Source organism: Allolucifera butyrica, assembly GCF_900476375.1.
Taxonomy (GTDB): Bacteria; Bacillota; Negativicutes; order Sporomusales; family UPPP01; genus Lucifera; species Lucifera butyrica.
Genome location: NZ_UPPP01000053.1, coordinates 1 through 57,671, shown reverse-complemented (window position 1 = coordinate 57,671; position 57,671 = coordinate 1). Strand labels below are relative to the sequence as shown.

19 protein-coding genes (1 of these 19 running past the window's edge) are annotated in these 57,671 nt (G+C 52.5%); 18 read left to right on the top strand and 1 reads right to left on the bottom strand.

The genetic code is table 11. The annotated features are described in order from the left end of the window. The 18 genes from LUCIF_RS01635 to LUCIF_RS01550 form a co-directional block, all read left to right on the top strand. Positions 1–175, top strand: the end of a protein-coding gene (locus LUCIF_RS01635) for a DMT family transporter (RefSeq protein WP_122626134.1). It extends 773 nt beyond the left edge of the window; 175 of the gene's 948 nt are visible here — the last part of the coding sequence; its start codon lies beyond the left edge, outside the window; its stop codon occupies positions 173–175. Positions 176–233: 58 nt separating this feature from the next. Further along, positions 234–1,112: a formyltransferase family protein gene (locus LUCIF_RS01630; protein WP_122626133.1), complete on the top strand. Its 879-nt coding sequence runs from the start codon at positions 234–236 to the stop codon at positions 1,110–1,112. A gap of 553 nt (positions 1,113–1,665) precedes the next feature. Further along, positions 1,666–2,181, top strand: a complete 516-nt coding sequence (locus LUCIF_RS01625; protein WP_207856825.1) for a transcription termination/antitermination NusG family protein — start codon at positions 1,666–1,668, stop codon at positions 2,179–2,181. A 20-nt stretch (positions 2,182–2,201) separates the two neighbouring features. Beyond that, positions 2,202–2,996 (top strand): thioesterase II family protein, encoded by a 795-nt coding sequence (locus tag LUCIF_RS01620; protein ID WP_122626132.1) that lies wholly within the window; start codon positions 2,202–2,204, stop codon positions 2,994–2,996. Between the two features lie 150 nt (positions 2,997–3,146). Beyond that, positions 3,147–4,919: a fatty acyl-AMP ligase gene (locus LUCIF_RS01615; protein ID WP_122626131.1), complete on the top strand. Its 1,773-nt coding sequence runs from the start codon at positions 3,147–3,149 to the stop codon at positions 4,917–4,919. After that, positions 4,912–23,559 carry a non-ribosomal peptide synthetase/type I polyketide synthase gene (locus LUCIF_RS01610; protein ID WP_122626130.1) on the top strand — a complete coding sequence of 6,216 codons (18,648 nt, stop codon included), beginning with the start codon at positions 4,912–4,914 and terminating at the stop codon, positions 23,557–23,559. Before LUCIF_RS01615 ends, LUCIF_RS01610 begins: the two co-directional genes overlap by 8 nt. A 23-nt stretch (positions 23,560–23,582) precedes the next feature. After that, on the top strand, positions 23,583–27,575 hold the full coding sequence (locus LUCIF_RS01605) for a non-ribosomal peptide synthetase (protein WP_122626129.1): 3,993 nt from the start codon (positions 23,583–23,585) through the stop codon (positions 27,573–27,575). 80 nt (positions 27,576–27,655) lie between these two features. Then, positions 27,656–37,708, top strand: a complete 10,053-nt coding sequence (locus LUCIF_RS01600) for a non-ribosomal peptide synthetase (RefSeq protein ID WP_122626128.1) — start codon at positions 27,656–27,658, stop codon at positions 37,706–37,708. A gap of 5 nt (positions 37,709–37,713) precedes the next feature. Then, complete coding sequence (locus LUCIF_RS01595) at positions 37,714–38,988, top strand: hypothetical protein (protein ID WP_122626127.1); 1,275 nt, start codon at positions 37,714–37,716, stop codon at positions 38,986–38,988. 16 nt (positions 38,989–39,004) lie between these two features. Next, positions 39,005–47,890 carry a non-ribosomal peptide synthetase gene (locus tag LUCIF_RS01590; RefSeq protein WP_122626126.1) on the top strand — a complete coding sequence of 2,962 codons (8,886 nt, stop codon included), beginning with the start codon at positions 39,005–39,007 and terminating at the stop codon, positions 47,888–47,890. Positions 47,891–47,922: 32 nt separating this feature from the next. Beyond that, positions 47,923–49,068, top strand: coding sequence for a DUF362 domain-containing protein (locus LUCIF_RS01585; protein WP_122626125.1), 1,146 nt, complete (start codon positions 47,923–47,925; stop codon positions 49,066–49,068). After that, positions 49,068–49,733 (top strand): 4'-phosphopantetheinyl transferase family protein, encoded by a 666-nt coding sequence (locus LUCIF_RS01580; RefSeq protein ID WP_122626124.1) that lies wholly within the window; start codon positions 49,068–49,070, stop codon positions 49,731–49,733. Before LUCIF_RS01585 ends, LUCIF_RS01580 begins: the two co-directional genes overlap by 1 nt. Before the next feature lie 97 nt (positions 49,734–49,830). Then, positions 49,831–50,577 carry an ABC transporter ATP-binding protein gene (locus tag LUCIF_RS01575; protein ID WP_122626123.1) on the top strand — a complete coding sequence of 249 codons (747 nt, stop codon included), beginning with the start codon at positions 49,831–49,833 and terminating at the stop codon, positions 50,575–50,577. Beyond that, positions 50,574–53,006, top strand: coding sequence for an FtsX-like permease family protein (locus LUCIF_RS01570; RefSeq protein WP_122626122.1), 2,433 nt, complete (start codon positions 50,574–50,576; stop codon positions 53,004–53,006). Before LUCIF_RS01575 ends, LUCIF_RS01570 begins: the two co-directional genes overlap by 4 nt. 23 nt (positions 53,007–53,029) lie before the next feature. Further along, entirely contained in the window at positions 53,030–53,947 is a 918-nt protein-coding gene (locus LUCIF_RS01565; RefSeq protein WP_122626121.1) for an efflux RND transporter periplasmic adaptor subunit, read from the top strand. Between the two features lie 36 nt (positions 53,948–53,983). After that, complete coding sequence (locus LUCIF_RS01560) at positions 53,984–55,315, top strand: TolC family protein (protein ID WP_122626120.1); 1,332 nt, start codon at positions 53,984–53,986, stop codon at positions 55,313–55,315. A 36-nt stretch (positions 55,316–55,351) separates the two neighbouring features. After that, entirely contained in the window at positions 55,352–56,350 is a 999-nt protein-coding gene (locus LUCIF_RS01555; RefSeq protein ID WP_122626119.1) for an ABC transporter ATP-binding protein, read from the top strand. Continuing rightward, the gene (locus LUCIF_RS01550) at positions 56,325–57,110 is read left to right on the top strand and encodes an ABC transporter permease (RefSeq protein WP_122626118.1); all 786 of its coding nucleotides are present in this window, start codon (positions 56,325–56,327) and stop codon (positions 57,108–57,110) included. The genes LUCIF_RS01555 and LUCIF_RS01550 overlap by 26 nt, the downstream gene beginning before the upstream one ends. Before the next feature lie 72 nt (positions 57,111–57,182). On the opposite strand, the gene LUCIF_RS01545 is transcribed toward LUCIF_RS01550, so the two are convergent. Beyond that, the coding region (locus LUCIF_RS01545; RefSeq protein ID WP_207856823.1) for a glycosyl hydrolase family 28 protein at positions 57,183–57,671 on the bottom strand (489 nt) is incomplete at its 5' end.

Here is a 57,671-nt window from a genome sequence, read left to right as displayed (position 1 = left end):
GTTTATTACACCAACAGAAGCTAGTTTATTGGCAAGTGCTGAACCACTATCTGCTGCATTAGCATCCGTATTTTGGCTTCACGTTTCTTTTGGTATTTTTCAAGTAATGGGAGGACTTTGTATTATTGGCACTGTAGTGATTTTGTCTTTACGACCTAACAAGAATTTACTATAGAGTTTGTAAAATAAAAGTGATATCTTCTAGCTTGCTCAACATAAGGAGGGAGTCGCTTATGATAAAAAATAATCGACCTTATAACTTTTTTCTGCTAACAGAAAATTGTTTTCACACTAGTTATTTGGTATCACAATGGGTTAAAACGTTCCAAAGTTATTTAGGATTTCAAGGTATTCTTTTACGCGGAAATAAAGGCCAGTTAGTATCCAACAAATTGCAATTTCATCAGAAGCATTATAAGAAAAGGCAATTATCAAATGAAGAATTCGAAGAACTTCTGGGATTATATAAGAATATTAGTAAAGCGGAAGAGAAAATGATTGAATTATTTGGGGTTCCTTCCCACTCGGCGGATTCATTTCCTTCTACCCTTTTTTTAGGTGAAAACTTAAATAGTAAAGAAGTAGAAACGTGGTTAAAAAGAGAATCCCAAAAAGCTACCAGGATATTTATTTTTATTTTTTTAGATACAATTCTGAACCCATTTTGGATTGAACATACAAAGGGATGTATAATTAATAGTCATTCGGCAGTTCTTCCTTATGCTAGAGGAATGTTTGCTATTGAAAACTTAGCAGCTAAAGGTGATGTTACTAAATTTAAGCAGGCAGCAGGAGCATCTGTTCATTATATTGATAATGGCGTAGATACTGGACCAATTCTTAAAGAAGCTAGAATAAATGATCCGTTTATGTTTCAATCTTTGTGGGAAGTCAAAGCGCATAGTTATAAAATGGCTTTTGATTTACTAATACAACAAGCATTAGAAATCGTTGAGAAACCTGAAGTTCAATTTTTGGGAGTAAAACCAGATCCTTTGTTAGTTGGCCCAGCTTTTCGAAGTAGGGATTTTACACCAAATATTCGGAAGTATGCAGAAGAACAGTTTATAAGTATGAGGCAAATGGAAAATCGGAGTAGTACGGGAATTTAGATGACTAGCAAAAAGAATAGGAAGTATAATAGTAACAGCGCAAGCACGTTTGCACCCGAAGCAGAATGCAAGCAAGCCTGCGCTTTTTTGTTGTGTATTTAAACGGCCATTTAAAAAGCATTTTCGTCTTTCCTGCCGAAAAAGTAAGGGGAAATGTGAAATTTTGAACATTTTCTTCGGAAAAAGCACCTGTTTTGTAAATTAATTTTCAGTCGTTTAAACTGACTTTTTAAACAAGAATATCGCTTTTTTCGACAATATATATAGAAATGCAAGAAATTTTTTGGTAAAAATTAGATAGACATAAACGGGTAAGGCAGTAGCAAAAATTCTTTCGAATATTCACTGCGGAGGCGCGGGAACGGTAGGAAGAACGTTATAGTAAACCTGGAATGGGGCCATTTTTAAGTCCTCAATGGTCTCGCATGCGGTTTTTTATGGGATCAGAAAGTATAACTTTTCGGGTTATTTCTAAATAACGTATTCTTCTCAGACTTCCGAAAAGTAAAATACTTTCCTTCCATTTAAAGACCCTTAGGGTCTTTCTTAGGAGGTGGTAACCATTGAATGGTACGTTTTGCGTACGATTTGCGGCAAGGAGGAAGCGGCATTAACGCTTTTGCGGAAACGATTCGCCGGTATCGAGCTGATTTATCCGCGCCGGAGAATCAGCTGGCGAAAACAGGGAACCATAATCAGTTTAGTGAGACCTTTGTTTGAAGGTTATTTATTCGTTGCCTATCCCCAAGAAAAGATAGGGGAATTTGACTACTTGCTGCGCCGCTGTGATTTAAAGCTGGTCTGGCTGGTATACAGTACCGGCACTTTAATCCCGATATTAGAGGAAGAAAAGTGTATTATTCAACAGTTGATCGGCAAGGACGGCATTGTGGAAGGAAGCACGGTGGAAAACCATGACGGTCAATTGCAGGTTATTAAGGGGCCGTTAGCCGGATTAGGGCATATTGTGAAAAAGGTTTCGCGGCGAAATCGTCGCATTACCGTAGAGATTCCGGTGCTGGATGAAAAAAAGAATATCGAGCTGGAAGGAATTTTTAAAGACGGATAGTGGAAACGGAGGAGATTGTTATGACATCAATACATGCATTAAATCCATGGATTCCGTACCGGCGGCCCCATCCCGCCGCCCGGCTGCGGCTGTTTTGCTTTCCCTATGCCGGCGGCAGCGCTTCGGTTTTTCGTGACTGGTTTTCTTTATTTCCGCCGGAAATCGACATTTGTCCCATCCAATATCCCGGCAGGGAAAGGCGGATCACGGAACCGCAATTTACCCTCCTGCCGTCGCTGCTTGACGCACTAGTCAATGGGCTGGCGCCGGAGTTAAAAATGCCATTTGCTTTCTTTGGCCATAGTTTAGGGGCTCTGGTTAGCTTTGAGCTGGCCCGCCGGCTGCAAAAAAGAGGAATGAGTCCCCTGGGCGTATTTATATCCGGTTACCGGGCGCCGGTGGTGGAGAGAAAAAAGCCGCCCATGCACTTATTGCCGGATAACGCCTTTATAGCGCGGCTGCGGGAATATAACGGCACGCCGGAATTGATTCTGCAAAACAGCGAAATGATGCAGGTACTGCTGCCAACACTGAGGGCCGACTTTGCCCTGCATGAAACCTACGTATATTCCGGCGGCATGCCGCTGACCTGCCCTCTTTCCATTTTAGGCGGCATGGAAGACCCGGACATAACCTATCAAGACCTGAATTTATGGGAAGGACAAACGGTAAACGATTTTAAAGTTCGTATGTTTCCGGGAGATCATTTTTATCTTCATGACCATTGTACCGAGGTGGTCAATGCCGTCCAGGAAGATCTGGCGCTTTATGAGACGGAATTGATGAGCCGGTATGGCAATCGCGGGAACAATTAAACGTTTACAAAATTAGCCGGAAATATTGATATATTGGCTAAGTGAGCCATGAAGTGGAATGAAAATATAAGTGAATTTAATGTATAGACAAACGGAGCGCTGCAGAGCGTTTCTTTTTTTATAAAATTGTTTGGGAGGTTGGTTTGGTTCATGAAAAATACGGCGATTGAGTCATTGGGAGACATTTCATCTTTGGTAGAATTGCTTCGTTACCGGGCTTTACAACAACCCGAAAAACGCGCCTATACGTTTTTGACTAACGGGGAGAGCGAGAGAGGCTCGATAACTTATGCGGAATTAGAGCGGCGGGCCAGGGCGGTGGGGGCCTTTTTGCAAAGTCTGGAACTGAAAGGAGAACGGGCCTTGCTGCTTTATCCCGCCGGATTGGATTATATCATTGCTTTTTTGGGTTGTCTCTATGCCGGCGTGGCTGCGGTACCCGCTTATCCGCCACGGCTTAACCGCAATTTATTACGGCTGCAGAATATTGTTAACGATTCCAAAGCCCAGGCAGTATTGACAACTGCCGCGATTATCGCCAAGTTTGAGCCTTTGATCGAGCAGACACCGGGCTTGTCCGAACTGCAATGGTTAATGACGGACAGCATTAATACCGCCCTGGCTTATCGCTGGCAGGACCCGGCGGCAACGGGAGACACCCTGGCGTTTTTGCAGTATACGTCGGGTTCCGTAGGCTTGCCGAAGGGCGTTATGGTAAGCCACGGCAATGTCCTGAATAATGAAAAGGTCATTAATACGGCTTTTGAACTGCGGGAAGACACCGTGATCGTAGGATGGCTGCCGATTTACCACGATATGGGACTGATGGGCAATGTGCTCCAAACGCTATACACCGGCGGGTCCCATATCTTTATGTCGCCTGTGGACTTTCTCCAGAAACCCTACCGCTGGCTGAAAGCAATTTCCGACTATAAAGGGGTTTTTTGCGGCGGGCCGAATTTCGCCTACGATTTATGTGTTAACAAGATTACAGAGGAACAAAAGGCGACGCTGGATTTGCGCTCCTGGAGGGCGGCTTTTAACGGGGCGGAGCCGGTGCGCTATGAGACAATTGAACGCTTTACGGCGGCCTTCGAACCGGTCGGATTCAGCCGGACTGCCATGTATCCCTGCTATGGCATGGCCGAAACCACGTTGATGGTTTCCGGCGGCGGGGTCAATGAGCCGCCGGCAGCGGGAAAATTCAGCGCCCCGTCTTTGGAAAAAAATGAGATTGCTGCTTGCAGTGAGGCCGAACCGGGCCGGATTCTGGTAAGCTGCGGGCACGCCTGGCTGAACCATAAACTTGTAATTGCCGATCCGGAACTTTTAGTTCGGTGCGCGCCGGATAAAGTGGGAGAAATTTGGGTTTCCGGAGCCAGCGTTGCCGGGGGATACTGGAATAAACCGGAGACTACCCGCCGGACTTTTCATGCTTATTTGTCCGACAGCGGCGCCGGGCCTTTTTTACGGACCGGCGATCTGGGCTTTATTCATGACGGCGAATTGTTTGTCACGGGCCGTCTCAAAGACCTCATTATTATCCGGGGAACCAATCATTATCCCCAGGATATCGAATTGACGGTTGAACAATGTCATGAAGCCATCCGTCCGGGCTGCTGCGCCGCTTTTTCCCTGGATATCGACGGGGAAGAGCGGCTGGGTATTGTTGCCGAAATTGAACGGCGCTTCCGGCCGCGGGAAAATCAGGGCGAAGACGGGCAAAATGAGGTTTTGACGGAAATTTACAGTGCGATTCAAGAAAGTATATTTACTCAGCATGAACTACAGATTCACCAAATTTTATTATTGAAACCGGGCAGCATTCCCAAAACCTCCAGCGGCAAGATTCAGCGTCATGCCTGCCGCGCCGGCTTATTAGACGGAACGTTAAGCGCTGAAAGGGGAGTTATGAATGGCTAAAGACAGTTTCGGTGGGGCAGACACCGGCTCCGGCAAAGGAAGCGGAGAAATTCAGGAGTGGCTCCTTTGCCGCCTGGCGGAACGGTTAAAGGTAGACAAAAACAAAATCGGCATTCATGAACCTTTATATAATTATGGGTTGGATTCGGCGGAAGCCGTTATAATTACCGGCGAAATGAGCGAATGGCTGGGACGGACGATTTCTCCCACTTTGGTATGGGACTACCCATCCATCGCAAAAATTGTCCATTTCTTAACGGCCGCACCCGGTGAACCGGATGCCGGCAATACAAATCAGCCGGAGAATAAACTGGAACCGGTTGCCATCATTGGTATTGGCTGCCGTTTTCCCGGCGCCGCCGGACCGGCGGCATTCTGGAATTTACTGAAAAACGGCGTGGATGCCATTACGGAGATGCCGGCCCGCCGGGCCGGACAATCGGAGGCCGCCGGAATGGGCGGATATCTGGAAGAAGTCGAAAAATTTGATGCCCAATTTTTCGGTATTTCGCCGCGGGAAGCGGCCGGTATGGATCCGCAGCAGCGGCTGCTGCTGGAAACGGCCTGGGAGGCGCTGGAAGATGGCGGACAGGTGCCGGAACAGCTGGCCGGACAGAGAGTGGGCGTATTTGTAGGCATTTCCGGTTATGATTATGGTACGATGGTAAGAAATTATGCCCAAACGGATATATACGCCGCCACCGGCAACGCTCTGAGCATTGCCGCCAACCGGATTTCCTACCTGCTGAATTTCCGGGGGCCAAGCATGGCGATTGATACAGCCTGTTCTTCCTCTCTGGTGGCGGTGCATTTGGCTTGTCAAAGCTTGCGGCACGGGGAATCTTCCCTGGCTTTGGCGGGAGGCGTTAATCTTTTATTATCAACGGAAGTAACCGATGCTTTTTCTAAGGCCGGCATGCTGGCGCCGGACGGCCGCTGCAAGACCTTTGCCGCCGGAGCCAACGGGTATGTCCGGGGGGAAGGAGTGGGAGTCGTCGTGCTTAAGCTTTTATCCCAGGCATTGAGGGACGGTGACCCGGTATATGCCTTAATTCCGGGCAGTGCGGTCAATCAGGACGGACGCAGCAACGGGTTGACCGCTCCGAATGGACAGGCCCAGGAAGAGGTTGTGCGGGAAGCGTACCGGCGGGCCGGCGTTTCACCGGCCCAAATTCAGTATATTGAAGCGCACGGCACGGGGACTTCCCTGGGAGACCCAATCGAGGTCAATGCCGTGGGAAAAGTGCTGGCAGCGGGCCGTTCCCCCCAGAGCCCTTGCCGGATTGGCTCGGCCAAGACCAATATCGGTCATCTGGAGGCGGCCGCCGGTATTGCCGGTTTGATTAAAGTTGCGCTGGCTCTGAAGCACCGGCAAATTCCGCCCAGTCTTCATTTCGATCAGCCCAATCCGTATATTCCGTTTCCGGACTTGCCCCTAGAGGTACAGACGGAACTGGGTCCATGGCCGGAGAAAGAGGGGCCTCTATTGGCCGGAGTAAGTTCGTTCGGGTTTGGCGGGACCAATGCCCATGTGGTCCTGCAGAGTGTTCAGCCGGCTGCTTTAAAAAAGTACAGTATGGCCGGTTATGGGCCGCAGGCCGAATACCTGCTGCCCGTATCGGCGGCCAGTGAGGAAGCGTTGCAGGCATTGGCGCGGTCTTACCGGGATTATCTAATGGGGGAAGGCGGCAACGTTCCGGTAAAAGACATCGGCTATACGGCCGCAATCCGCCGGAGCCATCACCGGTGCCGGCTGGCGACGGTTGTCCGCTCCCGGCAGGAGTGCATTGATTTTTTCACGGATTATCTTAACGGGGAAGCGCCAGGGTTGGCAGGCAGTGAAAATAGACCGGTGAAACCGCCCAAGCTGGTTTTTGTTTTTTCCGGCCAGGGTCCCCAATGGTGGGCTATGGGCCGGGAGCTTTTTCAGACGGAGCCGGTATTCCGGGAGGCTATTGAAGAATGTGATGCCTTATTTCACCGGCATGCCGACTGGTCGCTGATTACGGAATTAATGGCGGAAAAATCCGAGAGCCGCCTGGATCAAACCGAATATGTCCAACCGGCTCTCTTTTCTATACAAGTGGCGTTGGCCCGGTTATGGCTGACATGGGGCATTGAGCCGGCAGCAGTAGTCGGCCATAGCATGGGGGAAGTGGCGGCGGCGCATATTGCAGGCGCTTTGAGTCTTGCCGATGCTGTACGGGTCATTTTTCACCGCAGCCGGCTTATGCAGAGAACAACCGGCCAGGGAAAAACCATAGCGGTTGGACTGGCTTGGGAAGAAGCAAACTCGCTGCTGCAGGGGTACGAAAAGAAAGTCTCTGTCGCTTGCTATAACGGGCCCACGTCGCTGATTTTATCCGGGGAACCGGACAGTATGGATGAAATTATGGCAACGTTGCAGCAAAAGAACGTATTTTGCAAAGCCTTACCGGTAAAATACGCTTTTCATAGTCCGCAAATGGAACCGCTGCTGGCAGAATTGACGGAATCCCTGCAGGGATTGCAGCCCCAGCCGGCGGGGCTGCCGGTTTACTCAACCGTTACCGGCCGGCTGATAGACGGGCAGGAGCTGGATGCCGGTTATTGGGCCGGCAACCTCAGAAAGTCGGTGCTTTTTTCCACCGCTGTCGAAGCGTTGGCGCAAGATGATTATAATGTGTTTGTTGAAATAAGCCCGCATCCCGTACTGGCCGGGGCAGTCAGACAAAGCCTTGTTAAGGCGGAAAAAGACGGGATTGTGCTGCCTTCGATACGCCGGCAAGAACCGGAGCGGGCAGTCATACTGAATTCGCTGGGAAAATTGTACGCTCTCGGCTATAGCGTGAAATGGAAGGCTCTTTATCCGGAAGGAGGAAAATGCATTTCCCTGCCGGCCTATCCCTGGCAGCGGGAAGCCTACTGGTTTGAATCGGTAGGGTCCCGGATGGTTTATACGCCGGCGGCGGTGCCTGCAGTTGACAGTGAATGGGACCGGTGGCTGTATAAGCTGGATTGGCAGCCGGCCGAAAGCAGCCTGAATCCGGCGGATCAGGGCGGGGGAAGCTGGCTGATTTTTACCCGGCGTGAGGGGATTGGCGAGGCGATTGCCCGGCGTTTAAACGAGTTGGGGAAAAGAACGGTATTGGCTTATCCGGGTGAGTCTTTCCAACAGGAAGCGGCCAATGTATTCATCGCCGGCCCGTCACGGGAAGATATGAAGCAGCTTTTACAGGCCGTGAGGGATTCCTGTCAGGGGATAATCCATACCTGGAGCATCCGGTCCGCTGTTCAGAATGAGGTTACCCTGGCGGATCTGGAAACAGCGCAAAGTTGGGGCTGCCTGCATATCCTTACGCTGATTCAGGCGATCCGGGCAGCCGGCCCGATGCCGAATTGGCCGCGATTATGGCTGATAACCCGAGACAGTCAGGCCGTTCTGCCAGCCGGCGCCGGCATTGATGTTGCCCAGGCGCCGCTGTGGGGCCTGGGGCGGACCATTGCCCTGGAACAGCAAGAATTATGGGGCGGCTTGATAGATATAGACTCCGCTATGACGGATGAACTGAGCGCTCAAATGGCAGTGGACGACCTTTTCCGGACGGACGAAGAGCAGCTTGCTTACCGCCAGGGAGTGCGTTATGCAGCCCGTTTGCAGCGTGATAGCGCTTCCCGGAAAGAAAAAGTTCCGTTTTCCTGGCCAACCAATGCTGCCTATTTAATAACCGGCGGCTTGGGTGACTTAGGTATGCAGGTGGCCCGCTGGATGGCAGCGCAGGGAGCCAGGCGGCTCATTCTGCTGGGACGGACTGAATTGCCGCCCCGGGCCGTATGGGGGGATGTTCTTTCCCAGGGAGGACGGCTGGCCCGTCAAATCACCGGGATTAAAGAGTTGGAAGCGATGGGCACCAGTATTCATTTGGCTGCTGTCGATGTGGCGGATGCAACGCAACTGGCTGCCTTCCTGCAAAATTACTGCACCGAGGGCTGGCCGCCAATCCGGGGTGTCGTGCATGCGGCGGGAACCGTCGCCGACCAGTTGCTGACGGAGTGCGGTCAGGATTCTTTCCGGGAAGTACTGCGGCCTAAAATTATGGGCGCCTGGAACTTGCATAACTTGCTTGCGGATGTTCCTCTGGACTTTTTCCTGCTGTTTTCCTCTGTTTCGGCGGTGCTGAGTTCACCCCGTCTGGGCAGTTATGCGGCGGCTAACGCTTTTTTGGACGCTCTGGCCCACTACCGGCGCGGACTAAAATTACCCGCTTTAAGTATTGATTGGGGGCCCTGGGCGGAAATCGGCATGGCGGCGCGTTTTGGCGTCCTGGCGTCGACTGACGGCACCGGCATGAAGGCAATTGCACCGGAACAGGGGCTAAGGCTGCTGGAAAATTTGTTCAGACGGGATCTGACGCAGATTCTGGCCATGGATGTAGACTGGGTGCGCTGGCATACGGTGTATCAACAGATGGGTGAAACAGCGCTGCTGGCGGAATTGCTGCGGCAAGAATGCGAAGCGGCGGCTACGGTCAGCGGAGACGGCTCTCAGGAACCCTCTTTCCGCTCGGAATGGCTGGCGGCCGGACCGGATGAACGCCGTCAATTGCTGCTGGATTCTCTTTGTGAGCAGACGGCGCTGGTTTTGCAACTGCCCAAAGCCAGGCTGGATGTTCAGACTTCCTTGCACCAACTGGGCTTTGACTCCATCATGGCCATTGAGCTCAAAAACCGGCTGGAAAAGACGCTGGGCATAGTGGTGCCGATGGTGCATTTTTTGCAGGGCCCCAGCATCACCGGACTGGCTGACCAAATTCAGGAATTATTAGCAGCCGATGCGCCGGCCTCCGTCATACCGCCTGCGACTGAACAGGAATATTATCCGGTTTCTTCGGCGCAAAAGCGAATGTTTATTTTGAATCAATTTGAAAGAAATGATACGGTGTATAACAACTTTGTGGCGTTTAAGGCGGCGGGCGATTTGGACCGGAGCCGGTTTGAGCAGGCTCTGAACCGGCTCATTCAGCGTCACGAAACGCTGCGTACTTCTTTTACAATTGTTGACGGCAAGCCCGTACAAAGGGTTCATCCGGCAATTGAATTTGCCGTCGAGTTTATGCAGGAGAAAGGAGAAGCGATCCCGGAGATCCTGCAAAAGTTCTCCCGGCCCTTTGATTTAAGCCAGGCGCCTCTTTTCCGGGTGGGTTTGGTGGAAATCGCGGCCGGCGAACACATTGTTTTATTCGACATGCATCATATCATATCCGACGGCGTAACGGCGGATATTTTTATCAAAGAGCTGGCGGGCTTGTATGAAGGCAGCGAATTACCGGCAATGCGGCTCCAATATAAGGACTTTGCCGTATGGCAGGAAAGGAGCCTGCAAACGGCGGCATGGCGGCGGCAGGAGGAATACTGGCTGCAGGCTTTGGCCGGCGAACTGCCTGTATTAAACCTGCCCACGGACTATCCGCGCCCGTCTGTCAGAAGTTTTACGGGAGACGTATTGCGGTTTAGCCTGGAAGAAAAATTGACGGAGCAATTAAACCGGCTTGCCAGAGAAAACGGTACGACCTTATATATGGTGCTGCTGGCGGCCTATACTGCGGTACTGTCTCAATATACCGGCCAGGAGGATATTATTGTCGGTTCCCCGATTACAGGACGGCCCTATGCCGATTTGCATAATATTATCGGCGTGTTTGTCAATACACTGGCCATGCGGAACTACCCGGAAAAAGAGAAGAACTTCCGGCAATTTCTGCAGGAAGTGAAAGAAAACGCCCTGAGGGCTTATGAAAACCAGGACTATCAATTTGAAGAATTGGTGGACAAGCTGGATATCCCGCGGAATTTAAGCCGCAATCCGCTGTTCGACACCATGTTTGCGCTGCAAAGTGTGGACATGGCTGAGCTGACGATTGGCGATCTACGCTTCTCCCGTTTGGACTTCTATAATAAGATTGCCAAATTTGATGTCACTCTGGAAGCAATCGAACGGAATAACCGGCTGGATTTCACGCTGGAATACGATACCAAATTGTTTAAACCGGCAACCATCGACAGACTCCGGGGGCATTTGGAACAGGCTTTAAAGAGGATCGTGGAACGGCCGGACAGCAAGCTGGCGGATATTGAACTTTTAACGGCGGCGGAAAAAGAGCAGCTTCTCACCGGTTTCAATCCGGCGCCGACGGAGTATCCCCGGGATAAAACCATCCCGGAACTGTTCGAAGAACAAGCCGCGAAAAACCCCGACCGGATTGCCGTGACCTTCGGCGACCGGCAGCTCACCTATGCGGAATTGAACAGCCGGGCTAACCAGCTGGCCCGAGCGCTCCGCTGCCGCGGCGTCACGGCCAACACCATCGTCGGCCTGCTGCTGGACCGCTCACCGGCCATGATTACCGGCATCCTGGGTATCCTGAAGGCCGGCGGGGCCTATCTCCCCATCGACCCGGACTACCCGGCGGACCGGATTGCCTATATGCTGGCCGACAGCGGCGCCCAACTCCTCATTACCCGGCCGGAACTGTCCGACGCGGCCGGCTTTGCCGGCGACCTCCTCGATGTGGACGACCCGGCCCTGTACCAGGGCGATACGGCGAACCTGGCCAAAGAAAATACGGCTCCGGATTTAGCCTATGTGATTTATACATCAGGATCAACGGGCAAGCCCAAAGGAAATCTGACCATGCACACCAATGTGGTGCGGGTCGTCAAAAATACAAACTATATTACGATAACCGGCAGCGACGTGCTGCTGCAGTTATCCAACTACGCTTTTGACGGTTCGGTGTTTGACATCTACGGAGCCCTGCTGAACGGAGCCAGACTGGTGCTGATTGACAAAGCGGCGGTGCTGGATATGCCCCGGCTGGCCCGGATTATCGAAACCGAACAGGTAACGGTCTTCTTTATTACCACGGCCCTGTTCAACACCCTGGTGGATGTAAACCTGGAAAGTCTGAAACAGGTACGGAAGATTCTGTTCGGCGGGGAAGCGGCTTCGCCACGGCATGTGGAGAAGGCCTTTGAGACACTGGGGAAAGGCCGGGTGGTAAACATGTACGGTCCGACGGAGACAACCGTATTTGCTACATACCACGAAATCAACGGCCTGGCGGATACGGCAGGGAGCATTCCCATCGGCAAGCCGGTGGCCAATACCCGCCTTTATATCCTGGACCGGGCAGGAAGGCTGCAGCCGGTGGGAGTGCCGGGAGAACTGTGTATTGCCGGGGACGGTCTGGCTCAGGGATATTTAAACCGGCCGGAACTGACGGCGGAGAAATTTGTCGCCGACCCGTTTGTAACGGGAGAGAGGATGTACCGGAGCGGGGATCTGGCGCGGTGGCGGCCTGACGGAACAGTGGAATTCATCGGCCGGATGGACCAGCAAATCAAGCTGAGAGGGTTCCGGGTGGAACTGGGCGAGATTGAGACGGAACTGTTGAAACAGCCGTCTATCACCGAAGCGCTGGTGGTGGCGAAACAAGAGGCCAGCGGCTACCAGTATCTGTGCGCGTATATCGTGGCAGAACGGGAAGTGGCGGCGGCCAAGCTGAAGGAGGAACTGCAGCAAAGCCTGCCGGACTATATGATTCCGGCGAGCGTGATGCAACTGGAAAAGATGCCGTTGACGCCGAACGGGAAGATCGACCGGAAGGCGCTGCCGGAACCGGCGGGGGGAATCCGGACGGGAACGGAGTATGTGGCGCCGCGTAATGAGGCGGAAGCGAGAATGGCGCAAGTGTGGCAGGACGTTCTGGCAGTAGAAAAGGTGGGAATGGAAGACAACTTTTTCGAACTCGGCGGCCATTCCCTGAAAGCCATTATGCTGGCAGCCAAAATCCATAAGGAATTTAGCGCGGAAGTGCCGCTTACGGCTATTTTTAAGGCGCAGACTGTCGGGGAGCTCAGCAAAACCGTAGCGGGAATGGCGCTCAAAGACTATATGACCATTGAGCCGGCGGCAGAGCAGGAATATTATCCGGTTTCCTCAGCCCAGAAGCGGATGTTTATTCTCAACCGGCTGGAACCGGAGAATACGGCTTACAATATGCCGGCGGCTTTCAAGATAAATGGCTTTTTGGATAAGCTGCGTTTGGAAGGGGCCCTGCAAAAGCTGATTGCCCGGCACGAGGCATTGCGGACCTCGTTTGAACTGATTGACGGCGAGCCGGTACAACGGATTCACCCGGCTATTGATTTTACGATCGAATGCCAGCAGGGAACGGAAGCGGTTCTTCCTGTTATTTTTCAGGCTTTTGTCCGCCCCTTTGACCTAAGCAAAGCGCCGCTCTTGCGGGTAGGCCTGGTAGAGGTGACTCCCAATCAGTATGTGGTGCTGTTTGATATGCACCATATCATTGCCGATGGCGTTTCCATCGGAATTATAGTCCGGGAACTGGCCGGTCTGTATGAAGGACGGGAACTGCCGGCGCTTACAATTCAATACAAAGATTTTTCAGTATGGCAAAATAACCTGTTGACAACGGAACGGCTGAAGCAGCAGGAAGACTATTGGCTGCAAACCCTGGCGGGAGAGCTGCCGGTGCTCAATTTGCCCGGTGATTACCTCCGACCGCCGGTCAGAAGCTTTGAGGGAGACGAACTGGATTTTGCCGTACCGGAAGAACTGACGGCGAAATTAAATCAGCTCGCCGTGGAGCGGGGCACGACTTTGTATATGGTGTTGCTGGCGGCATATAATGTCGTATTGTCCCGGTACAGCGGCCAGGAAGACATCATTGTGGGGACGCCGATTGCCGGCAGGCCCCATGCGGATCTGGAAAATATGGTAGGCATGTTTGTTAATACGCTGGCAATGCGCAATTTCCCGGCAGAAACAAAAAGCTTCCGGGAATTTTTGCAGGAGGTCAAAGCCAACGCCCTGGCGGCCTACGAGCATCAGGACTATCAATTTGAAGAATTGGTGGACAATTTGGATATACCGCGGGATTTAAGCCGCAACCCCGTATTCAGCACCCTGTTTACACTCCAGAATGTGGATATAGCCACCCTTAGCATGGGAGACTTGCAGTTTATTGCCTATGAATTCGACAATAAGACGGCAAAATTTGATTTGACCCTGCGAGCCGTGGAACGGAACAACCGGCTGGAATTTACCCTGGAATATTACAGTAAACTTTTTAAGACGGAAACAGTCCGGCGGCTGGGAAAACACTTTGTGAATGTGCTGAACAGCATCGTGGAACAGCCGGAGGCAACCCTGAGCGGTATCAATATGCTATCCCAAAAGGAAAAACGGCAGGTCCTGATTGATTTTAACAACCGGAAATTGGTCTGTCCGGTTGTTAAAACAATTCCGCAGCTGTTTCAGGAGCAGGCGTCAAAAAATCCCCAACGGATTGCCGTAACCTTTGGCGAGCGGCAGGTAACCTATCAGGAGCTTAACCGCAGGGCCAATCAACTGGCCAGAGTGCTGCGGGGCAAAGGCGTGGGTCCGAACAGCATTGTCGGCCTTATGGTGGAACGGTCGCCGGAAATGATGGCCGGCATCCTGGGAATTCTGAAAGCCGGCGGGGCTTATCTGCCCATTGATCCCGGATACGGCCGGGAACGCATCGCCTACATGCTGGAAAATAGCCAGGCCAAAATCCTGCTTACGCAAACCCGGCTTAAGGATAAGGCGCCGGTCAATATGGAAATCATTGATTTGACTGATTCAGAGATTGATTCGGCGAAAAGCTCGAATGTAAAACTTTTAAATCAGCCGGCTGATTTGGCCTATGTCATTTATACCTCCGGCACAACAGGCCGGCCCAAGGGCGTTATGATTGAACAGCGTCAGGTTGTCAATCTGGTTTACGGGTTGCAGGATCAAATCTATCAAAAGTACGACTCCTTTTTGAATGTAGCGCTGTTATCACCCTATGTCTTTGATGCTTCGGTCAAACAGATCTTCCCGGCCCTTCTGTTAGGACATAATTTGTGCATTGTACCGGAAGAGAGCCGTTTTGACCGGGACGGACTGCTGCATTTCTACCGCACTCATCACATCGATATTTCCGACGGAACGCCGGCTCATATCAAAATTTTCAATGCCCGTTCCCAGACCGGGGAATTCCCGGCAGTAAAAGAATTCTTAATTGGCGGTGAGGCGCTTTCTTATACTGCGGTGCAGGAATTTATCGGCCAATTTAGCGGTGGCAAGGTTACCGTTACCAATGTTTACGGACCTACCGAATGTTGCGATGTTGCCACGGTTTATCCCGTTGACTGCACTAAATCCCGGGCGGCGGATATTGTCCCCATCGGCCGGCCGCTGGCTAATGTGGAAATTTATATATTGGGACAGGATCTGACGGTCCTTCCCGTGAATGCCGTCGGCGAGGTCTATATTGGCGGACAGGGCGTCGGCCGGGGTTATTTGAATCAGCCGGAAATGACGGCGGAAAAGTTTGTGACCAATCCGTTTCTTCCCGGTACGAAAATGTACCGGACCGGAGACTTGGCCCGGTGGCTGCCGGACGGAACCATCGATTTTCTTGGCCGGGTGGACCATCAGGTCAAAATCAGGGGTTTTCGCATTGAATTAGGCGAAATCGAAACGCAGCTCTTAACTTATGCCGGGATCAAGGAAGCCGTTGCGGTAGTCAGGGAGGATCCAAACGGACAGAAATATTTGTGTGCCTATCTTGTTGCCGGACAGGAACTGACGGTTGCGGCTCTCAGGGAACATTTGGCCCCCAAACTGCCTGATTATATGATTCCGGCGGCGTTTGTGCAACTGGCAAAGATGCCGTTGACAGGCAACGGGAAGGTTGACCGGCGTGCGCTGCCCGAACCCGACGGCGGAATGAGTACAGGAACGGAGTATGTGGCGCCCGGGAATGAAATGGAAGCCAAAATGGTGCAAATTTGGCAGGAGGTTTTAGGAACGGCTCCCATTGGCCTGGAAGATAACTTTTTTGCTTTAGGTGGCCATTCTTTAAAAGCGGTAACTCTGGCCGCCAGAATTAAGCGGGAATACGGGACGGAAGTGCCGCTTACGGAAGTGTTTAAAGCCCAAACCGTCAGGGATATGTGCCGGACCGTTGCCGGGGCGGCGCAAGCGGGCTATGACTCGATCCAGCCGGTGGCCGGCCGGGAAACCTATCCCGTCTCTTCGGCGCAAAAGAGAATGTTTATTCTGAACCAGTTCGAACCCGGCGATACCACCTATAACATGCCGGCCGCGTTTAAGATGGAAGGGTTACTGGACCCGGGCCGGCTGACGGCAGCCTGGCAAAAACTCATTAGGCGGCACGAAATATTACGGACTTCTTTTGAAGTTATTGACGGCGAACCGTTACAACGGGTTCATAACGCAACGAAATTTGCCATTGAGTCAATTGCCGGCGCGGAAGCGGCGATACCGGCGATGATTCGCGGCTTTGTGCGTCCTTTCGATCTAAGCCGGGCGCCGCTCCTTCGGGTGGGGCTGGTCAAACTGGCCGAGGATCAGCATGTGGTACTGTTTGATATGCACCATATCATCGGCGACGGTGTATCCATGCGGATTTTGGTCAAAGAACTGACCTGGCTTTATGAAGGGCAGAACTTACCGGAATTGCGGATTCAATATAAAGATTTTTCGGCCTGGCAGAATAATTTGCTAGCCAGTGAACGCTTTAAACAGCAGGAAACATACTGGCTGCAGGCTTTGGCCGGTGAACTGCCCGTATTGAATCTGCCTACGGATTATTCAAGGCCGGCGGTGCGCAGTTTTGCCGGCGAGCGGCTGCGGTTTGCCCTCGAACCGGCAATGACGGCGGCATTAAATCAGCTCGCCCTGGAAACCGGGACGACTTTGTACATGGTGCTGCTGGCGGCTTATAACGTATTGCTGGCCAAATACAGCGGCCAGGAAGACATCATCGTCGGTTCGCCTGTTGCCGGCCGGCCCCATGCGGATTTGGAAAATATGCTCGGCATGTTTGTCAATACCCTGGCTATGCGGAATTACCCGGAACAAGAGAAAAGTTTCCTTCACTTCCTGCAGGAAGTGAAGGAAAATGCCCTCAAGGCTTATGAAAATCAGGACTATCAATTTGAAGAACTGGTGGATAAGTTGGATATACCGCGGAATTTAAGCCGCAATCCGCTGTTCGACGCCATGTTTGCCCTCCAGAATACGGAGCAGGCGGAACTGGCTATAGGAGGCCTGCATTTTTCCCGCTATGAATTTGACAGTAAGATTGCCAAGTTTGATCTAACCTTAGAGGCAACGGAACGGAACAACCGGCTGGAGTTTTCTTTGGAATACGACGCTAAGCTGTTTAAACCGGCGACGGCCGGGCGGCTGAAAGAACACTATGTAAATATACTGACCGGGATATTAGTCCGGCCGGACAGCAAGCTGGCGGACATTGAACTTTTAACGGCGGCGGAAAAAGATCAGCTTCTCACCGGTTTTAATCCGGCGCCGACAGAGTATCCCCGGGATCAAACCATCCCGGAACTGTTCGAAGAACAAGCCGCGCAAAACCCGGACCGGATTGCCGTGACCTTCGGCGAGCAGCAGCTCACCTATGCGGAACTGAACAGTAAGGCCAACCAACTGGCCCGGGCGCTCCGCCGCCGCGGCGTCACGGCCAACACTATCGTCGGCCTGCTGCTGGACCGTTCACCGGCCATGATTACCGGCATCCTGGGTATCTTAAAGGCCGGCGGGGCTTATCTCCCCATCGACCCGGACTATCCGGCGGACCGGATTGCCTATATGTTAGCCGACAGCGGTGCCCAACTCCTTATTACCCGGCCGGAATTGTCCGCCGCGGCCTGGTTTGCCGGCGAACTCCTCGATGTGGACGATCCGGCCCTGTACCAGGGCGATACGGCGAACCTGGCCAAAGAAAATACGGCCCGGGACCTGGCCTATGTAATTTATACCTCGGGGTCGACGGGCAAGCCCAAAGGAAATCTGACTATGCACACCAATGTGGTGCGGGTCGTCAAAAATACGAACTACATTACGATAACCGGCAGTGACGTACTGCTGCAGTTATCTAACTACGCTTTTGACGGTTCGGTGTTTGACATCTATGGCGCCCTGCTGAACGGAGCCGGACTGGTGCTGATTGACAAAGCGGCGGTGCTGGATATGCCCCGGCTGACCCGGATTATCGAAATCGAACAGGTAACGGTCTTCTTTATTACCACCGCCCTGTTCAATACTCTGGTGGATGTAAATCTGGAAAGTCTGAAACAGGTACGGAAGATTCTGTTCGGCGGGGAAGCGGCTTCGCCCCGGCATGTGAAGAAAGCCTTCACGGCGCTGGGAAAAGGCCGGGTGGTGAACATGTACGGCCCGACGGAGACAACCGTATTTGCCACATATCACGAAATCAACCATCTGATGGATACAGAAGGAAGCATTCCCATCGGCAAGCCGGTGGGAAACACCCGTCTTTATATCCTGGACCGGGCAGGCAGGCTGCAGCCCGTGGGAGTGCCGGGAGAACTGTGCATTGCCGGCGACGGTCTGGCTCAGGGATATTTGAACCGGCCGGAACTGACGGCGGAGAAATTTGTCGCCGACCCGTTCGCAGCGGGAGAGAGAATGTACCGGAGCGGGGATCTGGCGCGGTGGAAACCGGACGGGACGGTGGAATTCATCGGACGGATGGACCATCAAATCAAGCTGCGAGGGTTTCGGGTGGAACTGGGCGAGATTGAGGCGGAACTGTTGAAACAGCCGTCCGTAACGGAGGCGCTGGTGATAGCCAAACAAGAGGCGAGCGGTTACCAATATCTGTGCGCCTATATCGTGGCGGAGCAGGAGGTGGCGGCGGCCAGGCTGAAGGAGGAACTGCAGCAAAGCCTGCCGGACTATATGATTCCGGCGAGTGTAATTCAGCTGGAAAAGATGCCGCTGACGCCGAACGGGAAAATTGACCGGAAGGCGCTGCCGGAACCGGCGGGGAGAATCCGGACGGGAAGGGAGTATGTGGCGCCGCGCAATGAGGCGGAAGCCAAAATGGCACAAGTGTGGCAGGAAGTTCTAGGAGTCGAAAAGGTAGGCAGGGAAGACAACTTTTTCGAACTCGGCGGCCATTCCCTGAAAGCGATTATGCTGGCGGCTAAAATCCATAAGGAATTTGGCACGGCAGTGCCGCTTACGACTATCTTTAAGGCGCAGACCGTCGGGGAGCTCAGCAAAACCGTAGCGGGAACGGCGCAACATGACTATGCGGCCATTGAACCGGCGGCGGAGCAGGAATATTACCCGGTCTCTCCGGCCCAAATGCGCATGTTTATCCTCAATCAGTTTGAGGCGCAGGACACGGTCTATAACATGCCGGCCGCCTTTATGGTAGAAGGCCGCTTGGACAGAAACCGTTTTGAGCAGGCCGTAAAAGAGCTGATGGCGCGGCATGAAAGCTTACGAACTTCATTCGCTTTAATTGACGGGGAGCCGATGCAAACGGTTCACCCGGAAATAGACTTTTCCCTTGGCTTTTTGCGAACGGTCCGGGAGAATATACCGGATCTTATCAAAAACTTTGTTCAACCTTTTGATTTAGGCCAGGCGCCGCTATTCCGCGTAACTTTGGCTGAAGCCGGTCCAACCAGCTATATTGTGCTGTTTGACATGCACCATATCATTGCCGACGGCGTGTCCATGGGAATTTTGGTCAAAGAATTGGCGGCTCTGTATGAGGGACGGGAATTGCCGGCCCTGCGAATTCAGTATAAAGATTTTTCGGTTTGGCAGAAGCAGTTGCTGGCATCAGAACGCTTAAAACAGCAGGAAGCATACTGGCTGCAAACCTTGTCCGGCGAACTGCCGGTACTGAATTTGCCCGGCGATTACCCCCGGCCGGCCGTCCGAAGTTTTGAAGGGGACCGGTTCGAAATGATTTTGGACGAAGAAGTAACGGCCGGGTTAAACAAGCTGGCGGCCCAAAGCGGTACGACATTATATATGGTCTTGCTGGCGGCGTATAATGTCTTATTGGCCAGATACAGCGGCCAGGAAGATATTATTGTCGGCACGCCGATTGCCGGCCGGCCCCATGCGGATTTGGAAAATGTCATCGGCATGTTTGTCAATACCCTGGCATTGCGCAACTTCCCGGCGGGAACGAAAAGTTTCCGGGACTTTTTGCAAGAAGTCAAGGAAAATGCGTTAGCCGCTTATGAACATCAGGATTACCAATTCGAGGAACTGGTGGATAAGCTGGGGACCGCGAGAACCTTAAACCGGAATCCCTTATTTGACACTATGTTTACGCTGCAGAATGTGGATATAGCTCCTCTTAGCCTGGGAGGTTTGCAGTTTGTTCCCTATGAACTCAAAAATAATACCGCCAAATTTGATTTAACCTGTCAGGCCGTGGAACAGGACCGTCAGCTGATAATAACCCTGGAATATTACTGTAAACTGTTTAGCAGAGATATGGTAGAACGGCTGGCTAAGCATTTTAGCAGGATTTTACATTGCATTGCAGCGCAGCCGCAAATCGAGCTCGGGGCCATTGAACTGTTGTCGGCGGCGGAAAGACAGCAAATACTGGTTGACTTTAACCGGACCCAGGCCGCCTATCCGCAAAACCGGACCGTCGTCAGCCTGTTTGAAGAACAGGCGGCGAAGGCGCCGGAGAATACGGCGGCTGCCCTTGACCTGGAACGGCTGAGCTATCAGGAATTAAACGGCAAAGCCAACCAGCTGGCGCGGCAGCTGCGGCAAAAAGGCATCAAAGCTAACCACGTCGTGGGGATACTGGCGGAGCGTTCACCGGCAATGCTGGTCGGGTTGCTGGGTATTCTGAAAGCCGGCGGGGCTTATCTGCCCATTGATCCGGAGTATCCGGCCGACCGTGTCGGATATATGCTGGCGGACAGCGGCGCAACGGTCCTCTTGACACAGCGGCATCTGGCGGGGAAAGCCGCTTCTTTCGCCGGCGCAACGGTTGATTTGGATGACTCCCAATTATATAACGGCGACCGGACGAATCTTTATTTAAAACAAAAGCCCGACGATTTAGTCTATGTGATTTATACTTCCGGTTCCACGGGAAAACCCAAAGGGGTGGAAATTGAGCACGCCAGCCTGGTGAACCTGGTCACCTGGCATCAGCGGACCTATAACATTCGCGCCACGGACCGAGCCACGCTGCTGGCCGGTCCGGCCTTTGACGCAGCGGTGTGGGAAATCTGGCCCTATTTGACCGCCGGGGCGGGATTATACATTCCCAATCAGGAAACCCGGGCTTCCCTAAGAGGCCTGATCCGGTGGCTCAGGGAAACCGGGATTACGGCCAGCTTCATGCCGACACCCCTGGCCGAGGCGCTCTTAGGGGAAGAATGGCCGGCGGATGCGCCGCTGCAGGCCCTGTTGACCGGCGGAGACCAGCTGCACCGCCGCCCGCCGCGGAATCTGCCTTTTGACCTGGTCAACCATTACGGCCCGACCGAGAGCACGGTAGTGGCGACCTGCGCCAAAGTGGACCCGGCCGGGGCCAGTGATATGCTGCCGTCAATTGGCCGGCCGATTGATAATACCCGCATCTATATTGTGGGGCAAAACAATCAACTGCAGCCGGTAGGAGTGGCCGGTGAACTTTGTATCGGCGGCGACGGTCTGGCCCGGGGCTATTTGAACCGGCCGGAACTGACGGCGGAAAAGTTCACCGCCAATCCGTTTATACCCGGTGAACGGATGTACCGGACGGGCGACCTGGCCCGGTGGCTGCCGGACGGCAGCCTGGAATATCTGGGCCGCCTGGATCAGCAAGTTAAGATCCGCGGTTTCCGGGTGGAGCTGGGTGAAATTGAAGCGGAACTGGTCAAACACCCGGCGGTTAAAGAAACGGTAGTCCTGGCGAAGGACGATGGCGCCGGCGGAAAATATCTGTGCGCTTACATTCTAACCAGCCGGGAAGTGGCCGTGGCTGAACTCCGGGAGCATTTAAGCCGGGTACTGCCGGGCTATATGGTGCCGGCGGCGTTTGTCGAGCTGGCAGCCATACCGCTAACGCCCAACGGGAAGATTGACCGGAACGCGTTGCCGGAACCGGAGGCCGGTATCCATACGGGGACGGAATATGTGGCGCCGGCCAATGAAACGGAAGAAAGGATGGCCCGGCTTTGGCAGGAAGTGCTGGGCGTCGAAAGGGTAGGAATGAAAGATAACTTTTTCGAGCTGGGCGGGCATTCGTTAAAGACAATTACCCTGGCGGCGAGAATTCACAAAGAATTTGGCGTCGAGGTAGCGTTGACGGACCTGTTTAAAGCGCCGACCATCCAGGAACTGGTCAGGAATATGGCGGGGGCGGCGGCAACAGACTACGGGGCCATCGAAGCGGCGCCCAAACAGGAATATTATCCCGTTTCCTCGGCGCAAAAACGGATGTTTATTTTAAGCCAGCTGGAAAATAACGATACGGCTTATAACATGTCGGCCGCTCTGCAGGTAGAAGGGCCTCTGGATGAGCGGCGCTTTGATGCCGCCTGGCAAAAGCTGATGCAACGGCATGAAACGTTACGGACTTCTTTTGAATTCGCCGGCGGCGAGCCGGTACAACGGGTCCATCCGGCTGTTGAGTTTATCATAGAAAGACTGCAGGGAGCGGAAAACGAGCTGCCGGAGATTATGCAGGCATTTGTGCATCCCTTCGATTTAAGCCAGGCTCCGCTTTTGCGGGTGGGCCTGCTGAAATTGGACAAGGACCGGCATGTTCTGTTCTTTGATATGCACCATATTATTTCGGACGGTGTGTCCATGGGCATTTTAATCAAAGAACTGGCCGGTTTGTATGAAGAAAAGGAATTGCCGGCCTTAAAAATCCAATATAAAGATTTTGCACTTTGGCAGAACCGGCAATTCCGGGGCGAAATTCTGAAAAAACAGGAGGCATACTGGCTGCAGGCCTTCGCCGGTGAACTGCCGGAACTGAATTTGCCTGCCGATTATCCCCGGCCGGCCGTGAGAAGTTTCGCCGGCGATCGGGTGACATTAACGCTGGGCGGGGAATTGACGGCAGAACTAAACAAGCTTGCCGGCCAAACCGGCACGACCCTGTACATGGTGCTGCTGGCGGCCTATAACGTTTTATTGGCGAAACACAGCGGCCAGGAGGAGCTGATTGTCGGCACGCCGATTGCCGGCCGGCCTCATGCGGACCTGGAAAATCTTATTGGGGTCTTTGTCAATACACTGGCCTTGCGGAATTATCCGGCGGGAAATAAAACCTTCCAGGCGTTTTTACAAGAGGTCAAAAACCAGGCGCTGGCCGCCTATGAACACCAGGACTACCCCTTTGAGGAACTGGTTGAAAAACTGAATCTGGCCAGGGAACTAAACCGCAATCCGCTGTTTGACACCATGTTTGCCTTACAAAATATAGATATGGCGCCGCTGGCAATGGGCGATTTACAGTTTGCGCCCTGCGAATTGGCGAATAAAACGGCAAAATTCGATTTGACCTTATACGCGGCGGCAGCAGATAACGGATTGGAACTTATGCTGGAGTATTATACGGAGTTGTTTACCGCCCAAACGGCGATGAGACTTTTAGAGGACTATTGCAAGATTCTTGCGGCGGTTACACAAAACAAAGACATCCTGATTAAAACGATTGCACTGGAAAAACAGCCGAACAAGCGTAAGCGCATCCAGTCCGACTGGAACTTTAATCTATCGGGGGCGTAACCCATATTAAGGAGGGAAGCAACATGCTGTTGGATAAACATTCCCAGAATATTGCCGTAGCCAGCGGCGATTATGAAGAAGAAAAAAATTATTGGCTGGGCAAGTTGGACGGGGAGATCAATCCCGCCGGATTTCCCGGCGACAAGGTTCCCAATGACCGGGAATATGTTAAAGGAATCTTTAAGAGTACCTTTCCTGACAATATTTTTAGAAGCATACGGCGATTGACCAATCAATCCGAATATGCCGTCTATGTAATGCTGTTGTCGGGGATACAGTATCTGCTGTACCGGTATACGGATAACAGCGATCTTTTGATTGGTATGCCGATATTTAAGCAGGATGCGGATGAGGTGTATTTTAACAGTATGCTGCCCCTCAGAAGCAAGCTGGATACGGCAGACACTTTGCAAGATCTTCTGGCTAAGACCAAAGACCTTGTCATGGAAGCGGATAGTTACCAAAACTATCCGCTGGATAAAATTTATGGACAGCTAAATTTGGGCTTGGCCGACAGCGGGGAGCTAGCCTATAAAACGGTTGTCTTACTGGAGAATATTCACGAGAAAAAAATCAGTGATGATTTGCAAAGCGATACCCTATTTTCCTTCTTACTGAGCGGCAATTCCCTGACGGCTACGGTGGAATATAATGCTGCTCTTTATACGGCGGAGAGGATTAAACAGGTAATTCATTACCTGTTTAATTATTTCCGGGAAGTGGCGGAGGATCCGCAGATTAAACTGGCAGCCATCGAGATGTTATCACCGGCCGAAAAAAGACAGATTCTCCTTGCTTTTAATGATACGGCAGCTTCCTACCCGCATCAGCGGACCATTCAAAGTATGTTTGAAGAGCAGGTTGAAAAAACTCCGGACCGTGTTGCCGTAACCTTTCAAGAGCAGCGGCTTACTTACCGGGAACTCAACGAAAAGGCGAATCAACTGGCAAGAGAACTGCGGCAAAATGGTGTGAAAGCCAACCATATCGTCGGCATTATGGTGGAACGTTCTTTGGAAATGATCATCGGTATTCTCGGCATCCTCAAAGCCGGGGGGGCCTATTTGCCCATTTCGCCCGATTATCCTGCCGAACGGATCCACTATATGCTGGAAGACAGCGGAACCGAAATCTTGTTAACGCAGAACCGGCTGCAGAGCAGGCTCTCCTTTAAAGGCCGGATCATTGATCTGGAGGCTGCAGGCATCTATTGCGGCGATGGTTCCAATCTGCCGCCGGAACATACTTCGCGCGATTTGGCTTATGTAATCTATACTTCCGGTTCAACGGGCAAACCCAAAGGGGTTATGATTGAGCATTATTCCGTTATCAACCGGATTCACTGGATGCAGAAGTTTTATCAATTGACGGAGCAGGATGTGATCCTCCAGAAGACGCCTTTTACTTTTGACGTGTCCGTATGGGAACTTGTCTGGTGGTTTTTTACCGGTGCCAGCGTTTGTCTGTTAAAACCGGGAGGCGAAAAGGAACCGGCGGAAATTGTCAAGGCCATTGAGAAAAATAAGGTAACCACGCTGCATTTTGTGCCCTCCATGCTGAGCATTTTCTTACATTATATAGAGCAACAGCCGGATTTAGCCAGGCTGGTCAGTCTGAAACGGGTATTTGCCAGCGGCGAAGCCCTGAATCCGGAGCATGCCAATCAATTTAACCGGCTGTTTGCCGACCGGGGCGTTAAATTAATCAATTTATACGGCCCTACGGAGGCAACCGTGGATGTGTCGTATTTTGACTGTTCAACCGGCGGCAGTCTGGAAACCGTTCCGATCGGCAAACCAGTCGATAATATTAAGCTGTATATCGTAAATAAAAATAATAAGCTGCAGCCCGTAGGGGTAGCGGGGGAACTATGCATTGCCGGCGACGGTTTGGCCAGAGGCTATCTGAACAAGCCGGAACTGACGGCGGAAAAGTTTACCGCCAACCCGTTTGTTCCCGGCGCTAGAATGTACCGGACCGGCGATTTAGCCAGATGGCTGCCGGACGGTAATATCGAATTTTTAGGCCGGATTGACCATCAGGTAAAAATCAGAGGGTTCCGGATTGAGCTGGGAGAAATCGAGACCGAACTGGTAAAACAGCCTTTCGTAAAGGAAGCCGTTGTCGTTGCTAAAACGGGCAAAGACGGCGATAAATATCTTTGCGCTTACTATGTGGCCGAACGGGAGCTTACGGTACCGGAACTGCGGGACCACTTAGCCGCCAATTTACCGGATTATATGATCCCGGCATATTTTGTCCCGCTGGCGGCGATGCCACTGAGTCCGAACGGCAAGGCGGACCGTAAGGTCCTGCCGGAACCAACCGGTCCGGTTAACACCGGCGTCGAATATGTTGCACCCGTCAGTGAAACGGAAGCAATCCTGGCTAAAGTATGGCAAGAGGTGTTGAAGGTCGACAGAGTGGGCAGGAAAGATAATTTTTTCAGTCTGGGAGGGGACTCGATTAAGGCGATTCAGGTTTTGTCCCGTCTGAGCCAGTACGGACTGACCCTTGATATGCGGGATATATTCAAGTATCCCGTAATTGAAAAGCTGGCGGACCAGGTAAAAGTGGCAAGCCGGAAGGCTGAGCAGGGAATCATCCGGGGCGAAGTGGGTTTTACTCCGATGCAGCACTGGCTGCTGGCGCAAAATTTTCCGGACCGGCATCATTTTAACCAGGCCGTCATGTTAGGCGGCAAGAACCGGTTTGAGGAAAGTTGTATCCGCCGGGTCTTCGCCAGGCTGGCCGAACATCATGATGCGTTGCGGCTGGTTGTAAGAGCCGGGCAAGATGGCCGCACCGTCCAATTTAACCGGGGCCTGGAAGGAGACTTGTTTTCTTTGGAAACGGTCCATTTGCTAGACAGTGAAAATTACCGGGAAATCATAGAGCAAGAGGCCGAGCGGCTGCAAGAGAGTATTGATCTTGCCGAGGGACCGCTGGTTAAGCTGGGGCTGTTTAAGACCAAAGCCAGGGACTATCTGTTAATCGTTATTCATCATCTGGCCATTGACGGAGTCTCCTGGCGGATCCTGCTGCAGGATTTTTTCACCGGTTACAGGCAGACATTACAGGGTGAGGAAATAGCGTTTCCGGACAAGACGAGTTCCTTTAAAGATTGGTCGGACGGATGCTATCTGTATGCTAACAGCCGTGAATTGCTGAGTGAGACGGAATACTGGCAGGGAATGGAGAAAGCCGCTGTAAAGCCGCTGCCGAAAGACAGAACGGCTAAAGAAAAAAAGAGCGCGGCCAATGCTCATATTCAACTCCGGCTGACGGAAGCGGAAACGGAACGCTTGCTCAGACAGACAAACGCTGCTTACACCACCGAGGTAAATGATATCCTGCTTGCCGCGCTCGGGCTTACGGTTAAAGAATGGGCCGGGGTGGACAAGGTAATGGTCAATCTGGAGGGACACGGCCGGGAAGAAATCATAAAGGGGCTTGATTTAGCCAGAACCATTGGCTGGTTTACCGCCCAGTATCCTGTCGTGCTGGACATGAGCGGCAGCCGGGACCTGGCGTACCGGATCAAAGCAGTGAAAGAAACCCTGCGGCAGATACCGAACAAAGGAACCGGCTACGGGATTTTGCAGTACCTGACCAGGCCGGAAAACAAGCAGACTCTTAATTTCCAACTGAAGCCGGAAATTAATTTTAACTATCTTGGACAATTTGACGGCGATGTGATTACAGAACTGTTTGACATAGCGGACATGCCGATAGGAAGATTGATTTCCCCATCCATGGAAAATCTGTATGCCCTGGATATCAGCGGCATGGTTGTCAAAGGAAGGCTAACCTTGCATTTTACATATAGTCAAGCGGAATATGAAGAAGAAACCATAGTTCATTTTGCCGATCTTTATTTGCAAAATCTAACCCGTATTACCGACCATTGCGCGGCATGCGACACCAGTGAGATGACCCCCAGCGACTTTACGTTAGCCGATATTTCGCTGGAAGGTCTGGAGGCGCTGGAAGCCGGCTTGCGTGATATTGAGTAGTAGTCGCACAATTGAGCGGCATTCATTAAAATTAGGGGGATCCTCTGTTTATTTTAGCAGAGCGGCTGGGAGGGAGTTTTATGAGTAAGGAACGGCCCAAAGAGAATAAAATAAAAGATATCTATCTGTTATCGCCCATGCAGGAGGGCATGCTGTATCATTCGCTGCTGGACCAGGAATCAAACGCCTATTTTGAACAAAGCAGCCTATCCGTAAAAGGCAAGCTGGATATTAGGGACCTGGAAGCCAGTCTGAATTGGCTTATTGCCAGATATGACATATTGCGGACTGTTTTTATATATGAAAATGTGGACAAACCGGTCCAGGCTGTTATGAAAACGCGCCAGGCGCAAATTTGTTTTGAAGATATTAGCCAGTTGCCGGCGGGGGAAAAGAAACCGTTTATGGAAGAATTTAAACAGGCGGACCGGCGGCGGGGCTTTGATCTAAGGAAGGACCTGCCGCTGCGGATCAGTGTGCTGAAAACGGACAACGAATCCTACGAACTGATTTGGAGCTTTCACCATATTATTATGGATGGCTGGTGCATGGCAATTATCCGCCGGGAATTTTTAGCGATTTATAATTCATTAAGGAAAAACAGCGAACCCGATTTGCCCAAGGTTTATCCCTACAGCGATTATATTAAATGGCTGGCGAAACAGGACCGGCAAGAAGCCGCGTTATACTGGCAAGAATATTTAACCGGTTATGAGGAAACGGCTTCGCTGCCGCAGTTTGGCGGCACAGGCGCCGGGAAAAAATATGAACCTGCCGAAGTCTCTTTTCGGCTGACGCAGCGTACCCGAAAGGGCCTGGAAGAGCTGGCCGGAAAAAACAGTGTCACGTTGAATACCGTGATCCAGGCTGCCTGGGGAATCCTTCTGCAGCAGTATAATGACGTCGCTGATGTGGTGTTCGGGGCTGTCGTATCAGGCAGGCCGCATGAGATTGCCGGCATCGAAACGATGGTGGGTTTATTTATCAATACCCTGCCGGTCAGAATCCAGTGCGGCCAAGAGGACACCTTTACCGGATTAATCAAGGCAATTCAGCATTCCGCCGTAGAATCGGAACGCTACAGTTACTATCCACTGGCTGAAATCCAGGCCAAAACAAGTCTGAAAAGCAACCTGATCGACCATATTGTCGCTTTTGAAAATTATCCGGCCGAAGCAGGACTCAATGCTGCTGAGGCAGGCATTACCATTGGCGCGGCCGAAGCGTATGAACAGACAAATTATGATTTCAACCTGATCGCCGTTCTCAGCAATGAGTTGATTATAAAATTCAAGTATAACGCACTGGTATATGAGCCGCGTTTTGTTGCGCAGCTAAAAGGTCATTTCTTGGCGGTTATAGACCAGGTACTGCGGAACCCTGCGGTATCGGTAAAGGATATTGACTTATTGACGGGCGAAGAGCGGCAGGAACTGTTAGATGGTTTTAACCGGACCCGGACGGAATATCCGCAGAACCGGACTGTCGTCGGCCTGTTTGAAGAACAGGCGGCGAAAGTCCGGGACAATACGGCGGTTACTCTGGGTATGGAGCGGCTGAGTTATCAGGAATTAAACGGCAAAGCCAACCAGCTGGCACGGCAACTGCGGCAAAAAGGAATCAAAGCCAACCACGTCGTGGGGATACTGGCGGAGCGCTCCCCGGCAATGCTGGTCGGACTGCTGGGCATTCTGAAAGCCGGAGCGGCCTATCTGCCCATTGATCCGGACTATCCGGCGGAACGGGTCGGCTACATGCTGGCGGACAGCGGCGCGACGGTTCTCTTAACGCAGCGGGATCTAGCGGGGAAAACCGCCTTCACCGGCGAAACGGTTGATTTGGAGGACCATCAATTGTATAGCGGCGACCGGACCAATCTTTACCTGCAACAAAAGCCGGACGATTTAGCCTATGTGATTTATACTTCCGGTTCGACGGGCAAACCCAAAGGGGTGGAGATTGAGCACGCCAGCCTGGTAAACCTGATCACCTGGCATCAGCGGACCTATAGCCTTAGCGCAGCAGACCGGGCCACTCTGCTGGCCGGTCCGGCCTTTGACGCTGCGGTGTGGGAAATCTGGCCCTACCTGACCGCCGGGGCGGGATTATACATTCCCAATCAGGAAATTCGGTCCTCCCTAAGCGGTCTGATCCGGTGGCTCAGGGAAACCGGAATTACGGTCAGCTTTATGCCGACGCCCCTGGCCGAGGCGCTCTTAGGGGAAGAATGGCCGGCGGATGCGCCGCTGCGGGCCCTGTTGACCGGCGGAGATCAGCTGCACCGCCGCCCGCCGCGGAATCTGCCTTTTGACCTGGTCAACCATTACGGTCCGACCGAGAGCACGGTGGTGGCGACCTGCGCCAAAGTAGACCCGGCCGGGGCCGGTGATATGCTGCCGTCAATCGGCCGGCCGATTGACAATACCCGCATCTATATTGTGGGAAAAAACAATCAACTGCAGCCGGTAGGAGTGGACGGGGAACTTTGCATCGGTGGCGACGGTCTGGCCCGGGGCTATTTGAACCGGCCGGAACTGACGGCGGAAAAGTTCATCGCCAATCCGTTTATACCCGGTGAGCGGATGTACCGGACAGGTGACCTGGCCCGGTGGCTGCCGGACGGCAGCCTGGAGTATCTGGGCCGCATGGACCAGCAAGTCAAGATTCGCGGTTTCCGGGTGGAACTGGGTGAGATTGAGGCGGAACTGGGTAAACATCCGGCGGTCAGGGAAACGGTAGTTCTGGCGAAGGACGATGGCGCCGGCGGAAAATATTTGTGCGCTTACCTCGTAACCGGCCGGAAAGTGGCCGTGGCCGAACTGCGGGAGCATTTAAACCGGGGACTGCCGGGCTACATGGTGCCGGCGGCATTTGTCGAGCTGGCGGCCATACCGCTGACGCCGAACGGGAAGATTGACCGGAACGCGCTGCCGGAACCGGAGGCCGGTATCCATACGGGGACGGAATATGTGGCGCCGGCCAATGAAACGGAAGCAAGGATGGCCCGGCTTTGGCAGGAAGTGCTGGGCGTCGAAAGGGTAGGAATGAAAGATAACTTTTTCGAGCTGGGCGGCCATTCGCTGAAGACGATAACCCTGGCGGCGAGAATTCACAAAGAATTTGGCGTCGAGGTATCGTTGACGGACCTGTTTAAAGCGCCGACCATCCAGGAGCTGGTCAAGAATATGGCGGGGAGGGCGGCAACTGATTACGGGGCCATCGAACCGGCGCCCCGGCAGGAATATTATCCCGTTTCTCCGGCGCAAAGGCGGATGTTTATTCTGCAGCAGTTTGGCAGCAACGATACGACCTATAATTTACCCGGCGTATTCAAGGTAGAGGGCCTTTTAGACAGGCAGCGGCTGCAGGATGCGCTGCAAAAACTGATTCAACGGCACGAAACGTTGCGAACTTCTTTTGAATTCGCCGGCGGCGAGCCGGTACAGCGGGTGCACCCGGACGTTGCGTTCGCGATTGCCAGTCTGCAGGGGACCGAAGCCGATATTGACAGTCTGCTTAAAACGTTTATCCGCCCCTTTGATTTAAGCCAGACACCGCTGCTGCGGCTGGGCCTGTTGAAACTGGCGGCGGACCGGCATGTTTTATTCTTTGATATGCACCATATTATTTCGGATGGGGTATCCATGGGCATTTTAGTCAAAGAACTGGCTGATTTATACCGGGGACAGGGATTGCCGGAACTCAGAATCCAATATAAAGATTATTCGGTTTGGCAAAACAAAATGCAGCAGGGAGAGCGGCTTAGAAAGCAGGAAGAATTTTGGCTGCAGACCTTTGCGGGAGAGGTGCCGGTGCTCAATCTGCCCGGCGATTATCCGCGGCCGGCGGTTAAAAGCTTTGCGGGAGACCGGCTGCGGTTTGTGCTGGAAGACCAGTTGACCGGCGAAATAAATAAACTCACCCGGCAGACCGGAACAACGTTATATATGGTGCTGCTGGCAGCGTTCAATGTGCTGCTGGCCAAATACAGCGGCCAGGAAGACATCGTTGTCGGTTCGCCGATTACGGGCCGGCCCCATGCCGATTTGGAGCATCTCGTCGGCATGTTTGTCAATACGCTGTCACTGCGGAATTTTCCGGCAAAAGATAAAAACTTCCTGCATTTTTTACAGGAAGTAAAGGCAAATGCCCTGGCTGCCTATGAACATCAGGATTATCAGTTTGAAGACCTGGTGGACAAACTGGCGCTGCCGCGGGATTTAAGCCGGAATCCGTTGTTTGATGTTATGTTTTCCCTGCAAAACAGGAGGGAATCAGCCGCCCAAATTGGTGACCTGCAGTTCAGTGCGGTTCCGTTTGCCCATAAAACCGCTAAATTTGATTTGAATATCGAAGCAGTCGAAATGGGCGGCCATTTAGAAATTACTCTGGAATACTCTACCAAACTGTTTAAGCGGGAAACGGCGGCAAGATTGGGACGGCACTTTGTCAATCTACTGCAAAGTATCGTAATCCAGCCGGCAGAAAAACTGACGGATCTCGAAATGCTGACAGAAGACGAGAAAAAACAGCTGTTGCAGGAATTTAACCAGACCGGAAAAGTCTATCCCCGGGATAAGACGGTGCAGGAACTTTTTGAAGCGCAGGCGGCTAAAACGCCGGCCAACATAGCGGTGGTTTTTGCGGGAAAACAATTGACTTATCAGGAACTAAACAGCAAAGCCAATCAATTGGCGAGGGTCTTGCGCAGCAAGGGAGTCCAGCCGGACAGCATTGTCGGCATTATGGTGGACCGGTCGCCGGAAATGATGCTCGGCATTCTGGCTATACTGAAAGCGGGCGGCGCTTATCTGCCGATCGATCCGGATTACCCGGCGGAAAGAATCCGTTATATGCTGGAAGACAGCGGGGTTACGCTCCTCTTGACGCAGAGCCGTCTGGTTGCGGCGGTCCCCTTCAGCGGCCATACCATCGATGTGGAGCATCCGGGACTGTATACGGGGGATGCCGCCAATTTGCCCTTAATAAACAGGCCGCGGGATTTGGCTTATGTAATCTATACCTCCGGGTCAACAGGGAACCCCAAAGGGGTTGAAATTGAGCATCATTCCCTGATAAATATGCTGAGCTGGCTGCAAAACCGCTACCCCCTGACCGAAGACGATGTGATTCTGCAAAAAACGCCTTTTACTTTTGATGCATCGGTGTGGGAACTGTTTTGGTGGGGAATGGCCGGAGCCCAGCTTTGCTTTTTAAAACCCAAAGGCGAAAAGGACCCGGCGGAAATTGTTCAGGCGGTCCGGGAAAATAAGGTTACCATTGTCCAATTTGTTCCTTCCCTGTTAACAATGCTTTTGGAATACATGGAAGAAAATAATATAGCGCCTTTGGCGAGTCTAAAAAAAGTGTTCGCCGGCGGGGAAGCGCTGCAATACCAGCAGGTTGCAAGATTTCATAAACTGTTTAACCAACAGCCGGCAGTCAAACTGATTAATCAATATGGACCCACGGAAGCAACCATCGACGCCTCGTATTTTGATTGCGGGCCGGAAAGGGAAACGGAGTCCATCCCCATCGGCAAACCAATTGACAATACCCAATTGTATATCCTGGCGGAAAACAATCAACTGCAACCCATTGGCGCGGCGGGGGAGCTTTGTATCGGCGGGGACGGCCTGGCCCGGGGCTATTTGAACCGGCCGGAGCTGACGGCGGCAAAGTTCGTGGCCAATCCGTTTGCGCCCGGTGAACGGATATACCGGACCGGCGATTTGGCCCGGTGGCTGCCGGACGGCAATATCGAGTATTTGGGCCGGATTGACCATCAGGTAAAAATACGGGGTTTCCGGATTGAGTTAGGAGAAATCGAAACGGAACTCTTAAAACAGCCGTCGGTCAGAGAAGTGGTCGTTATGGCCAGGAAAGACAGAAATGGCGAGAGATATTTGTGCGCTTATTTTACGGCGGATCAGGAGCTTACCATCGAGGAACTGCGGCGGCACCTGGCGAAAAAGCTGCCGGATTACATGGTTCCGTCCAGCTTTGTGCAATTGGAAAAGATGCCGCTGACGCCAAACGGCAAGATTAACCGGCAGGTTCTGCCCGAACCCGACGGCAGCCTGAATACGGGAATCGTTTACGTAGCTCCGCGGAATGAAATGGAAGCCAAACTGGTCCAAATCTGGCAGGATGTTTTGCAAGTGGCCAAGGTGGGGATTGACGATAACTTTTTCGCTTTAGGCGGCCATTCCTTAAAAGCAATCACCCTGGCAACTAAAATTCATAAAGAGCTGGGTGCCGACGTATCGCTTACGGAACTGTTTAAAGCGCCGACTGTCCGGGAACTGGCCAAAGCGGTTGAAAGTACGGCTGAGAATGATTATGCCAGTATTGAGCCGGCAGCCGGACAGGAATATTATCCGGTCTCTTCGGCGCAGAAGCGGATGTTTATTCTCAACCGGTTCCAGGCGGAGGATACAACGTATAATATGCCGGCCGTATTCAGGGTAACCGGTATATTAGACAAACAGCGGCTGGAGGATAGTCTGCAAAAACTGATTCAACGGCATGAAGCATTCCGGACTTCTTTTGAAGTTCTCCACGGTGAACCGGTACAACAAATTCACGCCGGAGTAGAATTTACCGTCGAGCGGATTTCCGGGACGGAAGCAACGATCCCGGCAATAACGCAAAACTTTGTCCGCCCCTTTGATTTGAGCCAGGCACCGCTCTTAAGAGCGGGACTGGTCGAACTGGCTGAAGAGGAACATGTGTTGCTGTTTGATATGCATCACATCATCGGTGACGGGGTGTCCCTGCGAATACTGGTTAAAGAGCTGACACAGCTTTATGGCGGACAGAAGTTGCCGGCGCTGCGGGTTCAATATAAAGATTTTGCCGTTTGGCAGAATGCTATGTTTCGGACTGAGGCATTTAAAAAACAGGAAGCCTACTGGCTGCGGACTTTTGCCGGGGAACTGCCCGTACTTACCCTGCCTGGCGACTATCCGCGGCCGGCGGTCAGAAGTTTTGAGGGCGGCCGGCTAACCTTTTCATTGGGAGAAGAAGTGACGGAGCAGTTAAACCGGCTTGCCCTGGAAACCGGGACAACCCTGTATATGGTGCTGCTGGCGGCCTATAACGTGTTGCTGGCCAAATACAGCGGCCAGGAAGACATCATCGTCGGTTCGCCCATTGCCGGCCGGCCCCATGCGGATTTGGAAAATATGGTCGGCATGTTTGTCAATACCCTGGCCATGCGTAACTATCCGGAACAACAAAAAAACTTCCGGCAATTCCTGCAGGAAGTCAGGGCTAATGCGCTGGATGCTTATGAGCATCAGGATTATCAGTTTGAAGAACTGGTGGACAAGCTGGATATACCGCGTCAGTTAAACCGGAATCCGCTGTTTGACACCATGTTTGCGCTGCAAACCGCGGATACGGCGGCTCTGCAAATGGATGGCCTGCAATTTTCTCCCTATGAGGTGGAACATAAAACGGCTAAATTTGATTTGACCCTGGAAGCGATGGTACTCAACAACCGGCTGGAATGCCTGGTTGAATACTATACCCAGTTATTTAAGCCGGCAACGGCGGAACGGCTGGCCGAACACTTTATGGCGGTCCTGAGCGCAATTATAGCGCAGCCGGACAGCAAGTTGGCGGATATTGAACTTTTGACGGCGACGGAAAGAGAGCAGCTTTTGGCCGGCTTCAATCCGGCGACAACGGAGTATCCCCGGGATAAAACCATCCCGGAATTATTCGAAGAACAAGCCGCGCAAAACCCGGACCGGATTGCCGTGACCTTCGGCGACCGGCAGCTCACCTATGCCGAGCTGAACCGCCGGGCCAACCAGCTGGCCCGGGCGCTCCGCCGCCGCGGCGTCACGGCCAACACCATCGTCGGCCTGCTGCTGGACCGCTCACCGGCCATGATCACCGGCATCCTGGGTATTCTGAAGGCCGGCGGGGCTTATCTGCCCATCGACCCGGACTATCCGCCGGACCGGATTGCTTATATGCTGGCCGACAGTGGCGCCCGGCTCCTCATTACCCGGCCGGAACTGTCCACCGCGGCCGGCTTTGCCGGCGACCTCCTCGATGTGGACGATCCGGCCCTGTACCAGGGCGATACGGCGAACCTGACCAAAGAAAATACGGCCCGGGACTTGGCCTATGTGATCTATACTTCAGGGTCGACGGGGAAGCCCAAAGGAAATCTGACTATGCACACCAATGTGGTGCGGGTCGTCAAAAATACGAACTACATTACGATAACCGGCAGTGACGTACTGCTGCAGTTATCCAACTATGCCTTTGACGGTTCGGTGTTTGACATCTACGGCGCCCTGTTGAACGGAGCCAGACTGGTGCTGATTGACAAAGCGGCGGTGCTGGATATGCCCCGGCTGGCCCGGATCATCGAAACCGAACAGGTAACGGTCTTCTTTATTACCACGGCCCTGTTCAATACCCTGGTGGATGTAAACCTGGAAAGTCTGAAACAGGTGCGGAAAATTCTGTTCGGCGGGGAAGCGGCTTCGCCCCGGCATGTGAAGAAAGCCTTCACGGCGCTGGGAAAAGGCCGGGTGGTGAACATGTACGGTCCGACGGAGACGACCGTATTTGCCACGTACCATGAAATCAACGGCCTGGCGGATACGGAAGGAAACATTCCCATCGGCAAGCCGGTGGCCAATACCCGTCTCTATATTCTGGATCCGGAGGGAAGGCTGCAGCCCGTGGGAGTGACGGGAGAGCTGTGCATTGCAGGGGACGGTCTGGCCCAGGGATATTTAAACCGGCCGGAACTGACGGCGGAGAAATTTGTTACCGACCCGTTTGTAACGGGAGAGAGGATGTACCGGAGCGGGGATCTGGCGCGCTGGCGTCCGGACGGCACGGTGGAATTTATCGGCCGGATGGACCATCAAATCAAGCTGAGAGGGTTCCGGGTGGAACTGGGCGAGATTGAGGCGGAACTGTTGAAACAGCCGTCCGTAACGGAAGCGCTGGTGGTGGCGAAGCAAGAGGCCAGCGGCTACCAGTATCTGTGCGCGTATATCGTGGCGGAAAAGGAGGTGGCGGCGGCCAGGCTGAAGGAGGAATTGCAGCAAAGCCTGCCGGATTATATGATTCCGGCGAGCGTGATGCAACTGGCGAAGATGCCGTTGACGCCGAACGGGAAGATCGACCGGAAGGCGCTGCCGGAACCGGCGGGAGGAATCCGGACGGGAGCGGAGTACGTGGCGCCGCGCAATGAGGCGGAAGCGAGAATGGCGCAAGTGTGGCAGGAAGTTTTGGCAGTGGAAAAGGTAGGCATAGAAGACAACTTTTTCGAACTCGGCGGCCATTCCCTGAAAGTGATTGCCCTTGTCGCCGGAATCAGCGAGAAGATGGGAATGACAATTCCCTATGAACAAATTTTTAAAACCCCTACGGTCAAACAGATTGTCCAGTATGCGGCAACGGCGGCTTCGGTCAAACAAGTATTTAATAATTATACCGTGTTTAAAGCCCGGGATTGCAGCCGGCGCAATTTATTTTTCTTCCCGCCGGCGGTACCTCTGGGATTAATCTACCGGCATCTGGCGGATGAATTGGACGACTGCACTTTATATTGCTTTAATTTAGCGGCAGGGGAAGATAAAGTGCAAGAATACGTAAACGACATTACTGGCATACAGCCCCGGGGCCCGTATATACTGGCCGGTTATTCCGCCGGGGGAGTCTTGACGTTTGAAGTCGCCCGGGAATTGGAGCGCCAGGGTTATGCCGTGGCGGGGATCCTGCTGATTGATTGCCAGTATGCGAAAATACCGGACGAAAGTATAGGACTTTTAATGGAACGGGTCGACCGATTTTTAGAAGATATGGCCGTTGCGGCGGCGGAAAAAAGCAGTATAAAGAAATTCCTTGAGAAGAATACGGTGAATTATTTGCGATATCTTAATTCACTGATTCAGGACAGCCGGATTGCCGCCGATATTTATCATATTTATTCCCTGCAGAAACCGGACCTGTCCGTGGTTGACGAATGGGGGCCAAAAACTGCGGGGGGATTTGCCAAGTATGAAGGGCCCGGACCCCATGATTTGATGCTGGAGCCCGGTTATGTCGCTGAAAATGCCAAAATTTTGCGCGGGATTATCCGGAAGATGGGGTGAGGAAGATGGAACTGGTGCAACTGGCAGGTCTTTATTTTTTGGGAACCGAGGAATTTAATTCTTCGAACTGTATGATGTCAACCGTAGTGTTAAAAGAGAAAATTGATATGGCAAAACTGGCGCTGAGCTACCGGCAGCTCATTCTGGAGAATCCCTTGCTGCAGACGAAAATTATCGAGTGTCCGGCTAAAAACCGGTTTACCTGGGGACGGTTCAGCGCCGGGGAAGTGGAATGGCTGCTTTGCTTTGAGGAACGGCAGCTGAGCCAGCGTTATGATCAGGAGGCTATTCTAAAACAGTATTATCCGACCAATGCCCGCCTGCCTTTCTATATCTCGGTGGTGGCGGAAAATACCGTAATCATCTGCATGAATCATATTCTGGCCAATGGCCGCTGCTTCATTTACTGGATTCAAAAATGGCTGCAGTATTATGCCGGTGACCAGCCCGGCGACAGAAACGGCGGTCAACTCACCGATGCAACCTGGCGGGACAAAAGTTTACATTGGCTGAAAAGGACCGGAGCCTTCTTATGGCTGCCGGTCTTTCTTGCCGCTTTTTTGCTGAAAGGCGGCAGGAAAGCGGTGCAGGACACGGTGGATTTAAGCCGCGGCAAGCAGCCCGCAGAAAGCAATGAGTATGCCGTTAAGTCCTACGGTTTCAGCCGGGAAGAAACAGCAGCGATCCGGTCGCGGTGCAAGGCCAAGGGAATGACCTTAACGGAATATATGTGCGGTAAGCTGGCGCAGGGATTTCTGCAGCATGACCCGGACAAACAGCGGGTTTTGGTTTCCATGCCCATGGACATGCACGCGCTGATGCCTTATTCGCCGGAGGATACCTACGGCAATTTAATAGTCAGTTTACCGGCGCAGTTTTTCCGGGCCGGTGAGATGGAAAAACAGGTAAAGTCCGTATTCAAGTGGTTTAAAAGAGGAATTCCTTATAGTCTGTCCTGTCTGTTTGCCGCCATTTCTCCGTCCTATGAAAAAGTGAAATTACGGTGTTTAAAGCTTTGCCAAAAGCCGGTGCCGGCCAGGTCTCCGCTGGGAAACTTCACGCTTACCTATTCCAGTTTAGGAGTTATATCGTATCCGGTGCTGGAAAAGATGGTCGATGCCATCTATTTTTATTTTAAACCCCAAGCCATTCTGGTGGCGTCTTCCATCCTGGGCGGAAGGCTGTACATGCAGGTGAGTTTAACCCGGGACCTGTATAATGCCGGGGAAGTATTTGCGTTGTTTGACCGGCTGCTGGCAATGGAAAATTTGGTGGACTGAAAAGAGGCGATAGAAAATGCATACGGTGGAATTTGCGCCTGGCCGGTATCCATTGACTACCTATCAAAAGGATATTTGGCTGGAGCAGTGTTTGTACCCGGAAAAGCCGATCTATAATTTAGGCGGCTATATGGATATTAAGGGAAAAATCGACAAAGCCACACTGAATCAGGCATTGCAGATACTAATCGAGGAAAATGATTCGCTGCGGATGAAAGTCGTGGAAGACAGCGGCGAGCCTTGTCTGAAAATCGCGGCGCCTCCGGCCTATGCTCTTCCGTTCTATGATTTTTCTCAACGGGAACAGCCCGTTAAAGCCTGCCTGGATTGGCTGCAACAGGAGTTCTTGCAACCCTTTGACTGGCAGGAATATTTATTTCAGTTTGTCTTGCTTAAGGCATCCGACAACCGGTATTTCTGGTTTATGCGTTTTCATCATATCATAATTGACGGGTTTGGCTTATCCCTGATGTATAAGCAGGTCATTGAAAATTACAATCAGCTATTGTCCGGCTGCCAGGCCGTGGAGCGACTCGTGTATTCTTACACCGATTTTATCGCCGACCATCAAAAGTACCTTGCCTCGCCGGTGTTTTTAAGTGATAAGACTTTTTGGCAGGATAAATACCGGACCATTCCGGAACCGCTTTTTAACCGGCAGGTGAGCAGCGGAGCCGGCGGGTCAGCACCAAGCGACAGGCTGACGTTTAGCATTCCCAGGCCTTTATATAATAAAATGATTGCCTTCAGTGAAAAAAATGGCGGTACGGTGTTCCATTTTATTTTGGCGGTGCTGTTTATCTATTTCAGCCGGGTGTGCAATAAGGAGGAAGTGGTTCTCGGCGTGCCCAGTCTGAACCGGAGCAAGGCAAAATATAAACAAACCATCGGTCTTTTCACCAATATAATTCCGCTGCGGATCAATCCGGGAAAAACGGTAAGTTTCCGCGAACTGCTGCTGTTGATAAAGAGCGAACTGATGGAATGCTACCGGCACCAGAAGTTTCCCTTTGGGGAAATATGCCGGACCGTCTTCGCGCCGGGGCAGGATAAAACGAATTTGTTCGATGTATCTCTTTCTTTTGTAAACCGTGATTTTAATGAAAATTATACGACGGCCAGTGATTACGATATCGTAAGCATGGCTCACCGGCATGAGCGCAATGCCTTAACGATCTTCGTCAGGGACTACAATGAAACCCGGGATGTATTAGTTGATTTTGATTACCGCCTTGACGTATTTGAAAAATTTATCCCTATTGAAAACGTGGCCGCTCATTTCAAGCATTTGCTCGGTGCCGTACTGGAAAACGGGGAAGACGGAATAGATGCAATTACCCTCATACCGGCGGCAGAGCAGCAGCTGATTTTGGATGATTTTAATGCCACCCAGGCAGAGTATCCCGCTAATAAGACCATTCAGGAGTTATTTGAGGCGCAGGCGGCGCGGCATCCGGACAAACCGGCCGTAGTATTTGACGGACAGTGGCTGACGTTCCGGCAGCTAAACTGCAAAGCCAACCAACTGGCCGGCGTATTAAGGCAAAAGGGAGTTGAGTCGGACAGCATCGTCGGCATCATGACGGAACGGTCTCCGGTAATGGTGGTTGGCATGTTGGCGGTATTGAAAGCCGGCGGGGCTTATTTGCCGATGGATCCTCATTATCCGCCGGAACGAATCGAATATATGCTGCAGGACTGCGGTGCCCAAATTCTGCTTACCCAAACAAAGTGGCAGGATGGAATTGCCTATGCAGGAGATATCCTGAATCTGGAAGACGGGAAATTATATAGCGGCGACGGCCAAAATCCGCCCAACCGGAATACTGCCGGCGATTTGGCATACGTCATTTATACTTCCGGCTCTACGGGAAATCCCAAGGGGGTTATGGTCGAACACCGGGGAATTGCCAATTTGAAAACTTTTTTTCAAATGACCTATCAACTGAATGAGCAGGATAAAATGCTGCAGTTTGCCAGCAGTTCCTTCGACGCTTCGGTTTGGGAAATATTTATCAGCTTGCTGAATGGGGCGGCATTGGTTCTGGTTTCACCGGAAACAATTCATAACTTTGTTGAGTTTGAACGGTTTATCGGGCAAAACGGGATTACCATCGCCCTGTTGCCGCCAACCTATTTAGCCGGGCTGGAGCCGGCGCGGCTAACCGGGCTGAAACGGCTGATTACGGGCGGTTCAGCCATAACTAAAGAGTTAGTTGCCAAATGGCGGGATAAAGTGGCCTATAGTAATGCCTATGGACCGACGGAGGCGACGGTGATTGCCACGACCTGGCAATACAACGCCAGGGAGCCGGGTTATGGTTCGGTACCGATCGGGGTGCCGATTCTAAATACGCAAGTTTATATCCTGGACCGGCATAACCGTCCGCAGCCTGTCGGCGCGGCGGGCGAACTGTGCATAGCGGGCGCCGGGCTGGCCCGGGGATACCTAAACCGGCCGGAACTGACGGCGGAAAAGTTTGTTGCCAACCCCTTCCACCAGGGGGAAAGAATGTATAAGACCGGCGATTTGGCAAGATGGCTGCCGGACGGCAATATCGAGTTTCTGGGCCGGATTGACCAGCAGGTGAAGATCCGGGGCTTTCGGATTGAACTGGGTGAAATTGAAGCGCGGCTGCTGCAGCATCCGGCCGTCAGGGAAGCGGCAGTAACCGTCCGGGAAGATAAACAGGGAGACAAGTATCTGGCGGCCTATTTTATGGCGGAGGACAGCCTGGCGGCCGGCGAGCTCAGGGAATATCTGCTGCAAGCCCTGCCGGAGTATATGGTGCCATCGTATTGGCAGCAACTGGACGAAATGCCCCTTACTCCCAACGACAAAATCGATCGGGGGGCTTTGCCTGAGCCGGATCTCAGCCGAAAAACGGCCGTGGAATATGTAGCGCCGCGAAACCCGCAGGAAGTTATATTGGCGGAAATATGGCAGGACGTATTAAATGCGGAGCGGGTCGGAATCCGAGACAACTTTTTTAATTTGGGCGGCGACTCAATAAAAGCCATCCAGGTTTTATCACGGTTAAACAGTTATCAGCTTAAACTGGAAATGAAAGATTTATTCAAACATCCCGTAATTGAAGAAGTAAGCGGCCTGCTTAAAAACGCAGCCCATACGGCAGAGCAGGGGAGCATCGAAGGAGAGGCTGCGCTTACGCCAATTCAGCACTGGCTGCTGGAACAAAGTTTTACGGCCAAACACCATTTCAATCAGGCGGTTATGCTCTACGGGCAGGCCGGTTTTGAGGAACCCTTACTGCGACAGGTTATGGCCAAACTCGTCGAGCACCATGACGCCCTGCGGATGGTGGTCCGTCAGGGTGGGGAAGGAGCCGTTCTTTATAACCGGGGAATTGAGGGAAAACTGTATTCGCTGGAAGTATTTGATTGGCGGGAAAATGGAAATTTCCGGGAAATAATTACCCGGGAAATTAACCGAATCCAGGAAAGTCTTGATGTTTACGAGGGGCCCTTGGTTAAAAGCGCTCTTTTTAAAACACCGGCTGGCGACCATCTGCTGATTGTAATCCACCATCTCGTGGTCGACGGAATATCCTGGCGAATTATTCTCGAGGACCTTGGAACAGGATATGAGCAAGCTTCCCGGCAGGAAGCGGTGGAATTCGCCGCCAAGACGGACTCTTTCCGGGATTGGTCGGCCCGGCTGGCGGCTTACGCCAACAGCCCGGACCTCTTAAAAGAAGCGGCCTACTGGGCCGGTTTGGAAACCGTGCCGCTAAAGCCGCTGCCTAAGGACCGGATTGTCACATCCAAAACTTACCGGGATGCCGGGACGGCCGAAGTGGAATTTACGGCTGAAGATACAGCGCGGCTGCTGCAAGAGGTTAACCGGGCTTATAATACGGAAATCAACGATATTCTGCTTACGGCCCTGGGGCTTGCCGTCAAGAAGTGGAGCGGTAATAGCAAAATTGCCCTCAACCTGGAAGGACACGGCCGGGACGAAGTCATCGGCGATGTGGATATAACCAGGACGGTCGGCTGGTTTACGGCGCAATATCCGGTGATTCTGGACCTGAGCGGCGACCGTGACCTTGCCGGCCGGGTCAAAACAGTGAAAGAAACTCTGCGGCGCATTCCGCACAAAGGAATTGGCTATGGGATTTTAAAATATCTGACCTTGCCAGTCAATAAAGAGAACCTTGCTTTCAGTCTAAGGCCGGAAATTAGCTTCAACTATCTGGGACAATTCGACGCAGAAGCCAATAATGAGCTTTTCGGCCTGTCGTCAATTTCCGTGGGCAATTGTCTGGCACCAGCCATGGAGTGTCCCTATGCTCTGGATATCAACGGCATGGTGGCGGGAGGCCGGCTGGCGGTGAAGTTTTCCTATCATCAGGGAGAATACAACCAGACCACGATTGAAAAATTTGCCGGAACCTTTCGCCGGGAATTGCTGAATCTAATCAACCATTGCTGTGCGGCGGATGCCGTCGAGATGACTCCCAGTGATTTTACCTACTCTAACTTAACCCTTGGCGAGCTGGAGACGGTATGGCAAACCGTAGATAAAAATAATGTAAAAGACCTGTATGCACTGTCGCCGATGCAAACCGGCATGTTGTACCATGCCATCCGGGAGCCCGGCTCGGCAGCCTATTTCGAACAAGCTCTTCTATCCATGGATGAAGGACTGGATGTTAATCACCTGGAAGTTTGCTTCAACAAACTGATCGAACGGTACGACGTATTGCGGACGGCATTTGTATATGAGAAGCTGAGCCGGCCGGTCCAGGTGGTGCTTCGGCAACAAAAGGCCTGCATCCAGGTTGAGGACATTGCCCATTTGCCGCCGGCGGACCGGGATTTATTTATCGCCGACTTTAAGGCCAGGGATAAAAAGACCGGGTTTGACCTGACCCGGGGGATGCCGCTGCGGTTAGCAATAATCCGGACCGGGAATGGTTCCGGCAAACTGCTGTGGAGTTTCCATCATATTGTAATGGACGGCTGGTGCCTGGGGATTATATTAAAGGAATTTTTCAGCATGTATGCTTGCCTGCAGACGCAGCAAAAACCGCCGGGATCGGGGAGAGTTTATCCCTACAGTGACTACATCCAATGGCTTGGCAGGCAGGATGAGGCGGCGGCGTTAACATACTGGCAGGCTTACCTGAGTAATTATGAGGAACGGACCCTGCTGCCGAAGAACAGCGCCGGTGCCGCAATGGGGAAATACGAGCCGGCGGAATTTCTTTTTCCCTTGAATGAGACAGTAAAAGACGGTCTGGAAGAGGTAGCCAGGAGGAATCAGGTAACTTTTGGCACGCTGTTCCAGACCATCTGGGGACTTGTCCTGCAGCGATATAGCAATACGGAGGATGTCGTGTTCGGCGCGGTCGTATCGGGCAGGCCTCAGGAAATACCGGGCATAGAAAATATGGTTGGTTTGTTTATTAATACGTTGCCCGTAAGGGTTCAATGCGACGGGAATCAATCCTTTGCCGCTCTCCTGCAGCAAGTCCAGCAAGCCGCACTGGAATCGGAACGCTATAGCTATTACCCGCTGGCCGAAATTCAGACAGCAACCCGTTTAAAGGACACGCTATTCGACCACATTATTGCCTGGGAAAATTACCCGATGAAAGAAGCGGTATTTGGAAATTCAGGCGTAGCGGTAAAAGTGGAGGAAGTTTTTGAACAGACCAATTATGATTTGAATCTGGTTATCCTTCCCGGCCGGCAATTTAAGATTAAATTCATGTATAATACGCTGGTGTACGACCGGCAGTTTATCGAAAGGCTGCTGGAGAATATCCTGTCGGTCATGGCGGCGGTGCTCCGGAATCCGGCCATACCGGTCAAAGCGGTTGATATGGTTGCGGCGGCGGAAAGAAGAGAACGGTTATTCACCTTTAATCAGACCCAAGTGGCCTATCCCGGCGAGGCCACCATTCCGGAACTGTTTGAAGCCCAGGTAAGGCGGACACCGGACAATCTGGCGGTCGTTGCCGGCGGACAGCAATTCACTTACCGGATCCTTAATGAAAAAGCCAATCAATTGGCAGGCGTGCTAAGAAATAAGGGGGTAAAACCGAATTGTCTTGTGGGGGTTGTGGCGGAACGCTCGCCCGGGATGCTGCTTGGGATTCTGGCAATCCTCAAGGCCGGCGGGGCTTATTTGCCTATTGACCCGGATTACCCGCCGGAGAGAATCCGCTATATGCTGACGGACAGCGGCGCAAAAATCGTGCTGACCCAAGACCGGCTGGCGGCTAAAATCACGTTCGGCGGGGAAGTGCTGGTGCTGGAAAATCCGGCATTATACCGGGGCGATACTGCCGATTTAGTACGGGAAACCACGGCCCGTGACCTGGCCTATGTGATTTATACATCAGGTTCAACGGGCAATCCAAAAGGGGTTGAGATTGAGCAGACCAGTTTGGTGAATCTGGCGGCCTGGCACCGGCGGGCTTATGATATTACAGCCGGGGACCGGGCTACCTTGATTGCCGGACCGGCTTTTGATGCTTCGGTTTGGGAGATATGGCCTTATCTAACCGCCGGCGCCGGATTATATATTCCCGGTCCGGAAACGCGGGCATCCTTGCCGGGACTAATTGCGTGGCTGAAAGACAATTTGATTACGGTAAGCTTTCTGCCGACGCCGCTGGCAGAAGCCTTGCTGACGGAAGAATGGCCGCCGGCCATGGCGCTGCGGTATATGCTGACCGGCGGGGATCAGCTGCACCGCCGCCCCCGGCCGGGATTGCCGTTTACCCTGATGAATCATTATGGGCCGACGGAAAATACGGTGGTCACAACCTGCGGCTGTGTCGCTGCCGGAGAAGCGGCTGATGCGCTGCCGTCCATCGGTCGGCCTATCGATAATACCGAAGTCTATATCCTAGACCGCCATAACCGGCTGCAGCCGGCCGGCGCGCCGGGAGAACTGTGTATCGCCGGCGCCGGCTTAGCCAGAGGCTACTTAAACCGGCCGGAACTTACGGCGGAGAAGTTTGCCGCCAATCCCTTCCGGCCCGGAACGCGGCTGTATAAGACAGGAGACCTGGCAAGATGGCTGGCGGATGGTACCATTGAGTTTCTTGGGCGCATTGACCATCAGGTTAAGATCCGGGGTTTCCGTATCGAACTGGGTGAAATTGAAAACCGGCTATTACAGTATGCGGCAGTTAAGGAAGCCTGCGTCATAGACCGGGAAGACGGGCGGGGAGATAAATATCTTGCCGCCTATGTAACCGGCGACAGGGAGTTGGCCGTTGATGAGCTCAAAGCCTATTTGTTGGAAGCCCTACCGGAATATATGGTGCCGCTATACTTTACCCAACTGGATAAGCTACCGTTAAATCCCAACGGCAAGGTTGACCGCAAAGCGTTGCCTCAGCCGGAGGAAGACCTGTCTGCGGGAGTGGGGTATATAGCGCCGCGCCACGAGATGGATGCGAGAATCCAGGCGGTTTGGCAGGAAGTTCTGGGCAGGGAAAAAATCGGCATTGACGATAATTTCTTTTCCCTCGGGGGAAACTCCATCAAAGCCATCCAGGTGGCGGCGCGGCTCGCCCTGGACTTTGAAGTCGGCATCAACGATATTTTCCAATGTCAGACCATCCGGGCGCTGGCCGACAAGGCCGGCTACTCCCGGGACCGGTTAAAGGCCATAGTGGACGCCATGCAGGAAGCGGCGGCGACCAGGACGGCGGAGGTTCACTTTGACGGAGCCTTGCGCCATGAACTGAAATGTTGTAATCAGGTAAAGAAGTCTTACCCCAAAGCCGGCTTTGCCGTAACGGCGGCTTATAAAAATATTTTGCTGGCCGGTGGGACCGGGTATCTGGGGATCCATATTTTATACCAACTGTTGCAAAACACCGGCTATAAAGTCTATTTACCGGTCAGAGGGAAAAACGACACAGCGGCGAAGGAAAGACTATGGGCCAAACTGAAGTTCCATTTTAATCTGGAAGGGGATGGCCTGGCAGACCGGATTTGCGTGTTTAACGGTGATTTGTCCAAGGAATATTTGGGTTTGGAACCAGACCGGTACCGGGAATTGGCCGGGGCCATTGACTGCGTTATTAATTCCGCCGCCCATGTCAAGCATTACGGACATTACGACGATTTTCATGCTGTAAATGTATTGGGAACGCAAAGACTGGCGGAGTTTGCCGGCCAAGGGAAGCGAAAGGCCTATAATTTTATATCCACTACCAGCGTGGGAAGCGGTTACGTCGGGGGAAGGAGCCGGCTGGTATTCACGGAAGAAGACTGCGATGTGGGGCAGAGTTCCGACAATTATTATGTGGCCACCAAACTGGCGGCGGAGAAATTTCTCCTTAAGGCCCGGGAAAAGGGACTGCCGGTCAATATTTTCCGGGTCGGCAATCTGGTCTTTGATTCAGCCACCGGTATCTTTCAGGAGAATATAACCGATAATGCTTTTTATACCCTGCTAAAATGTCTGCTTAAAATTGGCTATTTTCCGGCGGTCAATACGAAAGACATGAATTTTTCCTTTGCCGATTCGGTTGCTAAGGCGGTCGTTTTATTATTCGACAAACAAGACTTGCAGAATGAAACTTACCATCTCTTTAACAGCCGTCAGATCAGTATGGTTTCCCTGGCTGAACTGTTCAACCGGGCGGAAATGCCGGTGGCAACCATGCCGGTCAATGCTTTCGTGAAATATTTATACGAAAAATATCAAGAAAAGGAAATGCAAAACTACATTTCCCGGATTTTAGTTCACTCGAACCTGTTTTTTGAGGGAGCCAGCAAAACCGCCTTTATTTTACGCCAGCAAAAAACGGAAAGAATTCTGAAGACGCTGAATTTTAAATGGCCGGAACTGGATGAGGCTAAAATCAGGCAGATGCTGGAACACTGCCGGAATGTCGGATTTATTTAAGGCAAATCGAATATTATGATAGGAGCGGCAAAATGGAAACGGTTAGCATTACGGAGTGTAAGACATATCATTATCCGGAAGTGGAGAAAGCGGTCTTTGCCTGTCTGGGGCAGCTTGCCGGCCTCAGGGAGAAGGTGAAGAGCGGGTCCCGGGTCCTGGTTAAAGTCAATTTGCTGAAGAAAAACGTACCGGAAGACGCCGTGACGACGCATCCCACCGTGGTGGAGGCTATTGTCAGGTATCTGCAGGCCTCGGGCTGCCGCGTCGTCATCGGCGACAGCCCGGGCGGCCCGTTCAATGAAAAGCGGTTGGCCGGCATTTATAAAGCGACGGGAATGCTGGAGGTTGCGGCGAGAACCGGCTGTGACCTGAACTACGATACCACTGCCGTGACGGTTGCAAATGAGCAGGCGCGGCAGTTGAAGCACATGCAAATCATAAAAATTGCCGCGGACGTCGATTTTGTCGTATCCGCGGCGAAATGTAAAACTCATGGGATGATGGTTTTTACGGGGGCGGTAAAAAACTTATTCGGAGTGATTCCGGGGCTGACTAAAGCGGAATATCATTTTAAAATGAATAACCGGGAAAATTTTGCCCATCATTTGCTTGATATCTGCGAGTACATTAGACCCGTTTTTAGCGTGATTGACGCCGTCGAAGGCATGGAAGGGGACGGACCTTCCGCGGGGGAAAAGAGGCAGGCCGGTCTAATTCTGGCCGGCGAAAATCCCTATGCCCTGGATACGGCTGCCGCTCATATTATCGGCATCGACCCATTCTATGTGCCGACCATAAAAATTGCCCGGGAAAGGGGAATTTTCAGCGGCGAGGTAAAAGACTTGTCGGTGAAAGGACCGGCGCTGGAAGAGCTTCAAATCGCGCCGTTTAAACTGCCCGCATCTTTGAACGAGAGTCTGTTGAGCGGTGTGGTTCCCCGGACGGTGGAAAAATTCCTGATCAATATTTTGCGGGCCAAACCGGTATTTCATTATGCGACCTGTATTGGCTGCGGCGAGTGCGCCCGAGGCTGCCCGGCCGGAATCATTGATATGAGCACGGGAAAACCTTTGCCGGATTTAAAGCGGTGTATAAGCTGTTTCTGCTGCCATGAGCTGTGTCCACGGCAAGCAGTGACGATAAAAAAACATTGGCTGCATAGATTGGTATTCAAGTAATGCTTTACATAGCATCGCCTTTTAGCCGGGAATTTGGGTTTGCGTTGAAGACGGCTGCCGATTATGACGAAGCGGTTTTGTATCCTGAGGAATTGGCGCTCGTTAGTGGTAACGCCATAGCAAAACGCAGGATTGAATTTTGTCTCGGCAGGGCTGCCGCCCATAGCGCCTTACGCCAAATCAATATCAATGATTTTCCCGTCCGGAAAGGACCGGACAATGAACCATTGTGGCCCCCGGGTGTGGCCGGCGCTATCACTCATTCCGGCGAATTTGCCCTGGCTGCGGTGACGCGGCAGGAAAATGCCGCCGGCATCGGCATTGATATTGAATTGATTGATGAAACGGTTCCGGCCGGACTGGAAAAATACATTTGTACAAAACAGGAAATGGTCTGGGTAACACGGGAAAAATCCCGGCTGCCGGAACGATTATTGATGATTTTTTCCGCCAAAGAGAGCGCTTTTAAAGCGCTCTTTCCTCTGACCAGGACATTTCTTGATTATGCGGCAGCGGAATTGGTCTGGCGGGAAGATACCCGCAGTTTTAGCGGTAAATTACTGACACCGGCCGGAGAAGCTTATAATGCAGGCTATATTTTTGAAGTCGGCTGCAGAATTGTTGGCCAGTATATTTTTACATTTATGAAATTGCCGCCGCTTTAGAGGATTTTTAATACCAGGATAAGAGAAGAAAGTATGAAAAGACCCATGGGGTCTTTTTTGTTTGCGTTTGTAAAGCGGCTGCGGGGAGGAACAGACGATGATTGAAAAATGGCTGCCCTGGCTGGCAGTGAGCGAATTACCCCGGCCCAAGCCAGAAGCGCCGGCGGTAGAGCTTAAGGCGGTGCGCAAGGTTTATCTGACCGGGGCCGGTGAATTTGTCGCCCTGAAGGGAATTGATCTGCAGGTGGGGACGGGTGAATTTGTCGCCGTGGTGGGTAAGTCGGGCAATGGCAAATCCACGCTGATTAATATGATTACCGGTATAGACCGTCCATCCGCAGGGGAAGTGTGGGTAGCAGGAACGCCGGTGCATACTTTGACGGAAAACCAGATTGCCGTATGGCGGGGATGCACGGTGGGAGTTGTTTTTCAGTTTTTTCAACTGCTGCCGACCTTGACCGTGCTGGAAAATGTCATGCTGCCCATGGACTTTTGCAATGTCTACAGGCCGGCGGAACGGCCGGAGCGGGCGTTAGAGCTGCTGGCTCTGGTGGGGGTGGAGAGCCAGGCGGATAAGGTTCCGGCCAGTTTGTCCGGCGGTCAGCAGCAACGGGTGGCGATTGCCCGCTCGCTGGCCAATGATCCGCCGCTGTTGGTAGCCGATGAGCCTACGGGCAATCTGGACCCCCGCACGGCCGCCGCCGTTATTGAACTGTTCCGGGAACTGGCAGGCGGCGGTAAAACCATTTTGATGGTTACCCATGATGAAGATTTAGCCTGCCGCTGCAACCGGATCGTAACGGTAGCGGAGGGGCGTATTCTGGCCGGGGAGGGGGATGTATGAGCGGCTACTATTGGTTCTCGCCACGCTGGCGCAAGGTATGGAGCGACCTGGGAGGCAACAAGATGCGGACCGTTTTGGTGGTGCTCTCGATCGCGGTTGGCGTTTTCGCCGTAGGAATGGTCTATAGTTCCTATCTGATGTTTCAGCGGGACCTGAGCGTCAGCTGGAGGTCGGCGTCGCCGGCCAGCGCCAGTTTGTTTGCCGATCCCTTCAATGAGGAACTGGTGCAAAGTATTCGCAGTTTGCGGAGCGTCAAGGAAGCCGAAGGCCGGCGCAACGTGAATTTACGGGTGCTTACCGCTGACGGGCAGTGGCGCCAGATGGCTCTGATTGCAATTCCGGACTACGTCAAACAAAAGGTGAATGTGGTGCGGCATATTGCCGGGGCCTGGCCGCCCGGAGACGGGGATGTATTGCTGGAACGGTCTTCTTTGAAGGCTATGGGGATCTCTCAGGGAAGCCGGATTTTGGTAGAGACATCCCTGGGGCACAAGCGATCTTTGAAAGTGACCGGGGTCGTATATGATCCAAGCCAGACGCCCAGCCTGTTCAGCGGCAGTTTCTACGGCTATATCAGTATGGATACGCTGGCCAAACTGGACGAGTCACGCCGGTTGGACCAGATTAATCTGGTAGTTCAGCCCTGGGTGCTGCAGGGCCAGGATACGGCGCCTATTGCCGCAGTGGGCCGGCAGGCTTGGCGAAAGCTGGAACAGGGCAATACCACCGTATCCTGGCTGCAAGTGAACAAGCCGGGAGAGCATCAGATGCAGGGGGCGATCAACGCTTTGCTGCTGTTGCTGGCAGTGTTGGGCGTTCTGTCGCTGATGCTGGGAACGTTCCTGCTGGCAAATACGGTTTCATCTATTTTGACCCAGCAGGTACGGCAGGTGGGAATTATGAAATCCATCGGGGCGCAGCGGGACCAGATCTTGCGCATGTATCTGACTTTGGTGGGGGCATATGGCTTGCTGGCATTTGTCGTGGCGGTCCCTTTGGGGGCATTGGCGGCCCGGGCGGTAACCGGTTTTATGGCCGGGATGTTTAATTTTGATGCCGGCGAGTTGGAAGTGCCGGCCCGGGTCGTAGCCCTGGAACTGGCCGTGGCCATTCTGGTGCCGCTGGCCGCAGCGCTATGGCCGGTATGGCGCGGAACGGGCATAACGGTGCGGGAGGCGCTGACCGATTATGGCATTGGCGGCGTGGAGGCCCAAGGCCGTCTGGATCATTGGGTGGACAGGGGATTGGAACGGTTGCGGGGATTACCCCGGCCGGTGCTGTTGTCGCTGCGGAATACCTTCCGGCGAAAAGGCCGACTGGCTCTTACCCTGCTGACGCTGACTGTGGCCGGTACGGTGTTTATGGCGGTTTTTTCGGTCCGTTCCTCCCTGTATTCAACCCTGGACCAGGCTCTGGACTATTTTCACTACGATATTTCCGTCGAGCTTGCCCAGAGTTATCAAAAAAACCGGATTGACCAGGAATTATTACAGGTTCCCGGGGTGAAAGCGGTAGAATGCTGGGGCCGGACATCCGGCCGGGTGCTGGCGGACGACCGGCCGGAAGCGAAGACGGAAGCCAGTAAAAATGTGTTTATCCTGGCGCCGCCGCCGGACACCCGGATGATTCAACCCCGGGTCATTGCAGGTCGGTGGCTTTTGCCGGGTGATGAAAGCGCCTTGGTGGTGAACACCACGATGCTGAAAGACAGTCCACAGTTAAAGGTGGGCGGTCCGGCGTTCATCATGGTGGGGGACCGGAAATTGCGGTTCACCGTCGTGGGCATTGTCCAGGGCATATTAACCGGCCCCATTGTTTACGCTCCTTATCAGTGGCTGACCGGAGCAGTTCAGGAGGCCGGAAGAGCCCGATCGGTACAGGTTATAACGGATTCGGCGGCTCCTTTAGAACAAAGCAGCATCGGCAGAAATCTGGAGGAGCATCTGAAAAAAGACGGCTTGCGGGTTCAGAATGTAGAGATTACCTGGGAACAGAAGAAACGTATCCGTTCCCAGTTTGATATTATTACCGTGTTTTTGCTGCTTATGGCCGTACTGCTGGCGGTTGTGGGCGCTTTGGGGCTGACGGGCGCCATGGGTATTAACGTGCTGGAGCGGACCCGGGAAATTGGCGTAATGCGGGCTATTGGCGCTTCCAGTCTGGACATCGGCAAAGTATTTCTTGTCGAGGCTCTCTGCACCGGCTTCTTAAGCTGGCTGCTGGGAACCATTCTGGCGCTGCCGGTGGCATTCCTTTTAAGCCGTCAGGTCGGAGTGTTATTCCTGCAGAATCCTTTGGAATTTTCCTTTAGTTTTTTGGGAGTGGGTATCTGGCTGGGATTATCGGCGCTGCTGTCGGTACTGGCCAGTTTATTGCCGGCCCGGAATGCAGCGCGCATCAGCGTACGAAGTGCATTGAACTACGAATAAATGAGGCAAGGGGAGACATTGATATGGCGATAAAAGAACAGGCGTCGGTCCGCAGCAACTGGCTGAAGCGGCATTGGCTGTTGTCTCTGCTGCTGGCTATAATGCTGACGGCCGGTTTGTGGCGGCTGTGGCATGGTGACCAGGGCAAGAAACAGGAACTGCCGGTTGTAAAGGCCGATAACAAGGTGCTGGCGGAAGGCGTAGTTTATCCGGTTCATTACGCCGAACTGGCAATGCCGGTAGAGGGTACGGTAGGGGATGTGCTGGTCAGGGAAGGAGACCGCGTGAAAGAGGGACAACCGATTATCCGGCTGGTTCGGGAGGAGTATCAGGACCGGGTAGGAAGCGCTCGTTCGAATGTAGCCGGCGCCGCCGCCGCGGTAGAACAAGCAAGGGTCAGTCTGACGGAAGCGGAGCGGGAACTGGCGCGCCAGCAGCGGCTGGATAAAGCCCGGGCAACAACCCGGCAAGAATTGGAGCGGGCTCAGACGGCGGTACAGGAAAAAGAGGCAGCCTTAGCGCAAGCCCAAGCCGATCTGACGGCCGGTAAAGAGAAACTGGCGGAATCCCAGGGGCAAATGAACAAAACCGAACTGCGGGCGCCCATAGACGGCACGGTGGTTTTCATGGATGTGAAAGTGGGTGAACATGCTGCCGCCGGGACGGTACTGGTCCGGATTGCCGATGAATCGTCCTGGGAAGTCCGCAGCGACGATTTGACGGAACTGTCTGTCGCCAAGGTCAAAGTGGGGGATGCGGTGGAACTGACTTTTGACGGAATACCGGGTTTGGATCTCCCCGGACGGGTGAAGTTTATCCGGGCTTATGGCGAGAAAAAACGGGGCGACATCACTTACACGGTGTTTATTGCTCCGGAGCGCTGGGATGAACGGCTGCATTGGAATATGACCGCGCAAATCGCCATAACGCCTTCGACATGAAATCCCGAATTATAAAACACGGAGGGAATTTAAAGCATGATAGGACAAAAAGGATGGGGAAAATTCCTGTTCGCGGTGCTGGCAGGAGGAATGATTCTGATAAACAGTACCTATGGTTTGGCGGCACCGCTGGAACTATCGCTGGCTGACAGTATTGCGCTGGCGCTGAAAAATAATCCCGCGGTCAAAATGGCTCAAGCCGATGAAACGAATGCGAACTGGGCCGTCAGCGAAGCGAAGGCCAAATTTGGCCCTGCTTTGACGTTTACTCACATTGACGCCCGGTCGGAAATTGAAGGGCTTTCCCTGCAAAGTTATTTAGCGGGAACTTCTTTTTATTTACCCGATATAACCCTGGGGGGCGCGTCCACTTCGTTTGATAACCGGATCAGTGTCAGTGTGCCTCTTTATAGTGGCGGAAATCTGGAGGGGACACTGGCCCAGGCGAAACAAAAACTGACAGTGGCCGGTCTGGAAGTTCGAAAGACCGAGCAGCAACTGAAACTGGATACTACGAATGCTTACTTTTCTGTTTTACAGACCCGCGATTTGCTGCAAGTCAGCCGGGAAGGGCTGGATAATCTCGCCACTCATCTGGAGACTGTCCGGGCGCAGTATGACGCGGGGACAGTAAACCGGTCCGATGTGCTGCGCAGCGAGGTGGAATTAATCAATAAAAAGCAAGATCTTATGAAAGCACAGAATAATTATACCCAGGCGCTTGACAGCCTGAAAAACAGGCTTGGCCTGCCGTTGGACAGTGAGATCCGGGTGAAGGGGGACTTAACGTATCAAAAATATATGCAGTCCCTTGAGGACTGTATTCACTATGCTTTACAACACCGGTCGGATGTCTTGCAGGCGCACATGCAGACTGACATCGCCCAAAGCGGGGTAAAAGTGGCTAAAAGCAACGCTTCACCTCAGGTTACGGTCAATGGCAGCAACGACTGGGCTGATAACAAATTTCCCGGAACGAAACAGAGCTATTGGTCGATAAGTCTTTCCGCCTCTTTCAATCTTTTTGATTCCGGTCTTACCAAAGCAAAGGTGAAGGAGGCGGAAAGCGGCGTCGACAAAGCGCAGGAACAGATCCGGCAGACGAAAGATACGGCGATTCTGGAAGTAACGCAGGCCTATCTGGATTTAGGAGTGGCGGAAAGCCGGATTGAGGCCAGCAAGAATGCAGTGGCTAAAGCGCAGGAAACTTGCCGGATTAACGAGGTCCGCTATACGGAAGGAGTCGGTACCAACCTGGATGTGCTTGATGCGCAGCTGGCGCTGACCCGGGCCCAAACGGACTATCATCAGGCCCTGTACGACTATAACAGCAGTAAAGCCAGACTGGAAAAAGCTATGGGGATTTAAAAAGCAGGTCTAAATTATAAAGATGGAGGGTTAAGCTTGAATGTAAAGCGCATAACGGATACCGCGGTGGAAGTCAAGGCTCTCAGTAAGGTCTATCGGAAAAGCAAAGGAAATGATTTTACTGCCGTTGATAACGTTAGTTTTCTGGTACGGCAGGGGGAAGTGTTTGGTTTTCTTGGCTCCAACGGCGCCGGCAAAACCACGACGATAAAAATGATGTGCGGCCTGGTAACTCCTACGGCCGGACAGATATCGCTTAACGGCTGCGATGTGGCCCGGCAGCGCAGTGAGGCCATGCGGCAAATCGGCGTGGTTTTAGAGGGAACGAGAAATATTTACTGGCCATTAACGGCCTGGCAAAATCTGGTATATTTCGGCAATCTGAAGGGGTGTTCCCGGCGCAGTATTCAGGAGCGGGGAGAGGCGCTGCTGCGGGAACTGGAACTATGGGACCGGCGCAACGATATGGTCCGGAACTTTTCCCGGGGCATGCAGCAAAGAGTGGCCATTGCCTGCGCGCTGATCGCCGATCCGCCCATCCTGGTTCTGGACGAGCCGACCCTGGGACTCGATGTAGAAGCGACGCAAATTATGAAAGCCCTGTTGAGCCGGTTGGCGCGGGACCACGGCAAGACGGTGATTATCACTTCACATCAGTTGGACGTCGTACAGGAACTTTGCGAACGAATCGTGATTATACATCAGGGAAAAGTTATAGCGGACCAAAGTTTGGCGGAATTGCTGCTGCTTTTTAGACGGGATTATTATCAAATTAAAGTAAACGGTCCCTTTCTTGGTTACGGGGATGCTCAGTTTAGTCAAATTGCCATAAAGGAAGAGCAGGATGTAACGCTGTTAACCGGTTCCATTAGCAGCCAGACTAAGTTATATAGTTTGCTTAATAAAATCAGAAAGCTGGGAATGCCTTTAATCTCGGTGTCGCCGGTTGAGCCGGATTTAGAAGACGTGTTTTTAAGTCTGGTAAAGAATGAAAAGGGAGGCATTTGCTATGCGAATAATCAAAACCATGCTTAATGAAACCTATAAAGGCTTGCTGATTGCCTGGAACTATAAATTTGAAACCTTTCTGCAATTGATTATGATGGGGATTGTCTTTACGGGTATCGGTTTTATCACCGGCGGCGGGCGGATTAGTTCCGGCCAGATGACATTTACCCTGATCGGCTATTCCCTGTGGTTATATTCTTCGATTATTATTGCCGGAATGTGCCGCGACTTGCTGGGAGAAGCCCAGGCGGGGACGCTGGAACAGATTTTTATGAGTCCCGTACCCGTAGCCCTGATTTTAATTGGCCGGTCTTTTGCAACATTGATTACGGCGACGGTCAATATTTTACTGTTTACACTGGCCGTGCTGTGGGGATTTCAAATTCATATTTCTTGGCAATGGCAAAGTTTGGTTATCTTTATGATTACTCTGGCCGGCTTATTTGGTTTCGGCTTCCTAATTGCCGGTGCGGCCCTGGTATTCAAACGGATCGGCGAGCTGGCCGGGTTAACGGCCAATGCCCTGCTTTTTCTTAACGGTTCCATGCTGCCGGTGGAAAAATTTCCGCCCTGGCTTGCCGTTGTTGCCAAGTCATTGCCAACAACTCAAGGCGTCATTTTATTGCGGGAAACGTTATTAAAGCTGCAGCCGATGGATCGTTTATGGCAGGACGGCAGTCTGTCCTTTCTTTGTTCCCAGTCTGTTTTTTACTTTGGCGGGGGATTGCTGTTTTTTATGTGGTGTGTGCGAAGAGCCAAGATGGCCGGGACACTAGGGTATTATTGAGTAACAAAAACGAGCCCCCTGAGCGGCCATGGACAGGCTGACGGGACTCGTTGAAACAGAGGGAATCCTCTTTTATGTTCTTGGTTCAGGGTTATTATTATTAAAGATTAGCCCGCTGGAGTTGGTGATAATCCAGGGATTGACCGTATAATCGTCAAAAGTGATATTGTTAAAGGAACTGTTTTTTAAGTAATTGAGTTTTATGGGTTTCGCATTATGAAACACAATGTTTTCAAAATGCAAATTTTCATGGGGGCCGTTGGCGGTTCCGTTTACTTCAATGGCGGCTGCGCCGGTCGTGTCTACGGTGCAGTTTTTAATGAAAATATCCCGGAATTGGGGCGGAAGCGGAGCCGGAACATACTGGACAACCGCATTGGGGTCGGAGTAGCCGGAAGTGAACAGAAAAGCCTGTTTTTTAATATCTTTCAGGGCATTATCCCGGAACACAATGTGTCTGGCGCCGCCGCCGACAGGCGGGGCTGTTTTGGCCCGCAGGCCAATATCGGTGTGCTCAATTACATTATCTTCCCCCAGAATCTGTTCGATCCACGCGGCCGT

What these genes read in the sequence shown, in the direction of transcription:
- LUCIF_RS01630 (WP_122626133.1), top strand. Translation starts at nt 234, where the DNA reads ATGATAAAAAATAATCGACCTTATAACTTTTTTCTGCTAACAGAAAAT.
- LUCIF_RS01620 (WP_122626132.1), top strand. Translation starts at nt 2,202, where the DNA reads ATGACATCAATACATGCATTAAATCCATGGATTCCGTACCGGCGGCCC.
- LUCIF_RS01615 (WP_122626131.1), top strand. Translation starts at nt 3,147, where the DNA reads ATGAAAAATACGGCGATTGAGTCATTGGGAGACATTTCATCTTTGGTA.
- LUCIF_RS01610 (WP_122626130.1), top strand. Translation starts at nt 4,912, where the DNA reads ATGGCTAAAGACAGTTTCGGTGGGGCAGACACCGGCTCCGGCAAAGGA.
- LUCIF_RS01605 (WP_122626129.1), top strand. Translation starts at nt 23,583, where the DNA reads ATGCTGTTGGATAAACATTCCCAGAATATTGCCGTAGCCAGCGGCGAT.
- LUCIF_RS01600 (WP_122626128.1), top strand. Translation starts at nt 27,656, where the DNA reads ATGAGTAAGGAACGGCCCAAAGAGAATAAAATAAAAGATATCTATCTG.
- LUCIF_RS01595 (WP_122626127.1), top strand. Translation starts at nt 37,714, where the DNA reads ATGGAACTGGTGCAACTGGCAGGTCTTTATTTTTTGGGAACCGAGGAA.
- LUCIF_RS01590 (WP_122626126.1), top strand. Translation starts at nt 39,005, where the DNA reads ATGCATACGGTGGAATTTGCGCCTGGCCGGTATCCATTGACTACCTAT.
- LUCIF_RS01585 (WP_122626125.1), top strand. Translation starts at nt 47,923, where the DNA reads ATGGAAACGGTTAGCATTACGGAGTGTAAGACATATCATTATCCGGAA.
- LUCIF_RS01580 (WP_122626124.1), top strand. Translation starts at nt 49,068, where the DNA reads ATGCTTTACATAGCATCGCCTTTTAGCCGGGAATTTGGGTTTGCGTTG.
- LUCIF_RS01575 (WP_122626123.1), top strand. Translation starts at nt 49,831, where the DNA reads ATGATTGAAAAATGGCTGCCCTGGCTGGCAGTGAGCGAATTACCCCGG.
- LUCIF_RS01570 (WP_122626122.1), top strand. Translation starts at nt 50,574, where the DNA reads ATGAGCGGCTACTATTGGTTCTCGCCACGCTGGCGCAAGGTATGGAGC.
- LUCIF_RS01565 (WP_122626121.1), top strand. Translation starts at nt 53,030, where the DNA reads ATGGCGATAAAAGAACAGGCGTCGGTCCGCAGCAACTGGCTGAAGCGG.
- LUCIF_RS01560 (WP_122626120.1), top strand. Translation starts at nt 53,984, where the DNA reads ATGATAGGACAAAAAGGATGGGGAAAATTCCTGTTCGCGGTGCTGGCA.
- LUCIF_RS01550 (WP_122626118.1), top strand. Translation starts at nt 56,325, where the DNA reads ATGCGAATAATCAAAACCATGCTTAATGAAACCTATAAAGGCTTGCTG.